The following is a 56238-nucleotide window of genomic DNA, read 5'->3' as shown; positions in this document are numbered from 1 at the left end:
GTCTGAGCTGCCTGAGCCTGTTCTGGCACTTCCTGGACGTTGTGTGGATCTGCGTATTCACCGTTGTTTATCTGATGGGGACTATGTAAATGGCTAACGCTCATTCCCACGATAGCCACGACGCCGGCCACGGCAGCGTCAAGTCTTACGCTATCGGTTTCATCCTGTCGGTGATCCTGACCGTCATTCCTTTCGGCCTGGTGATGTACCCGTCGCTGCCGAAAGCCATGACCCTGTGGATCGTACTGATCTTCGCAGTCGTCCAGGTGCTGGTGCACCTGGTGTACTTCCTCCACCTGGACCGCTCTGCCGCCCAGCGTAACAACGTGATCGCGTTTGTCTTCGCTGCGCTGGTCATTGTCCTGCTGGTCGGCCTGTCGCTGTGGATCATGTTCAGCATCCACACCAACATGATGGCGCACTGAGGTAAATCCGGATGTCCTTGAAGCACTTTATCCAAATCACCAAACCGGGGATCATTTTCGGTAACGTGCTTTCAGTGGCAGGCGGATTTTTCCTGGCCTCGAAAGGGCATGTCGATCTGGCCATCTTCCTGGCCGCCATGATCGGCACGTCCCTGGTCGTCGCTTCCGGTTGCGTGTTCAACAACTGCATCGACCGCGACATCGACCTGAAGATGGAACGCACCAAGAACCGGGTGCTGGTGCAGGGCTTGATCTCCCTGAAACTGGCCCTGATCTATGCGACCGTCCTGGGTGTCGCCGGCGTTGCCTTGTTGTACACAGTGGCCAACCCGCTGGCCGCGTTGTTTGCGGTGATCGGGTTTGTCATCTACGTCGGCTTCTACAGCCTGTACCTCAAGCGCAAGTCGGTTCACGGCACGCTGGTGGGCAGTCTGTCGGGCGCGATGCCGCCGGTGATCGGTTACGTCGCCGTCAGCAACAGTTTCGACATGGCTGCACTGACGCTGCTGGTGATGTTCAGCCTGTGGCAGATGCCGCATTCCTACGCCATCGCGATCTTCCGCTTCAATGATTACCTGGCCGCATCGATTCCGGTGCTGCCAGTGAAGCGCGGGATTCAAGTGGCGAAGAAGCACATCCTGCTCTACATCCTGGCCTTCCTCGTGGCGACCTTGATGCTGACCTTCAGCGGCTATGCCGGCATGAGCTACCTCGCCGTCGCCGCGGCCATGGGCATGTACTGGTTGTACATGGCCTGGACCGGCTACAAGGCAGTGGATGACACGGTCTGGGCACGCAAGCTGTTCGTGTTCTCGATCTTCACCATCACCGCGTTGAGCGTCATGATGTCCCTGGACTTCAAAGTGCCCGCCGAGCTGTTGCTGACGTACGCGCCTTAAGCGTCGGATGCTGTAAAGAAAACCCCGCCTTCGAGAGAAGCGCGGGGTTTTTTGTTGGCAAAAAATTCAATTGCCGCCGCCGATCAGAACAACACCGAACCCCCTGTAGGAGCTGCCGCAGGCTGCGATCTTTTGATCTAAAAAACAAAGAACAAAAGATCGCAGCCTGCGGAAGCTCCTACAGAGACCTTATGATCGACGCTGATATTTGCGAGGGGTGAGCTTGTTCGGGATCGCCGCGCCGATGACGGCAGGATTTATGCGAGCAAGCCCGCCCCCACAGTGGATCGGCGGTGCTGGCGATCAGTTGTTTTGTATATTCAGCTTCAGGCGAAAATTATCGGACTGTTGTTTGTCTGGGTCGTAACTTAGCGGTGCTATCGGAATACTCAGTTTGGATGCAAGATCTGCTCTTATAGACTCGGAGAGCTCGGGATTGTCTTTTTCCCATGTCGCTAAGTTAAAGCTTCCTCCACATTGTCCATTGATGAGCGCATCCATGCGGGCGTTTAAAATTCTGATTAGGTTATCTGTCGCATTAAGATCGGGTGCATCCATCAAGTGACTTTTAAAAAGAGTTTCAACAGCACCTTGCGCGGAGTTTTTTTGCTGCATGATCAAGCCGCAACGGTAACCAATTTTCATGCGCGTGGTATCTGCCCATTCGGGTTTTCCTGCTATGGATTGGGCGTGATCTGCGTACGGCAAAGAACCAAGATCGTCCACCAGCCGAGGGAGCATTTCTGAAAATTCCGCATTTCCTCTTTTAAAGTCATGTTTCAGTTCTGGGAAAACCGCCGGACGTTGATTGACTGCCGTTTCATATCCGTTCTCTTTGGGTTGCCCTTGAAAGCCAACGTCCAGACAACTACCAAAATCAAGGCGCATGACGTGCAGACTTCCATCATCCGTTTTGACGATTCCCATGTTCTTATAGAACGCATTGATCGGGTCCCAGTCTCCCAGTAACTGCGATACGGCCAGATGTTCCTGCATCTCCTTTTGCAGGGGATCGGGCAAAAGCTGAAATTGCTTTTGCATAGTCATATCAAGTTGCTCCGCTTTGGGTCTGTAGGCTTGGACGAGTTTTAAATCAGGGTTTGCACCAGCGCCTGCCCACCAATTTTCTTGTTTGCGCAATGCCGAGAGCTCGTCGGTCAGCGTTTTTGCAGTGACTGCATTTTCTTTGAAAGCGTCGGCATGTCCTTTTGTGAATGCCTTGAATTGTAGTTCGAGGTCATCAGCTGTTTTTTCCTTGATCAAGCAGTCGCCGAAATCCTGATAAGCGACAAGTCTGGAGGCGATAAAAATCTTCTCGTCATCTGCACCCTCCATCATTGAACTGCATTGATTAACCATCTGTTCTTCCGGCGCAGGCAGAAACAAACCATATAGCTTGGCGCTGACCACTTCCCGAGAGGTAATCGCATTGCCCATTTCAGGACTGATCGGAAGATAACTGACGGCGTCTTTCAGATAGAAATGCTCACCCTTGAACGACACAACCTTGCCAAGGTTCGCGCTGGTTCCCAATGCGGTTTTCTCACGATCCTCAATTGCACTACTGAAGTTGACGACGCAAGGCTTTGAGTCCGATTGCATGGAATTAACAGCAGGAGCGGTTGATTCAATATCTGGAATAGCTGTAGCCCTGGCGGTTGACGGAGAAACTGATCCGAGCATATGACTGACCTCATTTGAACGACTGTTTTGTTACCTGCGTCGGTAATCGAAGCGGGTCACGGGAACTCAAATAGGTGCAGGGTGGCAGTCAGTCGTTGACTGGCGATTGTATTTTTCGCTCATGGCGCACGCTTGAAGAGTGCGTAGGAAGCCTCTGAAGGCGTGTTCTGAAAATCCGAAATGCAGTGTTCATATGGTTGTGAGTGATCAGCTTCTGCCGTTAGATTGATTTGTCGGGTGGTTTTCAAGAGCCCTTAAGTCAACTGGCGTTAGAGGGCTGTTCGCGTGAATGCATCAAAAAAATACCTGACCGATGCGGCTGTCCAACAGGCTCTGTTACTGGTTGATCTCACCGAAAAAAGCACACCCGAGCATGCTGTCCGGTTATTGCTGAATGAAATCCTTCAGCGACTGGCTGAAAACGGCTGGCCCCAGGCTCAACTACAGACAGGCCCGCGTGTTGTATCTGCCGAAGAAAACTACGGCTTGCTTGGCTATGACCCCACCGAAATCACGCTAGGCAGTGAACACACCCGCTGGGTCGATGAGCACTCATTGTTGCGCACGCAAACCACCAGTCAGATTCCATCGGCGCTGCAGCGTGCGGCTTGTAGTCGGCAGTCGGGGGAAACGATATTGCTGGCAGCGCCCGGTATCACGTTTCGCCGAGACAGTCGTGACCGCTGGCATTGCGCGGAGCCGCATCAGATGGACATCTGGGTACTCGGTGATCCGCAGCTGTCGACCCACGAACATTTGCTGCGCCTGGTCGGCGATATTCTTAAAGCGGCCGTGCCTGACAAGCCATGGGTCTACTGCGATAGCCCGCATCACTACACCGAGGGCGGGATCGAAGTGAATGTGTTGAATGACGGCGCTCCCATCGAGGTCCTTGAGTGCGGTCGTATTGCGCAATCGTTATTGGAACGGTTGCAGATCGATCCATTGCGCCATGGCGGGTTGGCGCTCGGGATGGGGCTGGATCGGCTGACGATGCTGCGCAAAGGCATCCCGGATATTCGCTTGCTGCGGGATCAGAATGTAAGGGTGCAGGCGCAGATGCATGATCTGAATCCATGGCGTGCGGTTTCGCGTTTGCCGTCGATTGCTCGCGATATTTCATTGGCAGTTACCCCGGGGTTAAGCGAGGAGGTGCTGACCGAGAAAATGTTGCTGGCCGCGGGTGACTGCGCTGATTGGATTGAGGAAATGCAGGTCAAGGGCCGTTGGGGATTCGCTGATTTGCCGGTGCAGGCCATCGAACGCCTCGGGCTGTTGCCGGGTCAGGAAAATGTGCTGCTTCGGGTGGTGCTGCGAGATTGTTCGCGATCGATCACGACGGCTGAGGCGAATGCCTTGTACGCGGATATTCAATCCGCGTTGCATGAGGGGGCACCCGGGGCGGGGTACAGGATGGATGTTTCGAAGGTTTGAGTCAGCTATCCAGCAACCTGAAAAACCGCTCACGCACTTGAGTGTGATCGCTGTGGGCCACGTTGAAGCGCATGTAATGGCTGGCTTCCGAGCCCTTGCTGAGCAGGGTGCCGGGGGCGAGGACCAGGTTGTTTTCCAGGCCTCTGCGGGCGAGAGTTTCGGCGTGCAGGCCGTCCGGCAAGCGCGTCCAGATGAACAAACCCTCTCCCGGCAACGACGACAGCGAGCAACCGGCTTCGGCCAGCCAGCTCGTCACCCGGCTGTTGGATTCATACAGCCGGTCCACCGTACGGCGCGTGTGTTTGGTGTAGCTGCCGTCGCTGAGCATTGTGCAGGTGATGTGTTCCGCCAGTTCCGAGGTGACTCCGCCACAGGCCATTTTCAGGGCGACCAGGCGTGCCGCCAGTTGCGGTGACAGCACCGCGTAGCTGACGCGGCTGTTCGCGGTCAGGGTCTTGGAGAAACCGGAAATGTACGTGACGTTGTCCAGCCCGCTGGCGGCCAGTCGCGGGGTGCGGCGCTGTTGAATGTCGCAGTAAAGGTCGTCTTCGAGAATATGGAAACCGTACCGGTGGCTCAGCTCCAGCAACCGATACACCTGAGCGGGGGAAAAGGAATGCCCGGTCGGGTTATGCAGGGTGCTGTTGGTCATGTAGAGCACGGGTTTGTGGGCGATCAGCAGTTGCTCGAAGGCCTCCAGGTCCATGCCATCGCAATCGCGAGCGATGGTGATGACCTTCGCCCCGTGCAGCGCCAGGTTGGCGTGCATGTTGAAGTAGCACGGATCATCCAGCAGCACGGTGTCGCCCGGTTTGATCAGCAGGCGCATCAGCAGGTCGATGGCCTGCATGGTGTTGGCGGTGGTGATGATCTGGTCCACCGGCACTTCGATGCCGAAGGTCGACAGCTTGACCCGCAGGGCCTGGCGCAGCGGCAAATACCCGCCAGCTACACCGTACTCGCCCATGCGCAGACTCGTCGCGCGCAAGGTGCCGCGCACCGCTTTGAGCAGTTCATCGGCTGGCAGCCATGAAGTTGGCAGGAAACCGCAGCCGGGGCGCAGGGCGCCGTTGTCCAGCAGCAACGCGCGGCGGACCACGCTGAGGGTGTCCTGAGGTTGCAGATCGGGGCCGGTGTCGGTGTTCAACGTGGTGCTGGTGCGGTGCACGTAGTGCCCGGAACCCTGGCGTGACACCACCAGACCCTTGGCGCGCAAGCGATCCAGGGCATCGACCACCGTGGACTTGCCCACGCTCATCAAGTCGGAGAGTTCGCGAATCGGTGGCAACTTTGCCCCGTGAGGCAAGCCGCCCTGGCTGATCGCTACCGACAACTGATCGACGATCTGCTGAACCAGCGGTACTCCGGGCTGGAACACGACGGCGGCGATCACTGCTCGCTGAACCTGCATTTTACTGGTCTCTCCGGCAGTAAAGTTCGTTCGATTCTATACGAACTTGCTCTGCTGCAAACAACCCTCTCTCCCTACTATCGCTTTAGTGACGTTTTTGATGGTGGGCGCCTTATGGCCCCGCAATTGCTTGGTATCAGAGGTGCTGCATGAGTGTTCAAACAACGGCCGCCGTGGCCAAACCGGTGATTAATGTTCGCCTGTTCACGATACGCATCATCACGGCGGTGTCGCTGTTTGCGGTGTTGGGCAAGGCCAACGTCTGGCTCGACACGGCCACCAACAGCATTCTCGCCCTCGGCTATCGAGCCTTGTTGCTTCTTCTGCCCCTGACTTTGCTGGTGCTGGGGCGTCGCTCCCTGAGTGTCACGCTGCTGTGCGCCGGCCTTGGACTGGTGTTGCTGGCGGTCACCCGCAACCAGGGCATGGTGATGTTTGCGGCGGCATTGTTCGCCTACGGCATCGCCATCGCCGGTTACCTGATCAAGAGCGAAGCGGCGCAAACCAAGGAGGGCGCCGCCTACAACCGGGTCGCCATGAACATGGGCAGCCTGGTCGCCGGGCTGATCCTGCTGTCACCGCTACTGACCCCGACGATGTTTTTCCTCGGCGCCGCCGCTTTCGTGCTGCTGTGCCTGCCTATCGCCATGGGCGCGACCTTCACCACGCAACCCGCAGCTGCCCGTCCGGCCAGTCAGGATGGCAGTGGCTGGCGCAACAAACTGCCATGGGTCATCGCCGGCCTGATCATGGGGATCAAGTTGTTCGGCGTGTTCTCGATCCTGCCCCAGGCCATCCTGCTGAAGACCGGTGAGCTGCCGGCCTGGTACGGCCTGATGCTGATCCTCAACAGCGCCGTGGTGGTGTTCGCGCAGATGCCGGTAATGAAACTCATCGAACGCACCGGGCGTTTCAAAGTGGTCGCCGTGATCGGGATCATCATTGGCGGCTTCGCCGTGCTCTCGTCTCCGGGTGCCTTCCATGTCGAGACGCTGATCGGTGCACTGATCTGGGTGGCGCTGCTATCGGTCGCCGAGTGCGCGTTCAGCTACCTCGATTATTTCTCGGTCAAGCAGAACAACATGTTCGTCAAGGAAGTATCCCTGGGCGTCGGCGCGGGGCTGACGGTGCTGATCATGCGTGTCGTGCCCGCCCCCTATAACGCCCTGCTACTGGCAGCCATTGGTGCGGGCGGGATTCTCGCCTGGTACTGGTTCAACCGTAAATCCAACGCATCACTGCACGACTGAGTCATCGCGGTAGCGTTTTTTGCATCACAGGTCGGAGGTTTCATGAAGACGACGTCATGCGTAGTAGTGGTCGGTTACAACGGCAATCGGGTGCAGGATATCCAGAAGTTGCGCGATCTCTGCAAGACGCTCTACAACGCCCGGCTCATCCTGGTGGTTGAGCGAATTGCACCCGAGGATGACCAGGTCGCGGACCACGTCTGCAGCGCTTCGCTGGCGCCGCAGGACCTTGCCGAGTCACTGGAACTGGTGGCCGGGTGCCTGGATGTCGACCGCTGGAAGCTGATTGGCGTGTTGCCGTTTTCCGATCGAGGCGTGTTGCTTGGTGCGGCGCTGGCCACCTATTACGGCCTGCCCGGCATCACGCCCGGCGAGGCCCGGGCCGGCCTGGACAAACAGATCTTCCGCAAGCTCGAAGCTGCTTGCGACACGGCGCCTGACGACTACCGTCCGGTGTTCTCCACGCGGGTCGAAAGCCTTGGCGAACTGCGTCAACGGGTTGTCGAGCTGGGGGGCAAAGCCTTCATCAAACCGGCCTGTGAAGGCGCGAGCCGGGGTTGCCGGGTCATTCATCATCCGTCCGAATGCGACGAGGCATGGCAGGCGCTCAAGCCATACCGGGAAGGTGGCATCGTCCTTGAAGAACTGGTCCGTGACGCTCGCGAATACAGTTGGGATTACGTCGCCGGCAGCACCTGGGTCACGGAAAAAACCACCACCGAAGGCGCCTTTCGCGCAGAAATCCAACAGGTAGTGCCCGCGCCGTTGACGCAGGGTGTACAGGCGCGACTGGGCGCTGCCGGTCGGCACATGTCCGGGTTGGTTTCACCGGATAACGGCGCTTATCACAACGAGATTTTCCTGCGCAGCGACGGGCTGACTTCGGCGGTGGAAACCAACATGCGACCCGGCGGCATGCACATCTGGGACCTGGCACGTCTGGCCTTTGTCGACTTCAACCCATGGGAACACTGGGTCAGGTGGGCGGTGGAGGGCAAGACCGCTCAGCAGGACCCGGTTGCACGCGGCTATTGCGGCATTCGCCTCCTCAGAGCGCCCGCCGCTGGCCTTTTGCGAGACCTGCCGGACATCGAATCCCTGACCCGGGAACTGAACATCGAGTTGGTCGAGGCCGCTTACGAAAAGCGTGTCGGCGACACGGTCATGGCCCAGGTGAAGGACAACACCGCGTTCATTGGCCACATCGTGTTGTTCAGCGAGCACTACGACCAACTCAGCAATGACTTGCTGCGCCTGGCCGAAGCCATCGAGTCCCGAGTCGGGGTCAACTGCCTGGCGTCGCCAGTCAGGGCCGTCGGCTGATTCACGTTGTTGTCTTATTGATTTAGAGGGTTTGGTAATGATTGAGCACAAGACCTGTGATGAGCGTTTCATCGACCTGGCCAAGGAGCTTGGCTATGACATCTATGGCGAGAACACCGCCGGCGGCCATTACGCCCCGCTGATTCGTCATCACGACGAGCTGTACATCAGCGGTCTGGTGCCACGCATGAACGGCGCGATCCAGTACCCCGGCCGTGTCGGGCTGGAACTCAGCCTCAGTGATGCTCAGGCCGCTGCCAGCATCAGCGCCATGCGCGCGCTGGCATTGATCGTGGACGCCATCGGTTCGCTGGACAAGATCAAGTCGCTGGTTCGCGTCACCGTTTATGTGAAGTCCACAGCAGATTTTGTCGACCTCAGTGAAGTTGCAAACGGTGCGTCGGATGTCTTCACTCACGTATTGGGGGATGCGGGAAAACATACCCGTACGACCGTCGGCGTTTATCAACTACCGAAAAATGCGGCGGTAGAAGTTGATTTGATCGCCGCGCTGAGACCAATCCCTTTATAAGCGTTAGTTGCTCGGCTTTACAGGGTGGAGTGGGTAATCTAAGGTGCTGTTACTCAGTGGGCAGCCTAAGTTGGAACGTGGTGATGAATAACGTTAAAGGCGCGTTTTTTTCATATAAGGATTTTCGTGAAAGTTTGCACCATCAATCGGTCGGCCCGCGGGTATGGAAAGAAGCCGAGCTGACAGACATGCGTCAGACCCTGGACGCCAGCGAGGTCGACATCGTGGCGCTGGCCCACCACAACAGCCTCAACGGATGCGAGGTGATGCCCGGTGTGGCGATAGCCATGCAATGGCTAAAACCCGGCGCCGTGCTTAACGGTCACGCTCATTCCTGGTGGCACCTGTTCATCATTCAATCCGGCTGCGGCGCGCTGACGTTGGGCGATGCCGACGAAGTGGACGTCAGCGCAGGTGATGTGTTGCTGGTGCCGGCCTGGACTCGGCACGGCTTCATCAACACGAGTACCGATGAAGCGTTGGCGATGCTGAACCTGAGCAACATGCCGCAGATGGCGCTATTGTCGAATTTTGCGGACAGTCACGGGCTGATCACCAGCCGATCCTGAAGCACCGTTTCACTGAAGGGAGTCAGCATTTGCCTAACTCCCTTTTTTTGTGCCTGCGAACTTTCTGTATCGATAGAATCAGATAATTTCTGTATCTGTTCAGCAGCAAATCAACTAACTAGGATCACTTCCATGGCAACGGATTTAATTTCGTTAAGCAGGGGAAGTGCTCTATGGAAAGTGCAAAAATAAAGTTGTATGTCGGTGCGGATTTTGTCAGCGCTTTTGCGATGTCCACGTTTGTGGCGTTAAAAGAAAAGCAACTTTCATTTGAACTCGTGACACTCGATCTTAAAGCCCGGGAGAACTATCAAGCGGGTTATCGTGATCTGTCGTTAACCTGCAAGATCCCCACGATGGTTCACCAAGGTTTCGCCCTGTCGGAGTCTTCAGCCATCGCCGAATACCTCGACGAGATCGCCCCGCAGCCGCAAAAGCTGTTTCCCCAGGATACCCGGCAACGCGCGCGGGCCCGCCAGCTTCAAGCCTGGCTGCGCAGCGATCTGTTGGTCATTCGCAAGGAGCGTCCGGCCGATCTCATTTACTTCGGCAAAAAAGACACGCCCTTGAGCGACGACGCGTTGGCGGCCGTCGACCGGCTGTTCTTTGTGGCTGACCGGTTGCTCAAGGGCGGCGCCGATCATCTGTTTGGTGACTGGAGCATCGCTGATACCGACCTGGCAATCATGCTCAACCGTCTGCTCGCCAATGGCGATCACGTTCCCGCGCGACTCGCCGCCTATGTCCGGCGCCAGTGGGACCGCGACAGCGTTCGGGCATGGATGGACATTGAGCGCACGGCGCCCGCAGTCCACTAACACCGCTAGGAAGACATCGGGAGCGCTGCCATGCACGGAATGTCGGAATCGCCAAGATACAAACCCTATAACTCACGCACCATTCGCGACACGGCGTACTGGCACAGGCTCACGCCAGCGCTGCAGGAAGCCATGAACATAGTCGCGCGGGTCATGCCGTTTCGCACTAACGAATACGTACTGGGGACGCTGATCGATTGGGACAACATCCCGGACGATCCGATTTTCCGCATGACCTTTCCCCACAAGGACATGCTGCTGCCGGACGAGTACGCCTCGCTCAAGCACCTCATCGAACTGGATGACAGCGTCGCCATCAAGCGTCGAATCGAAGCGATCTGGTTGCGCATGAACCCGCACCCGGCCGGGCAGTTGACGCACAACGGCGTGACCTTGGACGGAAAAGTCCTCCCCGGCATTCAGCACAAGTACCGCGAGACCGTACTGTTTTTTCCCGGCGCCGGTCAGACGTGTCACGCCTATTGCACCTTCTGTTTCCGCTGGGCGCAGTTCATCGGCGAAGAAGAGCTGAAGTTCAACGCCCGTGAATCCCAGGAATTGGTGAGCTATTTGCGGGTGCACACCGAGGTCACCGATGTGCTGATCACCGGCGGTGATCCGATGATCATGAACACCCGCTCGCTGGCCGGCTACATCGAGCCGCTGCTGCATCTGCCGCACCTGAAGAGTATCCGCATCGGCACCAAGTCGGTGGCGTACTGGCCGCAGCGCTTTGTCAGCGACAAGGACGCGCCGGAACTGCTGGAACTGTTCAAACGCATTGTCGCGGCAGGGAAAAACCTGTCGGTGATGGGGCACTACAACCACCCGGTCGAGATCCGCCAGGACATCGCCCGCCAGGCCATCGAGCGTATTCGCTCCACCGGTGCCACCTTGCGCATGCAGGCACCGGTGATTCGCCACATCAACGAGAACCCCGCCGATTGGGCCGAGCTCTGGACCGAAGGCGTGCGGCTGGGGGCGGTGCCTTATTACCTGTTCGTCGAGCGTGATACCGGCCCCAGTCATTACTTCGCCATGCCATTGGCTCGGGCGTTCGAGATTTTTCAGGCGGCGTATCGCACGGTCTCCGGGCTGGCGCGCACGGTCCGCGGGCCGTCCATGAGTACCTTCTACGGCAAGGTTCTGATCAACGGCATCGAGACCGTCGCCGGGGAAAAAGTTTTCGTCCTGCAGTTTCTGCAGGCCCGCGATCCGCAATGGGTATTGCGCGTCTTTTATGCGCGGTTCGATCCCCATGTGACCTGGTTCGATGACTTGCGCCCCGCGTTTGGCGAGCGCTTGTTTTTCTTTCAGACCGAGCCCGTGGCAGCGCCGGAATTGATACAGGTCCTGCTGGAAACGGCGTAGGGCGATTCTCAAGGAGACAGGGATATGAGCAGTGGCGGGTTTGATCAGCGAGAAGGATTTATCTGGCTCGACGGCGAGTTTGTCGAGTGGTCCCAGGCGCGTCTGCATGTGCTCTCCCACGGTCTGCATTATGCGAGCACCGTGTACGAGGGCGAGCGTGTCTACAACGGCAGGATTTTCAAACTGCGTGAACACAGCGAGCGGTTGTACCGCTCGGCGGCGCTGATGGATTTCGTGATTCCGTATGAGCTTGAAGCGCTGGAAGCGGCCAGTCATGAATTGCTGCGCCGCAACGGGATCGTCGACGGATATGTGCGGCCCGTGGCCTGGCGCGGCAGCGAAATGATTTCCACCTCGGCGCGCTTCAACAGCGTTCATGTGGCGATCGCCTGTTGGCAGTGGCCGAGCTATTTCGACCCGGCGGCGCGCATGGCGGGCATCCGTTTGAAGACCGCCGAGTGGCGCCGGCCGCCACCTGACTGTAGCCCTTTTGAAGCCAAGGCATCGGGGCATTACCAGATTGCGACGCTGAGCAAACACGACGCGGAAAACAGTGGCTACCACGACGCGCTGATGCTCGACTGGCGTGGTCACGTGGCCGAAGCCACCAGCGCCAATGTGTTCTTCGTCAAAGACCGGACCCTGCACACGCCGTTGGCGGATTGCTTCCTCAATGGCATCACTCGCCAGACCGTGATCGAACTGGCCAGGGCGCTGGATTACCAGGTGCTCGAGCGGGTCATTCTTCCTGCGGAGCTTGGCGACTTCGATGAATGTTTTCTCACGGGTACGGCGGCCGAAATCACACCGGTGCAAAGCATCGATGAGCATCGGTACCGACCGGGCCGCGCGTGCAGCGAATTGATTGCCGCATACACCTCAACCGTCAACGCCTGTTAAACAGCCGGGAATCTCACCATGTCAGATCAAGGGATTGTTGCGTCTAAACCTTACGTTTCGCTGGGGCACCGCCACGAGGAATTGTCAGCCCGCGGCTGGACCGTGCTGGCCCCGGACGAGTTCGCCGATGATGTTGTTGGCACCTTGCAGGCATTCGGTCCGATCATTCCGCAATTCAACGGGCAGACGGCGTTTGCGATCACCCGCAAACCCGGTTACGAAGACCTGCCGTATTCCCAGAGCATGAACGGCATTGGCCCGCACACCGAAGCGCCGGTGTACGGACCACCGCCACGTTACCTGGCGTTGCATTGTCATCAACAGGCAACGTGTGGCGGTGGGCATACCGGTCTGGTGGACGGCATCGAGTTCCTGGCATTTCTCGAACACACGGACCCCGAGCTGCGTGAATGGATCGATGACACGCCGGTGGAGTTCGTCGCCACCGCCAAACCCGGTGAACCGGCACAACGCCGGGTCAAGGAATACATCCTGACGCCGACAGAAGAAGGGGACATTTTCCGCTTCAGCTACAACCAGTTTCACTACGGCGATGTGAACCCCTCCAGGGAGCATCTGCAGCAATCACTGGTCACAAACAGCACGACGCCGTTGGCCAGGTTTGCCGTACTGGGTGAAGCCTATTTCGTGGAGCACAACACGCCGGTGTTGATTCCCGACGGTTGCCTGCTGATTTGGGACAACTGGCGAATGATCCACGCCCGCAGTCGTTACACTGACCCGGCGCGCAACCTGACCCGCTATTGGCTGGCCTGATTTTTCCGTCGCCCATCACTCCATCGGCGTACCCCCAACCGGGTGCGCGTCCTACAGGTATCGCGTTATGCAAACAGCCATCGAGATCGCCAAGGTCGATCATCAACTGATCGTGCGGCTCAATCAGGCGTGGACCAAACGGGCCACGGTGTGTGCGCCGGACAAGACGCTGGTCAGCGAGCCGTTCGATCCGGCGCGTCCGGATTATCCGGAGTCCATGGTGCCGTTTTTCCACCACCCGGCATTCCAGGCCCTGAGCGAGGAGCTCAAGAGCAACGTCGTGACCTGGGGCTGGATCGGCTACAACCTGCGCACGGTCACCGCCGAAGAACACGTGGTGAACCCGGCGCTTAGCGTCATCGCCAATCAGTATCTGGGCAAGGACGACTGGCATTTTCGCGAGGCGATGCAGCAGACATTGATCGACGAGCATTACCACACGCTGATGCACCTGCGTGCCATCGAGCGCACCCGGCTGGACAGGGCGCTGGACCATGACCTTGACTTGCCGCCGTCAGTGACCTACCTGCGTCTAGTCGCATTGCGTGAAGAATTGCCCGAGCAGTGGCAGCGGGATCTGGCGGCCATCACCTTTGCAGTAGTGGCAGAAATCAGCGTCAACGCCTACCTGGATCTGCTGGCGGACGATCACAGTATCCAGCCGCAAAACCGTCGCGTGGCAGAACTGCATAACCGCGATGAATATGCCCACAGCAAGGTGCTCGCCGAAGTGGCCAAGGTCATGTACGCGAACATGCAGCCACCGCAGCGGTTATTTTTCGCACGTACGTTGTCGGTAGCGCTGAGTGCCTTTGTCGCCCAGGACTACTCGATGTGGGAGGCGATTCTGACGCAGCTCGGGGTCGAGGCCGCCAGTCAGATCATCGCCGACACTCGCGAGAGCAACAAGAACGCCACGATCATGCGCGACTACAGCGGTCTGCTGCGTCTTGCGCAGGACCTGGGCATTACCGAGGAGATCGATTTCGACTTCCGTCCGACCCTCAACGCGGCCGCTGTGGCCTGAATCGGGAGGTGTGCATGTCCGTTCCTGAGTACGAAGTGTTCGCCATTCGTGTGGGCGCCAATGCCCAGCGCACCGCTCGAGAAAATTTTCTGTACGACGCCTGCTGTGGCGACCCGAATGCGTCGATGCCCCTGGACTATTACTTCTGGGTGATCCGCAATGAGCAGCAGGTCATCGTGGTCGACACCTGTTTTCAACCGGCCACGGCGGATCGGCGCAACCGGCAGATGTACCGCTTGCCTGAAGATTCGCTGCGACAACTGGACATCGATCCGGCGCAGGTCGACACCTTGATCCTGACGCATCTGCACTGGGATCACGCCGGCAATATCGGGTTGTTCCCCAAGGCCACGGTGCACCTGCAGGAAGCGGAGTTGCGCTTCTGCACGGGACCGAAAATGACCCATCGCACGGTGAACAAAACCTACGAGGTGGACGACGTGATGTCGGCCCTGCCGCCGTTGTTCGAAGGGCGGATGCGCTTGCACTCGGGCAGTGTCGAGGTGGTGGCGGGCGTCACCCTGCACCCGGTCGGCGGGCATACGCCGGGCAGCCAGGTGGTGCGGGTGAACACCGCGCGCGGGTGGATCGTGCTGGCCTCGGACGCTGCGCATCTGTGGGCGAACATTCGCCAGCGCAGTCCGTTTCCGATCCTCGATGACCTGGCCCAGACGCTGGAAGCCTTCAGCCTGATCGACAGCCTGGCGGACAGTGAAGACCACGTTATCCCCGGCCACGACCCGCTGATCGCCGAACGCTTCCCCCATTGGAACGACGACCCGCACATCATCTGCCTGCACAACCCACCCCTGAATACCCAGTGAACCCTGTAGCAGCTGCCGAGCCCGCCCTTGTGGTGAGGGGATTCATCCCCGTTCGGCGACGCAGTCGTCGTAAAACCCGCGCACTCGGTATGACTGATTCATCCAGGTCGCCTGATTTGGGGTCGCTTCGCAACCCAGCGGGGATGAATCCCCTCGCCACAAGGGCGGGCTCGGCAGCTGCTACAGAGATACTTGCAGGCTGCTACAGCGTTAGTGTTGGTTTTTGAGGATTTGACCAAGGGTCGCCAGCGCCTCATCTATCCGGGGCGAATACGGCGCGCCGCAACCGATGCGAACGAAATGATCAAAACGCTGGGCGTTGGAAAAGATGTCCCCCGGTGAAATCTGGATACCTACCTTCAACGCCTCCTGGAAAAGCATCATCGACGAATACCGGGGCGGCAGCTCCACCCATAACAAGGTGCCGCCTCGCGGGTTGCTCACGCAGGTGCCCGAGGGGAAATAGCGCAGGATGGCCGCACTCATCTGCTGGCGTTGCTGCGTCAGGGTTTTCCTGAGCCGGCGCAGGTAACGTTCATAGGACGGCGTTTTCATGAACGCACTGACCGCCAGTTGCGACAACGTTTCGCAGCCTCTGGACTGGGTGTGCTTGAGCATTTCCACGCGCTCGTGCCATCGACCTGCACTGATCCAGCCCAGTCGCATGCCCGGAGCGAGGGTTTTGTTCAGCGATGCGCAATAGATCAGGTTGTCAGTGCGGTCCCAGTGTTTGAGCGTGGACAAGGGCTGATCGGTGTCCACCAGGTCGCCATAGGTGTCGTCTTCGATCAGCACCGTGCGGTACTCGGCGCACAGTTGCACCAGGCGTGCCTTGTTGGCGTCGGGCATGATGCTGCCCAACGGATTTTGCAGATTGGGAATGACGATCAGCGCGCGAATTGGTTCGGGACCCAGTAGCAGTTTTTCCAGCGCAAACAGGTTGATCCCCGAGTGCGCGGTCGCCGGAACTTCCAGCACGCGCAGGCTCAGGCTTTCGAGAATCTGCAGCAAGCCATAGAAGGTCGGCGATTCAACGGCCACGGTGTCGCCGGGTTGGGTGACGGCGCGCAAGGCGAGGTTGATCGCCTCGGTCGCACCGTGGGTGATCACGATTTTCTCGGCGCTCACGTTGGTCTTGGCGGTCAGCGCGCGCCTGGCCAGGGTATTGCGCAGCGCAAGGTTGCCGCAGGTCGAACCGGGTTTGCCGAGCAATTGCTGATCCTGGCGCAGCGCCTTGATCATGTGGTCCTGCAAAACCTTCAGGGGATAGAGTTCCGGTGCGCAGTAGGCGCTGGCGAAGTTGACCTTGATGTTCGCCCGCTGGCCAGCCTTGAGCACCGACGACACCTGCTCGTGAATGCCCACATACACCCCGGTGTCCAGTGGTGCAGGAGGCGCGGGCTTGGGCACGTTGTCCGGCTGACGGATGTAGTTGCCGGAGCGCGGACGCGCTTCAAGCACCCCGTAGTCCTCAAGCTCGCGGCACACCTGCACGGCGGTCGACAGGCTGACGGCGTGTTTTTCCATCATCAGTCGAATGGAGGGAAAGCGTTCTCCCGTTTTCAAGGTGCCGCTGCGGATCGCGTCGAGGTAGTGGTGGGCTAACTGACGGTAAAGGGGCGTTGTGTTCATGACGACCTCAGCAATCGCACCACTGAGGTCTTGGGCTGGAAAGTGAGATGACGCTCCCCGCAGGCGGACCTGTGGCGCTCAAGGGTTATGGGAAGTGTTGGTCCTGCTGTCGATACTGGAACAGGAATCGCGGTCTTGCCGGAATCGCAGGCAATAAAAAGCCCCGCACGAGGGCGGGGCTGAAGGGGTATTGAAGTTAACGTTTGTCAGAAATTACTGGTTAGTCAGATACCTGTGGCTAGTCAGGTCCTGTGGCGAGCGAGCTTGCTCGCGCTTGAGTGCGTAGCACTCACAAAAATAGTTGAAGATGTTCAGATTTTTTGGGGCCGCTTCGCAGCCCGGCGGGAGCGAGCTCCCTCGCCACAAAATACAGTGTGTCCGGATTACTGCGCAGCGATGCTGTAGCCATCGAACGCTGTCTGTTGCTGCAGCGCAGTGATGATGTTCTTGCGGTTGCTGGCGTGCTCAGTCCCGGCATTGTCCAGGAAGGTCTCGCTTTCCAGCTCGGCTTCATCACCTTCACCGACGAAGGTCAGTCCCAGGAATTCCAAGGCTTCGCGATCGACATTCATTCGCGAACGCGGTGTGCGCATCGGCAGGGTGACGCTCACGCCGTCCTTGCTGATGGTAAAGATTTCGACGTCTTTCTTTGCCCGCGCTGTCTTGCTCTTGCCGCTGCTCGGGTTGCTGATGGCCTGATGGGTCTGGTTCAGCACTTTAAGCGCCAGGCCGTAGACGATTTCCTGGAACGCGGGATCGTCCTTGAAGCTGGACAGGATGCGGCTGATCGGGAACTTGCTGCTCAGGTCTTCGAGGGCCGCGATGTCGGCCGCTTCGGCATCCTTGAGTTGCTTGAGTTCGCCCATCAGCTCGTAGGCCTTGTCGTCGTCGAAGCTGTCATGAGCCTGACGAATCGCGGCGCGCAGCTCGCGGATCTGGTCGCTTTCACGGGTGGACTGGAACGAATCCAGGACCATCTCGGCGATGGTCTTGGCCTGGGGCACATGCTGTGAAAGATTGATGGAGTTTTCGTATTCCGCTTTGGACGACAAGGTGACTACGGATTCAGCGGTGTTGGAATCGGACATTGAAATTTCACTACTTCTTTTAACTTGGGATGAGGCGAGAAAGCACAGGGCCTTTTCAGGCCGCCTAATCTATTGGACAGCGACGCAGTTGTCACGGTTGAACAGGCGGGCGGACGAAAGATTGGCCCGACCCTCCTACAACGGCGCAGTCTTGAGGGAACGGAACACCTGATAGAACCTGATCGACCGCCCGCAGAACAAACCGCTGGCCACGCCTGACGCACAAGCCTTGAGCAACACGATGGGGAGTGTCGCCGAGTACGCCGGGTGAACCTCGGCCTCGTAGCCAAAATAGTAGTTAACCGCAAAGAACAGCAGGTAGAGCACCAGCGTCTTGATCGTGCCTGGCAGGATCAATCCGGTTCCCGTGTCATCCAGCGCGACGTTTTTGCTGGAAAAAATCAGCAGGGCGGCGGCGCTGCCTACCAGCACGGCGATCAGCCAGAAACCTGTCGCTAATGCGGGATGCAGCGAAAGGTTCAGCGAATAAAAGGACCATCCGAGCAAAATCGGCGGGGTGATCAACAAGGAGGTTTTGCTTTCGCGCGTCGGGGACAGGGCCTTGATGCCAAAGAAGCACAGCAGGGCAAAGGTCGCGTAAACCCACAGCGGGGTGTTTTGCAGGGCGTTGAACATCGTGACGCGTCCATGTCGAAAAATGTGCGGGGATAATAGTCGTGCTTCGACGAAACGACCGACTATTTCCCCGACACCTTCACGGATGCAGCAATTTCTGCGCGCGCTTGTCGGCCAGATGTTGCAGCACCAGGCGTCCGATGAGCACCAGCAAGGTCAGCGAGATCAGCAGCACGGAGATGGCGGCCACGCTTGGATCGACGTTATCGCGCAGACCGCTCCAGATCCGTTTCGGCAGCGTGTCCACGTTGACGCTGGTGATGAACAGCGTCACCGCGACTTCTTCCCACGACAAGGCAAAGGCCAGCAGCGCAGTGGACGCGATGCCCAGTTTCAGGTTCGGCAGGATCACCATGAACGTGGTTTGCATCAGGCTGGCGCCGAGGTTGCGCGAGGCCAGTTCGATACGTCGGTCAATCTGACTGAGCGCCACCATCATGGTGACGACGCCGTAAGGCACCACCATGATGACGTGGGCGATCACCACGCCCGTCAGGGTGTCGTAGCCCATTCCCGGGGCGAAGCGCCCGAGCTTGGTTTCCATGAAGTACAGCACCAGTGCCGAAATCACCGGGGGAATGGCCATGGGCAACAGTACCAGGCCGATCAGCGCCGTGGCCCATTTTGAGCGCAGGTACCAGATGCCGAGGCTGAAGCTGGCCGCCAGCAATGTGGCGATCACACTGGTGGCGAAGGCGATGGTCAGGCTCTGGCTGATGGCGTGGAACCAGTCGGGGTTGCTGACCAGTGCTTCGTAATGCCGCAGCGACCAGTTGCCTTCCGGCATCGACAGGAAGCGCTTGCTGGTGAAGGACACCGGGATGACCGTCAGCAACGGGAACAGCATGAAAGCCATGGCGATCACGGCCAGCAGCCGCGTACTCAGGCTTGTGCGATGGGTATTCATAATGACCTCAGCCGACCAGTCGATTCACGCGGGTGATTTTCAGCAGCACCCAGATCAGCGCACTGACCAGCGCCAGCAGCACCACGCTAAGCGCAGCCCCCAGGCCCCAGTTGCTGGTCTGGAACATTTGCAGGAACACGTATTCGGCAATCATCACCGTTTGCCCGCCGCCCAACAGCACGGGCGTGATGAAGAAGCCCAGGCAGAACACAAAGACCATGATGAACGCGCCCAGCATGCCCGGCAGGGTCTGTGGCAACAGCACTTGCCAGAAGGTGCGCAGCGGGCCGGCACCCAGGCCGCGGGAAGCCATGAGGATGCGTTGGTCCAGCTGGCGCATGCTCGACAGCAGCGGGAACACCGCATACGGGATCATCACGTGGAGCATGCCGATGACCACGCCGATTTCATTGCGACTCAGCTGTAACGGTTGGTCGATCAGCCCCATGCCCATCAGGCCATTGTTGAGCACACCGTTGCTGCGTAGCGCGATCAGCCAGCCGAAGGCGCGCACCAGCACGGAAATCCAGAACGGAATGAAGATGCAGATCTCCACCACGCGCTGCCAGAACGGTGGGCTGAACACCCAGCAGTAGGCCAGCAGATAGCCGATCAGCAATGCCAGGCAACTCACCGTCATGCACAGGCGCAGGGTGCGCCACAGCATGTCGTGGATCGCCGGGTCCGTGGCGATGCGCTCGTATTGCTCGATGCCCGGTGTCGGCAAGGAGAAGCTCCAGCCCACCACACCCAGAAACGGCAGCACGTAGAACACCAGCAGTAACACGGGCAGCGGAAACAGCAGCAAACCGCGTTCCAGGCCCGGTGAACTGAATCGGGGCTTGGGGGCAGTCAAGGTTGAGGTCAGGGTCGTCGTCATGGTCGATGGCTCACTTGGACAGCCGTGTCAGGTACGTTTCCAAGGTTTTCGAGTAGTTGTCGGCGTACCACTGGGCGTTCAGGGCGATCTGCTTTTTCAGGTTCTCGGCCGACGCGCAGTTGGCTTCCAGTTGCTCGGCCGACATCAGTTTCTCGGTGGCGCTGTTCGATGGACCGTTGCCCAGCAATTCGAACAACTTGAGCTGGCCTTCGGGTTGCAGCGCCTGCTGGATGAATTGCATGGCCGGTTGCGTACCTGCCGGGTTGCCCTGCAACACCGCCCAGCTGCTGGAGTTGATGAAGCCGTTGTCAAAGCTCCAGCGCACGCGGTTGTCGGTGTCTTCGGCGAGCAGCTTGGCGCGGGTATGCCAGATCGCACCCACCGACACTTCGCCATCCACCATCAGTTGCTGGCTTTCGGCACCCGAACTCCAGAAGGACAGCACGTGGGGCTTGATCTCATCGATCTTGGCCATCGCGCGGGCGACGTCCAGTGGGTACAACTGATCAGCCGGCACACCGTCGGCCAGCAACGCCGCCTCCAGCATCCCGTTCATCCATTTGTACAAAGTGCGCTTGCCGGGGAATTTCTTCACGTCCCAGAAATCGGCCCAGGTCTTGGGACCGTTATCGCCGAATTTTTCACTGTCCCAGGCCATCACGTAGCTGAACTGGTAGCTGGCGATACCGTGATCGGAGGAGAGCGCCGGGGCCACCAGGTCGCGCTTGACCACGTTGTAGTCCAGCGGTTGCAGGATCTTTTCCTTGCCCAGGACGATAGCGCTGTAACTCTCGACGTCGACCACGTCCCAGCTCGGCTGACCGCTGGCCAGCTGTGAGCGAATCGCCCCTTCGGTCGGACCCGCGCCGTCGATGCGCACCTGGATGCCGGTGTTTTTGGTGAAGGTGTCGGTCCATGCCGAACGGAAGGCGTTCAGTGCGTCACCGCCCCAGTTGACCACCACCAACGGCTTGTCGGCCGACCAGCTGATGCCACTGCGCAGCGCCAGCGGCACGGCGGCCAGCAACCCCATGGCCTGCATGAAGGTACGACGGTTGATCTGCCCGCCACGGGCCTTTTCGATAAGCACTTCAATACAGTCGCGTTGATGATCCTGGCTCATTGCAAGTCCTCAGTCGGCGGGTGTCCTTCGGACAGTGGCCTTTTTGTTGTCGTTAGGAGAGAGAGCTTTTTGACGCATGTGATACCGGCTTCAGGCCTGTAGCAGGAAGCTTTGCTGCACCGGCCAACTCAGCCACACCGGCGCACCACTGGGCATCAGCGCGCCCGGATGATTGCCGGGGACGGACAGGTTGACGGGCAAGGCATCGTTGCCGACCTTGAGGGCCAGGTGGGTGCTGGAGCCCTGGTAAACCTTGTCGGTGAGTTGCGCGGGCATGACGTTGTAACCGTCCCGGGTCGGGCAGTCGCTGTGCAATTCCATGTGTTCGGGGCGCACCGCCAACACGGTCGGCTGAGCGCTCAACGGGCTGGGGGCGGGGGCGTGCAGCACGCTGTTGCCGCAGCGACCGGTGGCGGTCGGGCCATTGCGGGTCAAGTCCGCCAGGGGGAAGAGGTTCATCTTGCCGAGGAATTCGGCAACGAACCGGCTCTCGGGCCGGTTGTAGATATTTTCCGGCGTGTCGACCTGGGTCAATTTGCCGTGGTTGAAAATCGCGATGCGCGACGAAAGCGCCAGGGCTTCGCCTTGGTCGTGGGTCACGAACACGAAGCTGGTGCCGACCTGGCGATGGATGCGCTGCAGCTCGGTCTGCAATTGTTCGCGCAGGTTTTTGTCGAGGGCCGACAGCGGCTCATCGAGCAACAGCAGTTCCGGCTCGAACACCAGTGCCCGGGCAATCGCCACGCGCTGTTGCTGACCGCCGGACAGCTCCGACGGCTTCTTGTGCATGTGCGCGCCCAGGCCAACCACTTCCAGAATGTGCTTGACCCGACGCTGGCGTTCCTCGGCGGCGACTTTGCGGATGCGCAGCGGATAGGCCACGTTATCGGCGACGCTCATGTGCGGGAACAGTGCGTAGCCCTGGAACACCATGCCGTAGTTTCGCTTCTCGGCAGGGCGCTTGATGATGTCCACGCCTTGCTCCATCAGCTTGCCCGACGTCGGGCTGAGAAAGCCGGCCAGGATCATCAGCAACGTGGTCTTGCCCGAACCGGACGGGCCCAACAGGGTCAGGAATTCGCCTTGGCGTACGTCCAGATCGACGTTATCCAGCGCCGCAAAACGACCGTAATACTGGCTGATGCCTTGTGCACTGAGCTGAACCGTTGAACGGCTGGACACGATGAGAGTTCCTCTTTTTATTTGCCCCAGGGCGTGCGAGGACGGATGTCAATCCGGCCGGGGCTTTGGGCTCATTATTGTTAAAAATATCGCTACATCAATGGAATTATTTTGCAGGTATTGGTTAGTTTTTTTACTCATTTCTCTGGCGCGGTTAACCATCACCTGTAGCAGCTGGCGAAGCCTGCGTCCGGCTGCGCAGCAGTCGTGAAATCAGGCGATGTATTCCTACTGTCGCACCGCATGCTCAGGGTTTACGACTGCTGCGGTCGAGCGCGACCCCGGAGCCGACGCAGGCTTCGCCAGCTGCTACAGGGATCAGCGTTACAAAGTGTCTTGCCAGGTTTGATGGGACGACTGCAACTGCGTCTTGACCCAATTGCTGAACGCCTGGACCACCGCGCGCTCGGCTTTTTGCGGGTCGGCGGCGAGGTAGTAGCCCCGGTGCAAGTCGATGGTGATGTCGAAGGGGCGCACCAACAGGCCTTTGGACAGGGCATCGCCACTGATCAGGTTGTCGCCGATAGCGATGCCCTGACCGGCAATGCACGCCGACTGCGCGCAATGCGCATCGGAGAACAGGATCCCGCTGACCGCGTTCACCCCGGAAGCGCCGGCGGCGGTCAGCCAGACGCGCCAGTCCGAATAGTCCGTCATGTGCAGCAGTGGGTAGCCGCTGAGTTCCTGCGGGTTTTTCAGGCCGCTCAAGGCATTGATCAAGCGCGGGCTGCACACGGGGAAGAAGCGCAGGGCGACGATTTCTTCCACGACCATTTCCGGCCAGTCACCGATGCCATAGGCGATGAACAGGTCGGCATTCGGGTTACTGATGTCGTCCGGCGTCCTGGGAGAGATCAACTGCAACTGCACTTGCGGGTATTGCCGCAGGAACGCGCCGATGTGGTGGCACAGCCAATAAGTGGCGAAACCCGGTGCGCAACTGACGCACAACCGCCCGGAAATCTCCTGGTCGTCGACGAGCTGACCAGCATCCAGCAGGTTCAACAAAATCCCGTGGACTTCACGCGCATAGCGTTCGCCCTGATAGGTGAGGCCAATCCCCCGGCCAATCCGCTCGGTGAGGGCGAAGCCGACACATTCCTCAAGCTTGCTGATCTGGTGACTGATGGCGCTGCGCGTCAGGTTCAGTTCGCGAGCGGCGACCGACACGCTGCCGAGACGGGCGACCGCATCCAGGGCGCGAAGGGCTGTCATCGATGGAAAACGCATAAATCATCCCGCTGAAAGTTGAAGGAACAGGCCGACATTCATAATTGCGAGCGCGATCCCCTGTGGCGAGGGAGTTCACTCCCGCTGGGGCGCGCAGCGGCCCCAAAAAAGTCACCGCGTTGAGCCAGGCACGCCTCGGACAGCCCATTTTGCGACTGCTGCGCAGCCGAGCGGGAGCAAGCTCCCTCGCCACAGGATTTGTGTTTCCACAGGCCAGCATTCCAGACATGACTGTACTTATGGTGACGGAAATTGAACAGTCAGGCCAAAAAAAATCGATTGTTGTATCGCTTGGTTCAACAATACTAGCCCCATTCGTCATCGGGCCGCGCTGGCCCTTATCAAAGAGGTGCTGCATGACCCGTTGTGCCGAGGCGCTCGTTCAGTTGCTGGAAGGCTATGGCGTTGACACTGTCTTCGGCATCCCCGGCGTGCACACCGTCGAGCTTTATCGTGGCCTGGGCGGCAGTCGCGTGAAGCACGTCAGCCCGCGTCACGAGCAAGGGGCCGGGTTCATGGCGGACGGTTATGCCCGTGCCAGTGGCAAACCCGGTGTGTGCTTCATCATCACCGGCCCGGGCATGACCAATATTCTGACCGCCATGGGTCAGGCTTATGCGGACTCGGTGCCGATGCTGGTGATCTCCACCTGCAATCGCCGCGAACACTTGCGCCTGGGTCATGGGCATCTGCATGAATTGCCCGATCAGCGCGCCATGGTCGCCGGGGTGTGTGCATTCAGTCATACCGTGCAGCATCCGGATCAACTGCCGGAAGTCCTGGCCCGTGCCTTTGCGCTGTTTGGCTGTACGCGGCCACGTCCTGTGCACATCGAGATTCCGCTGGATGTACTGGAGATGTCGGCCGATGGCCTGGACCTGCGTCCTCGTGCCTTGCCCCCGGCTCCTGCGCCCGCCACTTCGGCTATCGACGCCGCGATCGAACTGATCAACCACGCCCGCAGGCCATTGATTCTGGCGGGTGGCGGCGCCCGTCGAACGAGTGCTGCCCTGACCTCGCTGGCTGAACGGTTGCAAGCCCCGGTCGCGCTGACCACCAATGCCCGTGGCTTGCTGGCGCGCGAGCATCCCTTGCTGCTCGACGGTGTGCAGTCCTCCGCACACGGTCGCAAGCTGTTCGCCGAGGCGGATGTGGTGCTGGCGATCGGCACCGAACTGGGGGAAACCGACTATGACTTTTTCGGCCTTGGACCCTTGGCGTTCAAGGCGCCGCTGATTCGGCTGGACATCGATCCGATGCAGGTCCTGGGCGTGCAACCGGCGCAGGTGGGCTTGTTGGGGGATGCCGGGGAAGGGTTGCGTGCACTGTTGGCGCGACTCTCGCAGAGAGAGGCTGATCAGGCGTGGGCCGGTAATCGTGTGGCCCAGGTCAATGCGCTGGAACACGCTGGCTGGAGTCCGAAACAACGCTGTCTGCAGACGGTGCTGGACACGGTGCGTGATCACCTGCCGCAGCCGCTGATTGTCGGCGATTCGACTCAGCCGGTGTATCAGGGCGCATTGGGTTATCGAGCCCCGACACCCAACAGTTGGTTCAACGCCGGCACCGGTTACGGAACCCTGGGTTACGCGTTGCCGGCCGCCATTGGCGCGAAGCTGGCGCAACCCTCGCGCCCGGTCGTGGCGTTGGTGGGTGACGGTGGACTGCAGTTTTCCAGCGCCGAACTGATCGCAGCAAAAGAGGCGGGCGCCGGGGTGATCCTGTTGCTCTGGAACAATGCCAGCTACGCCGAAATCCGCGACTACATGAACGCCAAAGACGTGCCCCTGGTGGGCGTGGACATTCTCACGCCGGACTTCCAGGCCCTGGCGCGCAGCTGCCACGTGGCCCATCACCGGGTGACCAGTCTGCACGCCCTTCGCGAGTTGCTGGGCCAGCTCGGTCACTGCGACGAACCGGTGATGGTCGAGCTGGACGCCGCCGCGTTTCTGGCGGAGTAGGCCGCGCGTTACTGGCGACAAAAACAAGAATTTCCAGGTCCTTGAAGCGCCGAGTGCGCGGGACCTTTCTATCGCACTGAACTGAAAGGTGGCTTACGTGGCTGAGTCCGACAACTTTACCTCGACCCATTCCGCACAAGGGACATACGCCGATCTGATCCTCGGTAACGGTCGCATCTATACCCAGGATCCGGCAAACCCGTGGGCCGAGGCCGTGGCCATTCGCGACGGCAAGTTGATCGGTGTCGCCAGCCTTGGCGAACTGGAAACGTTCAAGGGCCCGAACACCGTCCTGCATGACCTGCAGGGCGCCTTTTGCATGCCGGGCCTGCACGACATGCACACCCACCCGGACCTCGCACTGGCCCCGCGATACAGCGATGACCTGGACGTGGGCATCGAAGACCCGACGCCCGAGCAGTTGCGCGAAAGCATCCTGGCCTATGCCGACAGCCATCCGGGCGATGGCTGGATCTATGGGCAGTACTGGGTGCGCTACACCTTCCGTGAAGCCGGTTTGACTCCGGGCCGGGCGTGGCTCGACAGCGTCATGCCGGACCGTCCGGTCGCGCTGCTCGACCGGATGTGGGGCACCATGATGGTGAACTCCAAGGCCCTGGAACTGGCCGGCATCGATCGCCATACCGCCGACCCGCGCAACGGCTATCTGGAGCGTGACGAATTGAGCGGCGAACCCACCGGCCTGATGATCGACGGTGCCTACGCAATGATCCATGCCGCCATGCCGCCTACGCCGGTCAGCGTGCTGCGTCGCGCCTACCGCGACGGCGTGCATTTCCAGAGTTCGCGCGGGGTGACGGCGAGCAAGTACGTGCACGTTTGCGAGCAGCGTTTACAGGCGCTGAAGGAGCTCGACGACAGCGGTGAACTGACGGTCCGCATCGAAGCGGCGATCAGTTGGCAAGACGATATTTTCCCCGTGCGTCGTCGCTGGGAATTGCTCAGTGGTGAACGTCACTACTACCGCAGCGCGCGCCTGAGTGCGAACGCAGTGAAGTTCCATTTCGACGGCACGGTGGAGCCGAAATCGTCCTACCTGCTGACACCCTGGCCACAAGAGAAGAGCTGGCGCGGCAAGCTCAACCTGACCCCTGAACACATCACCGACATGGTGGTGGACATGGACAGCAAGGGCATCCGGGTGATTGCCCACTGCACCGGTGACGGCGCGTCCGACGTGTTCCTCGATGCAGTCGCTGAGGCCCGCCGTCGCAATGGTTTCAGCGGCGTGCGTCATCAATGCGCACACAGCACGTTGCTGCACCCGGGCAATCTGCCGCGCTTCAAGGAACTGAACGTCATTGCCGAGTTTTCCCCGGCTGCCTGGTACCCGACGCCGTTCGCCAGCGGTGCGCGTTCGGGTTACGGGCAGGAGCGGCTCAAGCGCATCTACGATTTCAAAGGCGTCCTCGAAGCGGGCGGCACCGCGGTGATGGGCACCGATTGGCCGGTGGCGTCCATCGACCCGTGGCTGGCGCTGGAAACCATGGTCACCCGCCAGAACCCATGGAACGATGATCCGGCGTGCTTCGGCGAGCCCATCAGCCTCGAGCAGGCCTTGAACGTGATCACCTCCAACGGCGCCGTGGCCATGGGGCTGGAGCACATGACGGGCAGTCTGCAAGTCGGCAAGTCCGCAGACCTGATCGTGATCGACCGCGACCTGTTCGCCGAACCTGCGCGCAACTACATCCACCGTACCAACGTGCTGCTGACCTTTGTGGAAGGGCAGTTGGTCTACGACCGTCATTCGACACTGGCACCGGCTGGGCTGAAAGCGGTCTGGCAGGGTGAGCCGCCCGTGCTGGAGGGTAAGGCGTGATGGACGTTCCACGCATTGCAGTCACGGTGGTTTCGGGGTTCCTCGGCGCGGGTAAAACCACCTTGCTCAACCGCATGGTGCGCCGTGCGGAAGGCAGTCGGCTGGCGGTGATCGTCAACGATTTCGGCGAGCTGAACATCGATGCAGCCATTGTTTCCGAAGTCACCGACGCGGTGTACAGCCTGCAAAACGGCTGCATTTGCTGCACGGTTCAGGAGGATCTTCTGGCGCAACTGGCGAGCCTGGCGCAACTGCAGCCTCGGCTTGAGCGCATTGTCATCGAGTGCAGTGGCGTGTCCGATCCGCAGCGCATCGTGCAAACCCTGGCGTACCCGCAACTGCGCAGCCAGATGCAACTGGACATGGTGATCACCGTCGTTGACGCGACCCGCCACCTGCAACTCGAAGGCGAGTACGCACGACTGGCCAGGGCACAAGTCGCTGCCGCCGACCTGCTGCTGTTGAACAAGACCGATCTGGTGGACGACACGCAGTTGCAGGCACTGCGCGATGCGCTTGGCGTCCGCACACGGGTGCACGAATGTGTTCAGGCCGAGCTGCCGGATGCGCTGTGGCTGGACACCGATCTGGATCTTGAACCCCGTGCGCAAAAACCGATGACACGGGTGTCGGCGGACGATCACGGCGAAATGTTCAGCAGCTGGCTGTGGCAGGATTCCGCCGGGCTTGATGTCGAACGTTTACGCGGTTGGCTGCACGCCTTGCCGGGCGATGTCTTCCGCGTAAAGGGGCTGGTGTTGCTGGCGCAGGGCGGCAAGGCGCACTGGCTGCAGCACGTTGGCACCCGCAGTCAGTTCTTGCCGGCTACCGACGAGGCACTGGCCAGCGGTTCCCGATTGGTGTTTATTGCTCGTCGTGGCTTTGACGGCTGGGAAGCGTTGGGGCAAGGACTGGACGCTTGCAAAGTGACGGAGGAAGCGCTGACATGAACCCGATGGAACAACGTTTACGTGAAGAGTTGGCAGCCTGTTATCGGTTGATCGCGCATTTTCGCATGAGCGATCTGATCTTCACGCACATCTCGGTCCGCCTGCCGGGGCCTGAACATCATTTTCTGATTAATCCCTATGGTTTGATGTTCGATGAGATTACCGCGTCGAATCTGGTCAAGATCGACCTCGAAGGTCGTGCGGTCGAGGCCAGTCCTTATCCGGTCAATCCTGCGGGCTTTGTCATTCACAGCGCCATTCACGGTGCCCGTGAAGACGCCCAGTGCGTGCTGCACACGCATACCAAGGCGGGGTGCGCGGTCGCGGCGCTGAAGTGCGGGCTTTTGCCGGTGAACCAGATCTCCATGGAGTTTTACGGTCGGGTGGCTTACCACGACTATGAAGGCGTGGCGCTGGACATGAGCGAGCAACAGCGCCTGGTGCAGGACCTGGGTGACAAGACGGTGTTGATGTTGCGCAACCATGGTTTGCTGACAGTAGGCGAAACCGTGAGCCAGGCGTTCTTGCGCATGTATTACCTGGAAAAAGCCTGTGAAATCCAGCTGGCGGCCCAGGCTGCCGGCGAGGTAATTTTGCCGCCGCCAGAGGTGTGCGCGCATACCGAGCGTCAGTTCAATGATCCAGGGCGGCCGCTGGAGGAGGGTCAGTTGAACGACCCGGATGCAATGCAGTTGGCGTGGGCAGCGTTGATCCGGATGCTGGATCGCGTGGCTCCGGGGTATCGGGACTGATCCGGATATTTCTGTGATCGGGCTGTCGCTATCGCCAGCAGGCTAGCTCCCACAAGGGGGTCTTCAGTGCATGCAGCATTTGAAGCTCGGCCAGGATAAATGTGGGAGCTAGCCTGCTGGCGATGCATCCGCCACGGTCTCTCAGGCCTGCCCCGGTGTATTCAGGTTCATCGACCGCACCGCCAGCGCCGTCGCTGTCTCTTCATCGATAGGCAATGAAAAGACGAACGTAGCGCCTTGCCCCGCGACATCCACCAAACGAACTTCCCGGCCATGCAACTGCAGGATCCGCTGCACGATGCGCAACCCCAATCCTCCATCACGCCGTGCGCCACCAATATTGAACGGCCGCAGAAATAAGCCTTCGCGCAGTTCTGCCGCGATGCCCGGCCCGCTGTCGCTGATGGTGATTTCAACGAACCTGCCTTGGGGGACCAGGCTGATGCCGATGGTTCCGCCGAGGGGGGTGTGACGCAGGGCGTTGTCGAACAGGTTGGTGAGCACACGCTCGATCAGCCCCAGGTCGGCGAACACGCCAGACACAGTGGGTGCGAAGCTCGCCTTGAGTTGCACTTGCCGGGCTTCGGCCGTCAGTTCGAATTTCTGGAAAATGTCCTGCACCAGATCGGTCAGTGAAAAGCGCTCCAGCACCGGCTGCACAAACCCATGTTCGAGCCGCACCAGTTCCAGCAGTGACTGCGCCAGCCCGCCGACCTTGCGGCTTTGATCCAGCGCAATCCCCAGGTAACGACGGCGATCGGCGGCGGACAAGGTGGCGTCCTTGAGGGAAAGGGTTTCCAGGTAACCGTGCAGCGAGGCCAGAGGCGTGCGCAGATCGTGGGAAATGTTCGCCACCAGCTCCCGACGTTCCTGATCCTGACGGGTCAGCGAGCGCCATTGTTCACTCAGACGTGCCTGCATCTGGCGGAAGGCTGTGTCGAGTACGGCAATTTCATCGTGGCTCGCCGCTTTTTCCACAGGGATGGGTTCAGTGGGTATGACCGGGACGCCGTCGATGTCGAACTGGCTGACGGTTTCGGTCAGGCGACGCAAAGGCCGGGTGATCAGGGCAAACGCCGTGAGGCCGGCGATCAGGCACAGCAACGCGACCAATCCGATGGACAGCAGTGCGGTATTGAGCGCAGCGCTGGTGGCGCCCCGTTCGGCGAAGCGGTCGTGCTCCTCGCCAAGCAATACGACGTAGAGATAACCCGCCGGTTTGCCGTTGACCTTCAACGGCGCAGCGCTGAACACTTTGCGGGCTTCGGTACTGCGTGGGTCGTCGCCGAGAATGGGCAGCGCATCCCCTTTGAGCAGGCGTTGAATCGGCGCCAGATCCACCTGCTCGCGGCGAATCCGCCCCTCGGGCGCAGCGCTTCCGACAATCCGCCCCTGGGTGTCCAGCAAGTACACCTCGACGCTCGGGTTGACCAGCATCAACTGGCTGAAGAGGCTGCGTACGGCGTCGGGCATCAGGCCCTGGGTGTCCATCAGTACCGTGTCGTTGGCGATGTGTTGCGCCAGGTCCCGGGAAAGCCCTTGCACCACTTCCTGTTCATGCATCTGGTTGGAGCGCACCTGCATCCACGCCGACGTACCACAGCACACCAGCAACAGCACCGCGAACACCAGTGACAACCGTTGTGTCAGGGTCAGCCTCACGAGTGTTCCTCCCTGGCCGCGAATTTATAGCCGCGGCCCCACACCGTGAGGATGCGCGCCGGTTGCGCCGGATCGGCTTCGATCTTCGCCCGCAGCCGGTTGATGTGGGTGTTGACGGTGTGCTCGTAGCCTTCGTGGCTGTAGCCCCAGACGGCGTTGAGCAAGTCCATGCGCGAGAACACCTTGCCCGGCTGGCGGGCGAAGAAGTACAGCAAGTCGAACTCCCTTGGCGTGAGGTCGAGGCGGCGACCCTCGAGGGACACGTCGCGAGTGATCGGATCAATGGTGAGACCGTCGAGGGTCAGGCTGCCGGCATCCATTTTCAGGTTGCGGGCCATGGCATCGACCCGTCGCAACAGGGCTTTGACCCGAGCCACCAGCTCGAGCATGGAAAACGGCTTGGCCAGGTAGTCGTCGGCGCCCAGTTCGAGCCCCAGGATCCGGTGCATTTCGCTCGAACGGGCGCTGGTGATGATGATCGGCGTATAGCGGGCCATGGCCCGGGCGCGACGGCAGATTTCCAGACCGTCGACCCCCGGCAACATCAGGTCCAGGACCAGTGCGTCCCAGTTGCCTTGCTGCAACAGGCGCATGCCTTCGTCGCCGTCGGCGCAGTGCACCACCTCGAACTGCTCGTCGCGAAGATGCAGGCAGATCAGGTCGGCGATATGCAGGTCGTCCTCGACCACGAGGACGCGTTTGGTCTGTTCCATCAAGCTCAATCCTTCAGCGCAATGCACACAGTGTGCGGGTTTTTCCATGGCCGAGTTATCACGAATTGTTTAACTCCGCGTGAGGATTTGGCGATCAACCCAAGCCTAGGCTGTGTTCCATCAAAGGCACCCTCATTTTTGGACCGGCTGGCATTTTCGGACAGGCTGGATTTTGGAGACGACCATGTTTTCACGGCGGCAATTTCTTGTGGCAAGCGGCGGGCTGGGGATTGCAGCCCTGGCCATCGGCGCATTGCCAAAATTTACCGCAGGTTCCGCGCTGATCAGCGAGGCCAGTGCCGCAGAGGCCTTCGAAGTGACCCACAGTGACAGCGAATGGCATGCTCTGCTCAGCGACGAGCAGTACGACATCCTCCGCGAGGAAGGCACCGAACGGGCCTACAGCAGCGCACTGAACAACGAACATCGCGACGGTACGTTCACCTGTGCCGGTTGTGATCTGGCGCTGTTTTCTTCTGCGACCAAGTTCGACAGCCGTACCGGTTGGCCAAGCTTCTGGGCTCCGCTGGACAAGGCCGTGGCCACCCGTCAGGACCGCTCCTTCGGGGTGCTGCGCGAAGAAGTGCACTGCAGGCGGTGTGGCGGGCATCTGGGCCATGTCTTCGACGACGGGCCAAAACCGACCGGGTTGCGCTACTGCATGAACGGTCTGGCGATGAAATTCCAGCCCACGGCTGCCTAAGCGATTGCGTGTGGTTGATGTGCCGTTCTCTTATTCAGGAGTCAGTCCCATGAAAGCTACCTTTACCTGGCGTCGCACACTGCTCGGCCTGGCGGCTGCCAGTGTCATCGGCCAATGCTCGGCATTCTCTTTCGGGGCCGAAGACGCGGTGATCATCCCCCCACCCGCGCTCGACGAAACCACCCAGGCACACAGCGAGACCGTGGTATTCGCCGGTGGCTGTTTCTGGGGTGTGCAAGGCGTGTTCCAGCATGTCAAAGGCGTGAAAAAAGCGGTCTCCGGTTACGCAGGCGGTGCCGCCAATACCGCGCAGTATGAGCGGGTCAGCGCAGGCGATACAGGTCATGCGGAATCGGTGGAGGTGACCTTCGATCCGTCACAGGTAAGCTACGGCACCTTGTTGCAGATCTACTTCTCGGTGGCCCACAACCCCACCGAACTCAATCGTCAGGGACCGGACAGCGGCACGCAATACCGGTCGGCGATCTTTACCCAAAGCAGCGAGCAGCAGCGGGTGGCGCAGGCCTACATCGCCCAGCTCGACGCCGCGCATTCCTTCAGCAAACCGATCGTGACCAAGCTGGAGAGCTACAACGGTTTTTACCCGGCGGAGGAAGAGCACCAGGACTTCCTGACCGAGCACCCCACCTATCCCTACATCGTGATCAATGATCTGCCGAAGGTGGCGCAGTTGAAGCAGCTCTATCCGGAGCGGTATCAGGATAAGCCGGTGTTGGTGAAGGGCGGGTCGTAAAGCGTTTGTTACCCGTCGTTAAGGCGTTTGCCCATCTCAAACGCTCGCATTTCATACCCCAACGCTTCGTACAGGCGCCGGGCGGGGTCGTTGAATCCCCAGACGGTCAAACGCAGATCCGCAGCGCCCTGTTCGAGGGCCCATGTTTGTGCTTGCTGCATCAATGCTCGACCAATGCCCTGGCCCCTGCCTCGTTGGTCAACACAGACCGAACCGATTCTGCCCACCCGTTGCGGTTGCATTAACGGTCCTTTTGACTCGGTGACTTGTACGGTGATGAACCCGATGGCTACACCTGATTGTTCAGCGAGGAAGACGGCATGATTTTCCCCCTCGATGCTCGGTCGCCAGAAGTCGCCGTCGCGGGCGAAGTCGTCCGTTGATGGCGCGTAAATATCCGGCCGGTGCTCATGGTGAAGGCTGTTGAGTTGTTGGCCCAGTTCACAGATGGCAAGCAGGTCTTGCGAGGTCGCTCGACGATAGAAGGTAGGTGAAGTCATTGGCTGTCCTTAGCGGTTACATTGGGTGTTGCTCACACTTTCCAGTATTCAACATGGATGCTACCCCTGTCGATTCAGGCTTCAGCAAGACCCGTTCATTGCAAGGCTGACCTGCCTACTGCTTGCCCCATACCTGCATCGCGAATTCGACAAAGTGGCGCAGCTTCGGAAGGCGGTAGCGATCCTGAACGTAGATCAGGCTCATTGGGCGGCTCGGCAGTTGGTAATCGGGCATCAGCGCGACAAGTTTGCCGCTGAGCAGGTCTTGTTCTACCAGCGCGTCCGGCAGCATCACGATGCCCATGCCAGTGCGAGCCGCTTGGTGCAAACCTGCCGAGCTATTGATCAGCAGGGTGCCACTGACGGCTACCATGACTTCACCTTCCGGCCCGCTCAGGCGCCAGTTTTTAGACACGGAATGCCAGTCATCCCCGGCGGGATAGGCAAAGGACAGGCAGTCGTGGTGCTGGAGGTCTTCAGGGGTTTTCGGCACGCCCCGACGGGCCAGGTAGTCGGGTGAGGCGCACATCGTCAGGGTGTAGTCGATCAGTGGACGAGCGATCACGTTTGACGACTCGATGGCACCCAGGCGAAACGCTACGTCGAGGTTGTTTTCGAGCAGCTCGGGTCGCCCGTTGGAGAGCATCACGTCGAGTTTGACTTGTGGGTAACGCAGGGCAAATTCGCTCAGCGCCGGTGCGAGCTTTTCAGTGCCGAAGGTCAGCGGAGCCGTGATGCGCAACGTGCCCACGGGCGTGTCCTGGCTTTGTTCGGCCAGACGCTCGGAATCGGCCACCAGGCCCAATACTTCGAGGCAACGCTGATAGTAGGCCGTGCCGAACTCGGTCAGTCGCTGGCGTCGGGTCGTGCGATTGAGCAGGCGCACGCCCAGTCGTTTCTCAAGGGCGCGTAGGTGATTTCCCACCATGGTGGTGGACATTTCGCACTGGAATGCGGCGGCGGTCATGCTGCCGGATTCCACGACGCGCACGTAAACGGTCATTGCCTGGAACAAATCCATTATCAAGCCCAACTTTAAAATGATTGAAGTATTGCAGCGTTTATCCAATTCAGGTGGCTAACGATACTGCAAATACACCGACCATTGATGGAGCTTGATGCCATGACCGCCGCCTGCCTGATGACCACTTATCAACCACTGGCCTTGAGCTTCTGCAAAGGCCTGGGCACACGCCTGTGGGATCAGGCGGGCCGTGAATACCTCGATGCGGTGGCCGGGGTGGCGGTGACCAACGTCGGCCATTCTCATCCGAAAATCGTCTCGGCGATCAGCGAGCAGGCAGGCCTGCTGCTGCACACCTCCAATCTCTACAGCATCGACTGGCAGCAGCGGCTGGCGCAAAAACTGACCCGGTTGGCGGGGATGGAACGGGCGTTCTTCAACAACTCCGGCGCCGAAGCCAACGAAACCGCATTGAAGCTGGCGCGGTTGCACGGCTGGCGCAAAGGTATCGAACAGCCGATGGTGGTGGTCATGGAAAACGCGTTCCACGGTCGAACCCTTGGAACCTTATCCGCCAGCGATGGCCCGGCCGTGCGTCTTGGATTCAACGAGCTGCCGGGTGATTTCGTCAAAGTACCGTTCGGTGACCTCAACGCGCTGGATAAGGTGCAGCAGCGGTACGGTTCGCGCATCGTGGCGGTTCTGATGGAACCGATCCAGGGCGAAAGCGGCGTGCAACTGGCCCCCCCTGGCTATCTGAAAGCCGTGCGTGAACTCTGCGACCGGCGCGCATGGCTGTTGATGCTCGACGAGATTCAGACCGGGATCGGCCGTACCGGGCAGTGGTTTGCGTTCCAGCGTGAAGGCATCGTGCCGGACGTGATGTCCCTGGCCAAGGGGCTTGGTAACGGCATCCCCATTGGTGCCTGCCTGGCACGGGGTAAAGCTGCCGACCTGTTCACGCCGGGCAGTCACGGCAGCACCTTCGGTGGCAATCCTTTGGCCTGTCGTGTCGGGTGCACGGTGCTGGAGATCATCGAAGAACAAGGGCTGCTGGAAAACGCCGCAGTGCAGGGCGAACGGTTGCTCGCCAGATTGTGCGCCGAGCTGGCAGACAACCCGAATGTGCTGGCCATCCGTGGACAAGGCTTGATGATCGGTATCGAACTCAAGCAGCCAATCCGCGACCTGACCCTGATCGCCGCTCGGGATCACGGCTTGCTGATCAACGTGACACGGGGCAAGACCATACGCCTGCTGCCGCCGCTGACGATTGATGAGCGGGAGGTGGAGATGATTGTCAGAGGGGTGTGTCGGGCGGTGTTGTCAGCCCAAGGTTGAATTTCAGTAGTGATATCGGCACATCACGACTCGGAGTTCACCATCTTCCACCGTGTACACCAAGCGATGTTCTGCCGTGATTCGCCGCGACCAAAAGCCGCTCAAGTTGTGTTTGAGCGGCTCCGGTTTTCCAAGCCCGCCGAACGGCTCGCGCTGGATGGATTTGATCAACAGGTTGATTCGCTTTAGCCCTGTCTTGTCATTTTGCTGGAACCACAAATAGTCGTCCCAACCTTCAGGTGTGAACTCAATATTCATTCTTCAATGAGTTGCCTGGTTTTGGTTTTTCCCGCGCGCGAATTCGCGATCGATTTGATCAGGCGCTCGGCGTTGGCGGGAGAGCGCAGCAGATACGCTGTCTCTTCCAGCGCGTTGTACTCCGCCAGGGACATCATCACTACCGGCTCACCTTTTTGGCGAGTCACCAGCAGCGGGGCGCGGTCTTCATTTACTCGATCCATGGTTTCGGCCAAGTGCGCCCGAGCGGTTGTGTAGTTGATGGTCTGCATAGTGTTTTCCTCGCCTGAAGCAAAGAACGTACAGAAATGAGTACAGGGTGACAAGGTAATACCTCTGAATGGTCGTTACATAACGGTGGTGTTATGCAGGGACTGAAGTATCGCCGAGTGGGCGTCGAGACGTTTCCGTAACCGATGTAGGCCCGTTCCGATAATTACGCCATCTAACAAGGGCGCTCCCCAAGGCTTTCCACTAACCGCGCCAGATAGCCATCAGTTCGGGTACCAACTTGCTCCGTGCGAACATACGTATCCTTGTTTGAAACTAAAGAGGTGACTCGGCCTGTTCGTCCACCGGCGCAACCATCCGGGTCTTTGGCAGACCGTTTGAGTTGTGCTGATAGATGCCCTGCGGCTGGCCCTTTTCATTAAAGAACACCTGGCCGATCCCCGCCGAGTTCCACAACCGCTCACCCGCTTCGGCGTGCTCCGGAACATGCGGAACAATGCGCATGCGCCGGCGCTTGGTCAGCCAGTTCAGCGGCGAGCGCGGGGAATAGAGCCAGCGGTTGAGACGGTCGAACCACTCCAGCAGCGTCGGCGGAAATTCATTCTTGATGCCACTGCTGGTGATCTGCCAGATACGCGGGCCAGCCTTGCGGTGGCGGATGAAGACTTCGTAGACGAAGGAATAGTGCACATCTCCCGACAGCACCACGTAGTTACCCGGCGTTCGCGAGTGGCGGAAAATGTTCAGGATCACCTGGGCAGCACCGCGATGGGCCATCCAGTTTTCCGCATCCACCAATAGCGGATACCCGCACCAGCTGAAGACTTTCTGCACGGTTTCGATCAACTTGACGCCGAAGATGGGCGCAGGCGAAACGATGATCGCCGAGGGATAGTCCAGCAATTCCTGCTGCAGTTCGCTGAGGGCTTCCCAGTCCAGCAGGCCCGAGGGTTGCTTGAGGTTCATCTCGCTGCGCCAGCGTCGGGTGCGGGTGTCGATGACCACCAGCGCAGGACTCGTCGGCAGTACGTAGTGCCAGTGCTGAAACTTCAGCAACTCATCGATCAAAGCATCCTGCACCGGGCTGTCGAGATAGCCGTCGTGGCCGGTCGTACTGAAGCCATCGGTCTTTTCCAGCAGCGTGCCGAACGCATCGGGATTGTTGCCCCAGCCCTGGCACAGCATGTAAGCAATCAGCGCGTTACCGATGATGCGTTTGGAGAACGGATGGCCGTAGGCCGTTTCCTCCCATTGCGCAGAAAGATTCCAGTCATCGGTAATGTCGTGATCATCGAAAATCATCAGGCAAGGCAAGTGCGCGAAGGCCCGCGCGACACCGCCCAGACCGGCCTTGAAACCGTCGATGCGCGTCTGTTCCAGCGCGTAACGTTTCTGTCGTTCGGGGTTGAGTTGCGGTGGTGTGGGGGCGATCAGGGTCCAGGGTGTCGGCGACCACACCAGGAGGTACATCGCCATGACTTCGGCGAAGGTCACCAGGTGGTTGTCGGCACTGCTGCTGGTGAAAATCGGTTTGCGCGCACCGCCGAAAAATCGCTCGCGCAACGTCTCGTTGCTCTCTAGCGCCGGTAACAAATCCGCGCGGTGGTAATAACTGGCCGAGTGCTCATAGAGCTTGGCGCTGTCGCTGACCACCGCCCCTTCAAGGTGCTCGCCAAACAACCCCAGCCGTTCAATCAGCGCATGGATGGCGCGCAACATGGGGCCGGCGACGTCGTCGGCGTACACCTGGTCGCCGCTCATCATCAACAGGGCCGGGCGTTCCGTGGCTTCATGGGTTGATGCCAGCAATTGATCGACGCAGAGCAAGCCGTCGGTGGCGGGGTGATGGGGTTTGCGACAAGAGCCATGCAGCAACTGATCGATCCGCGAACGCAGCACGAAATTCGGACAGCGTGCGTCGCCATACAGCAGATGCGGTGCCCACTCGGCGATCCCGGTGGCGGCGTCGTCGATCAGCAGGTCGTACTCGATCAACGTGTCCCAGGGCAGGGCGGTGTCCAGTGGCACATCGATCAAATGAACGAAGGCATGACGACCGACAGGAATGATCGTGCATTGTCCGGCGTCGAGGCGAATATCGCCGACATCCTGCAGACGCAACGTCAGCCCCAACGCCCGGGTTCCTACGAGCCACAGCACCAGCCGCGCAGGCTCCAGCCGCCGCAACAGCGGTCCGGCCAGAACCGGTGGCAGTAATTGATCAGCGTCGGGCAGGGGCAAAGACATGGACATCCGGATTCGTCGTACACAGAGGCGCAGGATAATAGCGCAGGTGATGTCAATGAATTGCAAACGCTTGCACGGCAACCGTCATCGTGGCGAATTGTCCGCTTTCACCACGTCCACCTCGCCATTCGCCACTAACCAGCGAAACAAATCACTCACCGACACTGTATGACTGCGTTCAATCCAGCGCACCAGCGCCGGGCCGTAATGCTCGGTGTAGCGGCTGAGCACCAGGTGTCGACAGTCGTCTGACAGGCGCAGGGTGATTTCCCGACAGTGCAGGGTGGACGGGTCCTGCCGCGTCACCCGCTGTTGCAGCACCACGCTTTCAGAAGCCATCGGCGGGCGCTCCTGTGCACTGGGAGGTGGTTTTGTCCGGGGAACCTCGTTGGCCATCGACGACGAAATCGGCGCGATGCTCGGCGACCACGTTACGCAGCGCGCTGTAGTAGTCCGGCAGTTTTTGCAGGCTGTCGGTCAGCGGCAAGGCTTCTGCGCGTCCATCGATGGTGCCGCCGACCAGGTTGACGGTGGACAGTGTCTCAACAGTGTCGCTGTTGCTGCCGAACGGATCGACCACAAAGCTCAACACACGTCCGGCCGCGTCGCGGCTGTTGGAGGTGCCGAGCAAAGGCAGTTCGACGATCGGCCCGTTGGCGATGCCCCACACGCCAAAGGTCTGGCCAAAGTCCGCTTTGTGCCGCGCAATGCCGACTTTGCCGGAGACATCGATCAACCCGACCACACCGACGGTGGTGTTCAGCGCGAAACGCCCCAGGGTATTGACCGAACGCATCGGATTGCCTTGCAACAGGTCGTTGATGAAGACCTTGGGCTCGCCAAAGTTCGCCACAAAGTTATGCACACCCGTCTGGAAAAAATCCGGCATGTAGCGGTAGCCGCGAGCGACCGGCGCTAACGCATAATCGTCCACCACCCGGTTGAACGCGAAGACCCCGCGATTGAACGGCTCCGCCGGGTCGTAAACGGTGTAGGCGATGTCGGCGCAACCGACATCAGCGGGGGGTGATGGCTGGCTGCTGCAACCCGCCAGCCCGGCGGTGAGCATGGCAATCGAGGTAGTGCGGACCAGCCAGGGGGTACATCTCAAAGGCAACATGAACGCAAGTCTCGTGAGGAATTCGCTGCGATGCTGGCCCCCGAGCCTTGCGCAAAGATGTCCGGTTTATTGCGCCGTTGACGCTTTATTGCAGAATTGAAATATATGACGCGCTGCCGTGAATGGTTTTAGATGGCGGTTCTATTCGGCCCTTAAGTGACCTTCGGTGAACAGCCTTTTAATTGTCGACGACGACCTCGAAGTCCTCGATCTGCTGAAAAAATTCTTCGTGCAGCACGGCTACAGCGTCCAGGTTGCCACCGACGGCGCGTCGTTGTGGGCCGCCATCGAGCGACAGCCGCCGGACCTGATCATTCTTGACGTCATGTTGCCCGGCGACAGCGGGCTGATCCTGTGCCAGCAACTGCGCATTCGCCACACGATTCCCGTGATCATGCTGACCGCCATGGGCGAGCTCAGCGACCGGGTGGTCGGCCTGGAGCTGGGCGCCGACGATTACCTGACCAAGCCGTTCGACGCCCGCGAATTGCTGGCCCGGGTGCGTGCGGTGCTGCGTCGGGTGGACGAACGCCGTCCCGTGATTCAGGAGCGCGCAAGGCCGCTGATCGACTTCGCCGACTGGCACCTCGACGTCACGCGCCGTGAATTACGTTCCCCGGACAACGTGATGATCCCGCTGTCGGCGGGCGAGTTCGACCTGTTGCTGGTCTTCATCGAACACCCGCAACGCATCCTCACCCGCGAACAATTGCTCGACCTCGCGCGGGGGCATTGTCATGACGCGTTCGACCGCAGCATCGACGTGCAGGTCAGCCGACTGCGGCGCAAACTCGAGTCGGATACCAAGCGCCCGGCGATGATTCGCACCGTGCGCAATGGCGGTTACCTGTTCACCCCCAGCGTGACGCGGCGATGAACTGGCTGAGGCGACTGCGCCGGGACACCGTGGCGGGCTGGATCGCCTTGACCATCATCCTGGCCATGCTCATTTCATTGGCGCTCAACGGGCTGTTCATTCAGTTGGCCGGTGTCTGGGCGCGCCCGCCGCTGACCGAAATCGGCCTGCTGGAAAAGGCCGCCGCCATCACCCGGGTCATTGATTCCGCCCCGGCAGCGTTGCGCAGTCAATTGGCGCAAGCCGCCAGCGAAAAGGGCTTCACCGCCAGTTGGCACCCCGATCGACGCGAGCTCGATCTGCCGCCGCCGGAAGACCCGGATTCTGAAATCGGCATGAGCATTTTGCGGCCATTGCTCAACTCCCCTGATCGACGCATCGAAGCCTACGAGCCGTCTGACTGGACCGAGCACCCGGCCAATGCGCATTACGCGCTGCTGATCGAGCTGTCGGATTCGACCTGGCTGATGTTCTCGGCGCCTTCACGCAGTTGGGGGCTCGACGAAGCGCCGCGTTACCTGATCGTCATCCTGCTGGTGCTGATCTCCACGGCGCTGGTCGCCTTGATCGCCACCCGCCGCCTCGCCACACCCTTGCAGCGCTTCGCCGAGGGCGCCCGGCGCTTTGGCGTCGACTTCCGCGCCCCGCCCATCGAACCCCTCGGCCCCCAGGAAATCCGCCAGGCCATCCTCGCCTTCAACGCCATGCAGGCCCAGTTGCAGCACTTCATCCGCGACCGAACCCAAATGCTCGCGGCCATCTCCCACGACCTGCGCGCGCCCCTGACGCGGATGCGCTTGCGGGGTGAATTCATTGAAGACGGCGAGCAACAGCAACGGCTGTTTCGCGACGTGGATGAGATGCAGGCGATGATCAATTCGGCGCTGGAATTCTTCCGTGATGACGCGCGGCTTGAACCGGCGACCCAGTTCGATTTGGCTGAACTGTTGCAAACTCTGCTGGATGATTATCGCGATCAAGGTGTCGACATTACCTTCAGCGGGCCACTGCGGCTCGTGTACTTCGGGCGGCCGCTGGGGCTCAAGCGGGTGATGACCAACCTGCTGGACAACGCGATCAAGTACGGCAAGGAACCGGCCATTGAGCTGATGTCCGATGCCGGCCAGGTGCGGATCAACGTGCTGGATAGCGGGCCGGGCATTCCCCAGGCCAGTCTTGAGCAGGTGTTTGCGCCGTTCTTTCGCATGGAAGGCTCGCGCAATAGAAGCACGGGCGGTGTGGGGCTGGGATTGTCGGCGGCGCGGGCGATTGTGCTGGAGCATGGCGGCGAATTGAAACTCAGGAATCGACCGAAAGGCGGCTTGGTAGCGGCGGTGGTTTTACCGGTGCAACCCGGTGCATGATTCGGGCTACAGTGATCTATCCAGACACCTTGCGAGCGCTCGGGAAGGCGCTGACCAACGGAGAGCATCCATGAACAAATTCATCCTGCCGGCACTGGCCGTTTTGCTGTTTGCGCAATCCCCGGCCTATGCCATCAACGACAAATACCGCAAACAACTGGAGCAATCGGGCTGCACCCAGGTCAGCGAAGCCCAGGGCTGTGATATCCACAAGTCCAAGGCTGAAAACGCCAAGGCCGGGTTCAGCAATCCGCAGGCACCTGCCGCCGACAGCGCCAATCCACCAACCCCTTACGCCGGGCAATGGGTCGCCAAGAGTGACACTGGCGCGACCGTCGCGACCATCCGTATCGACGCCAGGGAGAGGGTTTGGGTCAACGGTGAACGGGTCAACGCCAAACGCACCGACGGCGCGCTGCAGTTCCGCCAGGGCAAGCTCACCTTCACCATTCAGGGGGATCGGCGCCTCAAGGATGAAGACTATTGGACCGACAGCGATGCCGGGACCAAAGGCCCGATTCAGGTCGAGTAGCTCTGGCCGACAGGCCAGGTCTGTCATCAAATGAAAAGCCATTGTCGTCTGATGAGAAGCATCTCAACAGGCCTCGACCTACAGTCCAATCAGCGCAATTCGATGCAACACGCCCATATTGCAGATTGGAGAATAAGAAAAAATGGCCAAAGCCGTACGCTTCTACGAAACCGGTGGTCCCGAAGTTCTACGTTATGAGGACGTCGAGGTCGGCGATCCCGGTCCTGGCCAGGTTCGTCTTCGTCATGTGGCGGTCGGCCTGAACTATGCCGACACCTACTTTCGCAACGGCACCTACCCGATTCCGATGCCCAATGGCATGGGCGTCGAAGCGTCGGGTGTCGTCCAGTCCGTTGGCGAAGGGGTGACCAACGTTCAGGTGGGGGATCGTGTCACCTACACCGGTTTTCTCAACACCCTCGGCGCCTACAGCACCGAACGCCTGATCTCGGCCGAGCCGCTGATCAAACTGCCGGAAACCATCAGCTTCGAAACCGCCGCCGCGATGACCATGCGTGGCTTGACCTCGTCGTACCTGATGCGCCGCATCTATGACTTCAAGGCCGGCGACAGCATCCTGTTGCATGCCGCCGCCGGGGGCGTTGGCCTGATCGTTTCGCAGTGGGCCAAACTGCTGGGGCTGAACGTGATTGGCACCGTATCGACTGAACAAAAAGGCGAAATCGCCAAGGCTCACGGTTGCGACCATGTGATCAATTACAGCCATGAAGACGTCGCTTCGCGCGTTCGTGAACTGACCGACGGTGTCGGCGTCAACGTGGTGTTCGACAGTGTTGGCAAGAACACCTTCGCCGGCTCCCTGGACTCGCTGAAACGCCGTGGCCTGATGGTCTGCGTCGGAACGGCCTCCGGCCCGATCCCCGAGTTCAACCCGGTGTTGCTGGCAATGAAGGGCTCGCTGTTCATGACGCGCCCGGCGCTGGCCGACTACATCGCCGACCCGGCGGAAAAAGCCGCCCTGGCCGGTGAATTGTTCGACCACGTTGGCAGCGGCCGGATCAAGATCGAGATCAACCAGCACTACGCTCTGCAAGACGCCGTGCAGGCCCATCGCGATCTTGAATCCCGCAAGACTACCGGCTCGTCAATCTTCGTCATTTAAGGAGCTGCCAGCCATGAAAGTCGAACAATTGACCTGCAGCATTGGCGCCGAACTGATCGGCGTCAACCTGGCTGACGCGGTGCACGACAACGACCTGTTTGCCGAAATCCGCGCCCAGTTGCTCAAGCATCGCGTGGTGTTTCTGCGCGATCAGGACATCACTCGCGCCGAGCACGTGGCCTTCGCCCGGCGTTTCGGCGAGCTGGAAGATCACCCGGTGGCGGGCAGCGATCCGGAGCATCCGGGCCTGGTACAAATCTACAAGCGCCCCGACCAGCCGGCAGACCGCTACGAAAACTCCTGGCACAGCGACGCCACCTGGCGGGAAGCGCCGCCAATGGGCTGCGTACTGCGCTGCGTGGAATGCCCGCCAGTGGGCGGCGACACCATGTGGGCCAACATGGTTGAAGCCTATGCGCGCCTGCCTGAAGACGTGAAGGTGAAGATCGCCGACCTGCGCGCCCGCCACAGCATCGAGGCCAGCTTTGGCGCCGCCATGCCGATCGAAAAACGACTGGCACTCCGGGAGAGGTTCCCGGACGCCGAGCATCCGGTGGTGCGCACGCACCCGGAAACCGACGAGAAGGTGCTGTTCGTCAACGCCTTCGCCACGCACTTCAGTAACTACCACACCCCGGCGCGGGTTCGGTTCGGCCAGGACGCCAATCCCGGCGCGAGTGAGCTGCTGCGCTACCTGATCAGCCAGGCGTACATCCCCGAGTATCAAGTGCGCTGGCGCTGGAAGCCCAACAGCATCGCCATCTGGGACAACCGCAGTACCCAGCACTACGCCGTCATGGATTACCCGCCGTGCCATCGCAAGATGGATCGCGCCGGGATCATCGGCGACAAGACTTACTGATTCAACGCCTCTGCATTAGCTCTCGTAAACACGCCTGCCCGGTGCGACCCCGGGTGGGCGGGACAATCATAAGAACTGGAGTAAACCATGCAATTCTTCGACGATTCCCTGCACCCCGAAAACATGGAAAAAGTGGTCATCACCGTGGCCCCTTACGGCCCGGAGTGGATGCCTGAAGACTTCCCTGAAGACATCCCGCTGACCATGGATGAGCAGGTCCAGAAAGCAGTCGATTGCTATGAAGCCGGCGCCACCGTATTGCACCTGCACGTGCGGGAACTGGATGGCAAGGGCTCCAAGCGCCTGTCGAAATTCAACGAGCTGATCGCCGGTGTGCGTGAAGCCGTGCCGGACATGATCATCCAGGTCGGCGGCTCGATTTCCTTTGCCCCGGAAAGCGATGGCGAAGCGGCCAAGTGGCTGTCCGACGACACCCGCCACATGCTGGCCGAGCTGACGCCGAAACCGGATCAGGTCACGGTGGCGATCAACACCACCCAGATGAACATCATGGAGTTGCTGTACCCGGAGTACCTAAAGGGCACTTCCCTGGATAACCCGATGATCCACGCCGCCTACAGCGAAATGACCGTACCGGCCGGCCCGGCCTGGGTTGCCGAGCACCTCAAGCGCCTGATGGACAACGGCATCCAGCCGCACTTTCAGCTGACCGGCATGCACGCCCTGGAAACCCTTGAGCGCCTGGTGCGCCGAGGCGTCTACAAGGGCCCGCTGAACCTGACCTGGATCGGCATCGGCGGTGGTTTCGACGGCCCGAACCCGTTTAACTTCTTCAACTTCATCCACCGCGCGCCGGACGGTTGCACCCTGACCTCCGAGTCGCTGCTCAAGAACGTCATGCCGTTCAACACCATGTCGATGGCCATGGGCATGCACCCGCGCGTGGGCAATGAAGACACTATCATTGATCACAAGGGCGACCGTTTCGGCTCGGTGGCGCAGATCCAGCAAACCGTGCGCATTGCCCACGAACTGGGTCGTGAAATTGCCACCGGCAAAGAAGCCCGCGAGATCTATCGTATTGGCGTTCAGTACGAAACGATCGAGCAAACCCTGTTGGCTAACGGTATGGCCCCGAACCGCAAGGCCGGGCAAAAAGGTGTGCCGCAACGCGGCTGACCGACACGGTGAACGAGCGGCCGTGACCGCTCGTTCGCCGTATAGCGACACGCTTGATAAAAAAAATAAAACGAAGCTCTGAGGAGGCTGCATGGCCTTTCACACAATCGCCGCCGACGATGACGACGCAGGTTGCGTCGGCGTTACGCGCCAATATGCCTGGATCGTCTTTGCCTTGACGTTCGGCCTGTTGATTTCCGATTACATGTCGCGTCAGGTATTGAACGCGGTGTTCCCGCTGCTCAAAAGCGAGTGGGCGCTGAGTGACGGTCAGCTCGGTCTACTCAGTGGCATTGTCGCCCTGATGGTCGGCCTTCTGACGTTTCCCCTGTCGTTGCTGGCGGACCGCTTCGGCCGGGTCAAGAGCCTGGCGCTGATGGCGTTTTTGTGGAGCGTCGCGACCCTGGGCTGCGCATTGGCCCAGGACTATCAACAGATGTTCATCGCGCGATTCATGGTCGGCGTTGGCGAAGCGGCCTATGGCAGCGTCGGCATCGCGGTGGTGATTTCGGTGTTCCCCAAACACATGCGCGCCACCCTGGCGAGTGCCTTCATGGCCGGCGGCATGTTCGGTTCGGTACTGGGCATGGCCTTGGGCGGTGCGATTGCCGCCAAGCTGGGCTGGCGCTGGTCGTTCGCCGGCATGTCGTTGTTCGGGCTGGTGCTGGCGATGCTGTATCCGCTCATCGTCAAGGAAGCGCGCATCGCTCCGAAGCGTGTGGCCAAGGCCGTTGCCGAGGTCAAGCGACCGCTGCGCACGTTGTGGTCCAGCCGTTCGGTGGTCGCCACTTACGTCGCCAGCGGCTTGCAGTTGTTCGTCGGCGGCACGGTGATGGTGTGGATTCCCAGCTACCTCAACCGCTACTACGACATGCCCACGGACAAGGCCGGCGGCATGGCGGCCATCATCGTGTTGTGCAGCGGTACGGGAATGATTCTGTGCGGCATCCTCAGCGATCGCCTGTGCCGTCACTCGCCGGAGCGCAAGGTCAGCCTGGCCATCGGCTTTTGTCTGGGCAGTTGCCTGTTGCTGTCGGCGGCTTTCGCTTTGCAGGCGGGGCCGGTGCAACTGTTGCTGATCTGCCTGGGCATGGCGATTGCCACCGGCACGACCGGCCCTTGCGGCGCGATGGTCGCCAACCTGACCCATTACTCGGTGCACGGCACGGCGTTCGCCACGTTGACCCTGGCCAACAACATGCTGGGGCTGGCGCCGGGACCGTTTATTACTGGCCGGGTGTCCGACCTCATCGGTCTGCATGCCGCGTTTCAACTGGTGCCGCTGGTGAGTCTCGCGGCTGCCGCGGTGTTCTTCTACGCCAAGTGCCATTACCACAAAGATATTGCCCGGCTTCAGGGACAGAGCGTCGCTCATCCCGTCGGCGAAACCGGGTTAGAGGTGAAGTTGTGAGTCGTCGTTTAGAGATTGATGTGTTTTTCGATTTTATCTGCCCCTGGTGCCTGATCGGCAAACGTCAGCTGGAGCATGCGCAGGTGCAGTTTCGCAGCCGCCATCCGGATGTGCAGATCAACACGGTGTGGCATGGCGTGCAGTTGTTGCCGCAGCTGCCTGCGGAGGGTGAGCCCTTCGCCGACTTCTATCGCAAGCGCCTGGGCAGTGCCAGCGCCATGACCATGCGCCAGGCCCAGGTGCAGCAGGCTGCCAGCGCCGTTGGACTGAACATTGATCTCAGTCGCATCGAGACGATGCCCAACACCGCTGACGCCCATCGTATGTTTGAACGCGTCAGCGCGCTGGGCAATGTGGCTCAGCGTGAAATGTTGCTCGAACGGCTGTTCGCCGCGTATTTCCTCAGGCGCGAAAACCTGGGTAACCGTGAAACCTTGAGCGCCATTGCCAGCGCCTGCGGCATTGAAGCCGCACGGGTGATCGATTGCCTGAAGGGCGACGGCACGCCTTTTGAAGGATCCCCCGGTGCCACCAGTGGCGTACCGAGTTTCCAGTTCGATCGCCGCGTGACGGTGATCGGTGCGCAACCGGCTCAGGCTCTGCTCGGGGCCATGAACGAAGCGCTGAAGGAAAGCGAGCGCGAGCGTCAGTCGGCATGACCCGGCGCATACCCGTACCTGCCGGGAAACACCCGCAGGCCGGTGGTCGAGCGCTGTTCGAATTCGAAGACAAAAGCCTGGCGTTGTTCAACGTCGATGGGCAGTTGTTTGCCATTGATGACAGTTGTCCGCATCAGGGGGCTTCGCTGTGTGGCGGGCGTCTGGAGGGGCGGGTGATTCAGTGTTGCGCCCATGGGCTGCGCTTCAATTTGCACACGGGTTACCTGCTCAATTCCACCCAGGTCAAAGTCAACAACTACCCGGTCGAGATCATCGACGACCAGGCGTTTATCGTCATTACCGAGGAGTCCGCGCCATGAGCGCCATTGCGCTGACCCGTCTCCACAGTCGCACGCGCGAACTGGTGCCGGGTTTTATCGTCAGCTTGATCGTGGCGGCCGCCGCGTCGTTTTTGTCCGAGCACTACGGTGCGCCGGTGATGTTGTTTGCCTTGTTGCTTGGGATGGCGCTGAACTTCCTCGCTGACGATGGCCCGTGCAAGGCCGGTGTCGAATTCACCGCGCGCACGGTGCTGCGTATTGGTGTGGCGCTGCTGGGCATGCGCATCACCCTGGAGCAGATGGCAGCGCTGGGCTGGAAGCCGATTGCCCTGGTGGTGATTCTGGTGGTGGTGACCATCGGCGCTTCCGTGATCGCGGCCAAGGCGATGGGGTTTCAACGGTTGTTCGGCATGCTCACCGGCGGCGCAACGGCGATCTGCGGTGCTTCGGCTGCATTGGCGCTGGCGGCGGCGTTGCCGAATCATCCACAGAAAGAGCGGGCGACGTTGTTCACGGTGATTGGCGTTTCGGCGTTGTCGACCCTGGCGATGATTGTCTACCCGATGATTGCCAACTGGCTGGAATTGTCGCCGCAGGTCGCGGGGGTGTTCCTTGGCGCGACCATCCACGATGTCGCCCAAGTGGTCGGTGCCGGGTACAGCATGTCGACCGAAACGGGTGATACGGCGACGGTGGTCAAGCTGATGCGTGTTGCCATGCTGCTGCCGGTGATCGTCACCGCGGCGATGATCACCCGCATGCAAGGTGCCGATCCGACAGGAAAGCGACCGCCGTTGCTGCCGTGGTTTGCGGTCGGGTTTCTGATTCTGGCCTGCATCAACAGCACCGGCTGGATCGCCCCGGCGGTACAGGGTTCGGTCAATGAACTGTCGCGCTGGTGCCTGGTGGTTTCGATCAGCGCCCTAGGTATGAAGACCCGCCTGAAAGAGCTGGCGTCGGTCGGCATCAAACCGATCCTGCTGATGGTGGGGGAGACTGTGTTTCTTGTGGTGCTGGTGCTGCTGTTACTGCGGTGGGGCATGTAACAACCCCTTGTAGCAGCTGGCGAAGCCTGCGTTCGAGGACGCAGTCCTCGTAAAACCGGGGTTCGCGGTGCATCGGCAAGACGACTGCTACGCAGCCGAACGCAGCCTCGCCGGGGCTCGGCAGCTGCTACAGGGAATGCATTTCAATTCGCTCTTTACGGCGTCTGTGCCAGCAGTCGCCGTTTTTTTTTGCCGTGAATCAAGTCGGTTTTGTACCGGCCTGTTTTTGTGCGCGCCAGGTGGCGGGCGGCATGCCGAACTGGGTGATGAACCAGCGGGTGAAGGAGCTGGCCATGGAGTAGCCGAGCATGTCGGCGATGCGGCTGAGGGGGTAGTTCGGGTTGTCCAGGTAGCGCAGCACCAGGTCGCGGCGCACGTCGTTGATCACATCGTTGAAGGCGCAGCCATCATCCTTCAGACGTCGCTGCAGGGTGCGTACGTTCATGCCCTGGCTTTGGGCGACCTGCTCGATGGTGGCGCGGCCCATGGGCAGCAGCAGGTAGATGGCCTTGCGCACCTCGAACAGCATCGAGGCGCCTTCATGGCCTTGCAGCGAGTCGAGGTAGCTCTGGGCATAGCGGGCCATGGCCGGGTCGGCATTGGGGTTGGCCATGTCGAGGCTGGTGTCGGGGCAGACGATGCCATTGAACTCGCTGCCGAATTCCAGCTTGCAGCCGAACAGTCGTCGATGCAGCTGCAGGTTGTCCGGCGGCTGGTGCATGAAATTGACGCTGTAGGGATGCCAGTGCGACCCGAGCAGCGCGGCGCACAGGCGGAACATCACGCCAATCGCCAACTCCGTGGCCTGGCGGCTGGGCATGGGCGTTTCAGTGACCACCTCTTCGCGAATGATCACCATCTTGCCGGCCTCTTCAATGAAGATGGCCAGCGAATTGTTCATCAGGTGCCGGTAGTGCAATACCACCTGCAAGGCATCGCGCAGGGTGCGTTGGTGGCTGAGCAACAGACTGACCACGCCGAAGTCCGAGAGCTGGCGTGATTCGGCCATGCTCAGGCCGAAACTCTGGCAGCCACTGGCCGCCGCTGAGCTCTCCAGCAGACGCACGGCGGAATCGATGGGGATGCGGCTTTCAGGCGCTTGCAATTGGGCCTTGCTCAGGCCGACGTCAGCCATGACATCGCGCGGGTTGAATCCCAGGTACTGGGTGACCTCCAGGTAGTTGGTCAGTACAGCTGCGCGAACAAGCTTGGGCATGCGTGGGTTTCCCTGGGCCGATGACGATTGGCGTGAGCGTGGCGACTATATCCAGCGCATCGTCCGTTGAACAGTTGCGCTGTTGCCGATGGTTCGTCAGTCGCCCCGTCGCCAATGAGCGGCGCTGCGGTGAGCAGTCGAGCCTCATCCGTTGATTACAGTGACCCTGCGCCCACCCGCGGGGTTTTTCGACCAGCGGTCAGCGCCGCTGAAGTGTCCGACAATCTGTCATGAAAAGAAAAGTGGCTGACGTCCAATGTAAAGCACCCCGAGTGGCCGCTCTCTAATGTCGACCCTACAAAAAGCCCCTGGCGAAAACAGCCAGTCGAGATATCGAGAAAGCGAAGGTGTTGACCGTGGACAAATTGCAAACCGCCGCCACCGTTCTGATCGTACCGGGTCTGCGCGAGCACGTTGCCGAGCATTGGCAAACGCTGCTGGAAGCCAGGCTCGCCAAAGTACGCAGCGTTGCGCCGCTGGAGACCGATAAGCTCGACTGCATGGCGCGCGTGCGGGCGATCCAGCACGAGCTGGAGCAGATCGACGGTCCGGTAATCCTGGTTGCCCACAGCGCCGGCGTACTGATGGTTGCGCACTGGGCGGCGCATTTCAGCCGTCCGATCAAGGGCGCGCTGCTGGCCGCGCCGCCGGACCTCGATGCCGTCTGGCCGTCAAACTACCCCTCTTCCGAAACCCTCAGCCACCACGGCTGGAACCCGTTGCCTCAACGCCCGTTGCCGTTTCGCAGCATCGTGGCCGGCAGCACCAATGATCACCTCGCCAGTTTCTCCGCCGTGACCCGCATGGCTGAAAACTGGGGTGCCGAATTGCTCGATCTGGGCGATGTCGGTCATCTCAATCCGGCCGCAGGATTTGGCCACTGGGCGCAAGCCGAAGCACTCATCCTGCAACTGGATCGTTAGAACAAGGAGCTGGACTGGCAGTACGCCAACCGGCATTTGCCCTCATTCCTTAAACGCAAACCCGAAGAGGATTGCGTGAGGGCGGCTGCGCTAAAAACAAATAAAAAAAGGCGGAGACACGCAATGCACAACAAAAAGAGTCACGGGTTCACCACTTCACGCTACACCTTGCTGGCCTCGGCCATTCTTGCGGCTATGGCGCCAATGGCCCATGCGGGCGAGATCGAGACGGGTAACCCGGACTGGAACGTTCGCCTGGATAACACCGTCAAGTACAACTATGGCGTGCGCACGGAAAGCGCCGACAAACGCATGTTGGCCTCCCCGAACAACAACGACGGTGACTACAACTTTCGCAAGGCCGGGACCAACATCACTAACCGTGTCGACCTATTGACCGAGATGGATGTGGTCTACCAGAACCACATGGGCTTTCGCGTCAGCGCCGCCAGTTGGTATGACAAGGCCTACGAAAACACCGGGTCCAACTCCAACCCGTTCGTCAACGGCAACGGTTCGACCTCCGGCCTGATCGCCAATGACCCGCGCCTGGCAGGTGTGACCAACGACAACGTCGGCACTGGCAGCCCGCACCTGAGCAACTACGCCCGGCGCTACTACAACGGCCCGTCCGGCGAAATCCTCGACGCCTTCGTGTTCTACAGCACCGAAGTGGGCGAAGAGTCGATGCTCAGCGTCAAAGCCGGCCAGCACAACGTGTTCTGGGGCGAGACCATTCTCAACCCGGTGCACTCGATCAGCTACGGTCAATCCGGCCTCGACCTGGCGAAGCTTGCAGCGTCTCCCGGCACCGAAGCCAAGGAGCTGTTCGTCCCGCGCAATCAGTTGTCGATGACCTTCACCGTCAACCCCGAACTGACCGTGGGGGCTCAATACTTTCTCGATTGGGACGCCGCGCGCCTGCCGGAAGCGGGCACCTATTACGGCGGTTCCGACCTGGTGGGTACGGGCGCGCAGTCGTTCCTGCTGGGCAACACCAACGGCGTGGTGCCGGGCAGCCCGCTGGGTTGCGGACTGGCGCCGTGCAACGGCTTGACCAACGTGCGTCGCGGCCATGACCTGACGCCGGACAAGCGTGGCGACTGGGGCATCATGGCCAAGTGGTCGCCGGTCTGGCTCGATGGCACCCTCGGCGTCTACTACCGCGAAACCTCCGAGATCCTGCCGCAAGCCTGGCTGGATGCCCGCGGCCTGAGTTCGGCCAACCCCAACGGCACTCGTCCGGCAGGGCAAGTGCCGGCGGTGATCAACACCCTCAACTCGCTGAACTCCGCGACCTATCAACTGGCCTATGCCGACAATATCAAGATTGTCGGCCTGAGCCTGTCCAAGGACGTGGGTGGCATTAGCGTGGGCTCGGACCTGAACGTGCGCCACAACATGCCGCTGGCCAGTATTCCGGCGATCGTCAGCACCAACAGCCCCTTGGGCCTGGGTCAAGGGCTTGGCTTGTTGCCAGCGCGAACCGCCGCCACCGGCGTGGTCTACGACACCCCGGGAAAAGGCGACAGCATGGCCGCCACCGGCGACACCTTGCACTGGACGCTCAATGGCCTGATGACCATGCCGAAAACCCCGTTGTTCGATTCCGCGACCCTGCTCGGCGAGCTGTACTACAGCAACTTGCTCAAGCTCGATAGCAAGAACGAGGCGCTCTACAAGGGCAAGTCCAGCTATCGCGGGATCGACGCGCCGACCCGGGACAACTGGGGCATCGCGGTCAACTTCACACCCACCTGGTACCAGGTTTTTCCTGGTGTCGATCTCAACGCGCCAATGTCCGTCAACGTCGGTCTTGATGGTGTGTCACCGGTCTCCGGTGGCGGTGCCAAAGACACCGGCAACTACGCGGTCGGCCTCGGCGCCGTTGTGTACAACAAATACTTTGTCGACCTGAAGTACGTGGACTCTTTCGGCAAGACCGACAAGTGCAACGTCAGCGGTGTCAGCACCGGTCCGAACGGTGGCGACGGTTCCACCCCGAACGCCTTTAGCGGCAACGAAAACTACGCCTGTTACGCCGGTGGCTACTCGGCCTTTTCCGGAGGGGGTGCCACGACCGAGGACCGTGGCGCCGTGTACCTGACGATGAAAACCACTTTCTGATTCACCACTGATTTGCTCAATGCAAGCAGGAGAATAACAAGATGAAATTCGCACAAACCGTGTTGGCCGCCTCTCTGGCCATGGTCCTTGCCGCTCAGGCACAGGCCGTCGTTTCAACTCAGGACGCTGCTAAACTGGGCACCAGCCTGACCCTGGTGGGCGCCGAAAAGTCCGGGAACGCTGATGGTTCGATCCCGGCCTACAGCGGTGGCTTGACCACCGCGCCGGCCGGTTTCAAAGCCGGCGACAGCATGCGTCCGGACCCGTTTGCCAATGAAAAACCAGTGCTGGTGATCGATGGCAAAAACGTCGACCAGTACAAGGGGCTGCTCAGCGCCACCACGGTGGAACTGGCCAAGCGCTTCCCGACGTTTCGGGTCGATGTGTTCCCGACGCACCGCACTGTCTCGTTGCCCCAGGCCATTCTGGATAACGGCGTGAAGAACGCCAGCGGCGCCAAATCCCTGGAAGGTGGTTTGGCCATCGATAACGTGCTGCCGGGCGTGCCGTTCCCGATCCCTCAGACGGGCAACGAAGCGATGTGGAACTTCCTGCTGCGTTATCAGGGCGTGAGCATCAACTCCAAGTACGACTCGTGGAACGTCGACTCGGCTGGCGTACCGAGCCTGGCGATCACCGGGCAGGCGTTCATTTCCTACCCGATCTACGAAAACCTGACGCAGCCGATCAGCAGCGCCGACGTCTACTACCAGATGAAGCTGTCGTACACCGGCCCGGCGCGCCGTGCGGGGGAGGCGATCATGCTCAAGGACGCGGCCAACCCGCTGCAGCAGCCACGCCGCGCCTGGCAGTACTTGCCGGGGCAACGTCGGGTGAAACTGGCCCCGAACCTGGCCTATGACACGCCGAACCCGGGCACCGCTGGCGCGGGCACTTACGATGACGTGTTCGTGTTCAACGGTGCGCTGGATCGCTACGACTGGAAGCTGGTGGGCAAGCAGGAAATGATCGTGCCCTACAACACCTACAAGCTGACCTACGCCCAGGACCCTAAATCGCTGACCAGCGCCAATCACCTGGCACCGGATTTCGTGCGCTGGGAAAAACACCGCGTCTGGGTCGTCGAAGGCACCCTCAAGGCCGGTGCTCGCCACATCTACGCCAAGCGCCGCTTCTACCTCGACGAAGACAGCTGGACCGCTCTGGCCTCGGATCAATACGACGCCCGTGGTCAGCTTTATCGCGGTTCCTTTGCGTTCCTCAGCCAGAGCTACGACAAGCAGGTGCCGGACTCCACGCCGTTCATGATCTATGACCTGGTGGGCGGTTCGTACAGCATCAATGGCGTCGTCGGCCCGTACGGCGGCATCAAGTACATCGACCCGCTCTCCAAGGCGCAGTGGTCGTCGGAATCCCTGGCCGGCGCCGGTATTCGATAAGCCGTGACGCGGTAATGCTGTTCACTTGGATGATCTTCAGAGAAGCGAAATTCTGTGGTGAGGGGATTCATCCCCGTTGGGATGCGCAGCAGCCCCAAGACCAGCACACGCGGTGTACTTGATACACCTCGGTAGCAGCATTTGGGGCTGCTGCGCAGCCCAACGGGGATAAATCCCCTCGCCACAGTGAACAGCAATCTGCGCGGCGCCAGGTTTCAACGTCAGGCACACGGACGTGTGTTCCGGCGCGGTTTTCCGAAGAGGGTGCGGTATGTGTACGTGTAAAAATTATGTGCAGATGGTGTTGGGCATCGTGCTCGTCCTGTCGCAGGGCGTCGCCCAGGCGGCCGCTTATGTCGATCTGCTGGACCTGCCTGCCAAGGTCAGCGCCCTGGCGATCAACAGCCCTTTGTCCGGCATGACCCGCGCCGGCGAGCGGGTGATTACTGTGGGCCAGCGTGGCCATATTCTGTTTTCCGATGATGCCGGCCAGCACTGGCAACAGGCGGCTGTGCCCGTCAGTGCCGACCTGACGGCGGTGAATTTCCCCACCACCACCCAAGGCTGGGCGGTGGGCAATGACGGCGTGGTGTTGCACAGCGGCGATGCCGGTGCGACCTGGGCCAAACAGCTGGACGGCCGTCAGATCGGCGACCTGCTGGTCAACCATTATTCCGCGTTGGCCGCTGCCGAACCGGGCAACGAGCAATGGCCGTTGCTGGTCGCCGAGGGCCAGCGCATGGTCGAGCAGGGCGCGGACAAACCGCTGCTCGATGTCTGGTTTGCCAACGACAAAACCGGCTACGTGGTCGGCGTCTTCAACCTGATCCTGCGCACCGACGACGGCGGCCAGACCTGGACGCCGTTCCAGGACCGCACCGACAACCCGCAGGGTTTCCACCTCAACGCCATCGCCTCCACAGGGGACGCGTTGTACATCGCGGGCGAGCAGGGCCTGTTGCTGAAATGGGACGACAGCGCCCAGCGTTTCAACGCTGTACCGACGCCGTATCAGGGCAGCTTCTTCGGCGTCCTCGGCAAGCCCGGCGAAGTGCTGGTCTACGGCCTGCGCGGCAACGTGTTGCGCAGCTCCGACGGCGGCCAGCGCTGGACCGCCCTCAACACCGGTCTGCACGTCAGCATCACCGCCGGCCTGATCGATGCCCGTGGCCACTACCGCCTGTTCACTCAGGGCGGGCAGATGCTGGTCAGCCAGGGCACCGGTGCGCAGTTGCAGCTGGTGCGCAAGCCCGCACGCACACCAGTTTCCGGTGCCGCTCAGTCCGCCGATGGCGCACTGGTACTCGCCGGTAGCCGTGGCGCCCTGACGCTGGCCGCCGACCCAGCCCTCGAACCCTAAGAGCGAGAACCCAGACATGGGCACTATCAAACAAGACGC

The 56238-nt window shown here is 60.3% G+C and carries 55 protein-coding genes (1 of these 55 only partly in view); 35 read left to right on the top strand and 20 right to left on the bottom strand.

The genetic code is table 11. From position 1 onward, the window contains the following. The 3 genes in view from AC3ZVB_RS19335 to cyoE are tightly spaced (at most 11 nt apart) and all read left to right on the top strand, a layout consistent with a single transcriptional unit that may run on beyond the window. Positions 1–89 carry the 3' end of a cytochrome o ubiquinol oxidase subunit III gene (locus AC3ZVB_RS19335; protein ID WP_045062707.1) on the top strand. The gene continues 538 nt to the left of window position 1, outside the view, so the window shows 89 of its 627 coding nt (coding positions 539–627); its start codon lies beyond the left edge, outside the window; it ends in the stop codon at positions 87–89. Further along, positions 90–425, top strand: coding sequence for a cytochrome o ubiquinol oxidase subunit IV (gene cyoD, locus AC3ZVB_RS19330; RefSeq protein ID WP_162437334.1), 336 nt, complete (start codon positions 90–92; stop codon positions 423–425). It abuts the gene before it with no gap. Between the two features lie 11 nt (positions 426–436). Next, positions 437–1324, top strand: coding sequence for a heme o synthase (gene cyoE, locus AC3ZVB_RS19325; RefSeq protein WP_194691337.1), 888 nt, complete (start codon positions 437–439; stop codon positions 1322–1324). 303 nt (positions 1325–1627) lie between these two features. Here cyoE and AC3ZVB_RS19320 read toward each other — a convergent pair whose 3' ends face one another. Then, positions 1628–3007 carry a hypothetical protein gene (locus AC3ZVB_RS19320; RefSeq protein WP_490147447.1) on the bottom strand — a complete coding sequence of 460 codons (1380 nt, stop codon included), beginning with the start codon at positions 3005–3007 and terminating at the stop codon, positions 1628–1630. A gap of 285 nt (positions 3008–3292) precedes the next feature. Here AC3ZVB_RS19320 and srmL point away from each other — a divergent pair, with 285 nt between their 5' ends. Beyond that, a complete protein-coding gene (gene srmL / locus AC3ZVB_RS19315) occupies positions 3293–4441 on the top strand; it encodes a PheS-related mystery ligase SrmL (RefSeq protein WP_490147446.1) in 1149 nt (382 codons plus the stop codon). Position 4442: 1 nt separating this feature from the next. Here srmL and AC3ZVB_RS19310 read toward each other — a convergent pair whose 3' ends face one another. Next, positions 4443–5852, bottom strand: a complete 1410-nt coding sequence (locus tag AC3ZVB_RS19310) for an aminotransferase-like domain-containing protein (protein WP_162437337.1) — start codon at positions 5850–5852, stop codon at positions 4443–4445. Between the two features lie 149 nt (positions 5853–6001). Between AC3ZVB_RS19310 and AC3ZVB_RS19305 the strand changes: the two genes are divergently transcribed. The 10 genes from AC3ZVB_RS19305 (at position 6002) to AC3ZVB_RS19260 (ending at position 15243) form a co-directional block, all read left to right on the top strand. Next, positions 6002–7102, top strand: coding sequence for a hypothetical protein (locus tag AC3ZVB_RS19305; protein ID WP_490147445.1), 1101 nt, complete (start codon positions 6002–6004; stop codon positions 7100–7102). Positions 7103–7144: 42 nt separating this feature from the next. Continuing rightward, positions 7145–8425 (top strand): ATP-grasp domain-containing protein, encoded by a 1281-nt coding sequence (locus AC3ZVB_RS19300; RefSeq protein ID WP_490147444.1) that lies wholly within the window; start codon positions 7145–7147, stop codon positions 8423–8425. Positions 8426–8462: 37 nt separating this feature from the next. Further along, a complete protein-coding gene (locus AC3ZVB_RS19295; protein ID WP_490147443.1) occupies positions 8463–8957 on the top strand; it encodes a RidA family protein in 495 nt (164 codons plus the stop codon). 83 nt (positions 8958–9040) lie between these two features. Further along, on the top strand, positions 9041–9526 hold the full coding sequence (locus AC3ZVB_RS19290; protein ID WP_490147442.1) for a cupin domain-containing protein: 486 nt from the start codon (positions 9041–9043) through the stop codon (positions 9524–9526). Between the two features lie 173 nt (positions 9527–9699). Beyond that, positions 9700–10344 carry a glutathione transferase gene (gene yfcF / locus AC3ZVB_RS19285; protein WP_490147441.1) on the top strand — a complete coding sequence of 215 codons (645 nt, stop codon included), beginning with the start codon at positions 9700–9702 and terminating at the stop codon, positions 10342–10344. Positions 10345–10374: 30 nt separating this feature from the next. Further along, positions 10375–11715, top strand: coding sequence for a KamA family radical SAM protein (locus AC3ZVB_RS19280; protein WP_490147440.1), 1341 nt, complete (start codon positions 10375–10377; stop codon positions 11713–11715). A 24-nt stretch (positions 11716–11739) separates the two neighbouring features. Next, positions 11740–12615 carry a branched-chain amino acid aminotransferase gene (locus AC3ZVB_RS19275; RefSeq protein WP_490147439.1) on the top strand — a complete coding sequence of 292 codons (876 nt, stop codon included), beginning with the start codon at positions 11740–11742 and terminating at the stop codon, positions 12613–12615. Between the two features lie 18 nt (positions 12616–12633). After that, the gene (locus tag AC3ZVB_RS19270; protein ID WP_490147438.1) at positions 12634–13392 is read left to right on the top strand and encodes a TauD/TfdA family dioxygenase; all 759 of its coding nucleotides are present in this window, start codon (positions 12634–12636) and stop codon (positions 13390–13392) included. 67 nt (positions 13393–13459) lie between these two features. Then, positions 13460–14419, top strand: coding sequence for a diiron oxygenase (locus AC3ZVB_RS19265; RefSeq protein WP_490147437.1), 960 nt, complete (start codon positions 13460–13462; stop codon positions 14417–14419). Positions 14420–14433: 14 nt separating this feature from the next. Beyond that, positions 14434–15243, top strand: coding sequence for an N-acyl homoserine lactonase family protein (locus AC3ZVB_RS19260; RefSeq protein WP_490147436.1), 810 nt, complete (start codon positions 14434–14436; stop codon positions 15241–15243). Between the two features lie 210 nt (positions 15244–15453). Here the strand turns inward: AC3ZVB_RS19260 and AC3ZVB_RS19255 are convergent, their stop codons facing one another. The 8 genes from AC3ZVB_RS19255 to AC3ZVB_RS19220 all read right to left on the bottom strand — a co-directional run bounded on the left by AC3ZVB_RS19255 (position 15454) and on the right by AC3ZVB_RS19220 (position 23921). Then, positions 15454–16875, bottom strand: coding sequence for an aminotransferase-like domain-containing protein (locus tag AC3ZVB_RS19255; RefSeq protein ID WP_490147435.1), 1422 nt, complete (start codon positions 16873–16875; stop codon positions 15454–15456). A gap of 383 nt (positions 16876–17258) precedes the next feature. Next, entirely contained in the window at positions 17259–17963 is a 705-nt protein-coding gene (locus tag AC3ZVB_RS19250) for a hypothetical protein (protein WP_162437349.1), read from the bottom strand. A gap of 135 nt (positions 17964–18098) precedes the next feature. Then, on the bottom strand, positions 18099–18599 hold the full coding sequence (locus AC3ZVB_RS19245; RefSeq protein WP_490147434.1) for a hypothetical protein: 501 nt from the start codon (positions 18597–18599) through the stop codon (positions 18099–18101). A gap of 79 nt (positions 18600–18678) precedes the next feature. After that, positions 18679–19506, bottom strand: coding sequence for an ABC transporter permease (locus tag AC3ZVB_RS19240; protein WP_162437351.1), 828 nt, complete (start codon positions 19504–19506; stop codon positions 18679–18681). A gap of 7 nt (positions 19507–19513) precedes the next feature. Continuing rightward, positions 19514–20386, bottom strand: coding sequence for an ABC transporter permease (locus tag AC3ZVB_RS19235; protein ID WP_162437352.1), 873 nt, complete (start codon positions 20384–20386; stop codon positions 19514–19516). A 10-nt stretch (positions 20387–20396) separates the two neighbouring features. Beyond that, complete coding sequence (locus AC3ZVB_RS19230) at positions 20397–21509, bottom strand: ABC transporter substrate-binding protein (RefSeq protein WP_490147433.1); 1113 nt, start codon at positions 21507–21509, stop codon at positions 20397–20399. Between the two features lie 90 nt (positions 21510–21599). After that, positions 21600–22691 (bottom strand): ABC transporter ATP-binding protein, encoded by a 1092-nt coding sequence (locus AC3ZVB_RS19225; RefSeq protein WP_490147432.1) that lies wholly within the window; start codon positions 22689–22691, stop codon positions 21600–21602. Positions 22692–23015: 324 nt separating this feature from the next. Continuing rightward, the gene (locus AC3ZVB_RS19220) at positions 23016–23921 is read right to left on the bottom strand and encodes a LysR substrate-binding domain-containing protein (protein WP_162437355.1); all 906 of its coding nucleotides are present in this window, start codon (positions 23919–23921) and stop codon (positions 23016–23018) included. 356 nt (positions 23922–24277) lie between these two features. On the opposite strand from AC3ZVB_RS19220, the gene AC3ZVB_RS19215 reads away from it, so the two are divergent. The 4 genes from AC3ZVB_RS19215 to AC3ZVB_RS19200 all read left to right on the top strand — a co-directional run bounded on the left by AC3ZVB_RS19215 (position 24278) and on the right by AC3ZVB_RS19200 (position 29427). Beyond that, the gene (locus AC3ZVB_RS19215) at positions 24278–25882 is read left to right on the top strand and encodes a 5-guanidino-2-oxopentanoate decarboxylase (protein ID WP_490147431.1); all 1605 of its coding nucleotides are present in this window, start codon (positions 24278–24280) and stop codon (positions 25880–25882) included. A gap of 97 nt (positions 25883–25979) precedes the next feature. After that, positions 25980–27725: an amidohydrolase gene (locus tag AC3ZVB_RS19210; protein WP_162437357.1), complete on the top strand. Its 1746-nt coding sequence runs from the start codon at positions 25980–25982 to the stop codon at positions 27723–27725. Then, entirely contained in the window at positions 27725–28675 is a 951-nt protein-coding gene (locus AC3ZVB_RS19205) for a CobW family GTP-binding protein (RefSeq protein ID WP_490147430.1), read from the top strand. The genes AC3ZVB_RS19210 and AC3ZVB_RS19205 overlap by 1 nt, the downstream gene beginning before the upstream one ends. Continuing rightward, a complete protein-coding gene (locus AC3ZVB_RS19200) occupies positions 28672–29427 on the top strand; it encodes a class II aldolase/adducin family protein (RefSeq protein ID WP_490147429.1) in 756 nt (251 codons plus the stop codon). The genes AC3ZVB_RS19205 and AC3ZVB_RS19200 overlap by 4 nt, the downstream gene beginning before the upstream one ends. A gap of 141 nt (positions 29428–29568) precedes the next feature. Here AC3ZVB_RS19200 and AC3ZVB_RS19195 read toward each other — a convergent pair whose 3' ends face one another. Both AC3ZVB_RS19195 and AC3ZVB_RS19190 read right to left on the bottom strand, forming a co-directional pair. Next, positions 29569–31089, bottom strand: a complete 1521-nt coding sequence (locus AC3ZVB_RS19195) for a sensor histidine kinase (RefSeq protein WP_490147428.1) — start codon at positions 31087–31089, stop codon at positions 29569–29571. After that, entirely contained in the window at positions 31086–31802 is a 717-nt protein-coding gene (locus AC3ZVB_RS19190; RefSeq protein ID WP_490147427.1) for a response regulator transcription factor, read from the bottom strand. Before AC3ZVB_RS19190 ends, AC3ZVB_RS19195 begins: the two co-directional genes overlap by 4 nt. Positions 31803–31986: 184 nt before the next feature. On the opposite strand from AC3ZVB_RS19190, the gene msrB reads away from it, so the two are divergent. Next, positions 31987–32505 (top strand): peptide-methionine (R)-S-oxide reductase MsrB, encoded by a 519-nt coding sequence (gene msrB / locus AC3ZVB_RS19185; protein ID WP_490147426.1) that lies wholly within the window; start codon positions 31987–31989, stop codon positions 32503–32505. Positions 32506–32554: 49 nt separating this feature from the next. After that, positions 32555–33259 (top strand): peptide-methionine (S)-S-oxide reductase MsrA, encoded by a 705-nt coding sequence (gene msrA / locus AC3ZVB_RS19180; RefSeq protein WP_490147425.1) that lies wholly within the window; start codon positions 32555–32557, stop codon positions 33257–33259. A gap of 8 nt (positions 33260–33267) precedes the next feature. Here the strand turns inward: msrA and AC3ZVB_RS19175 are convergent, their stop codons facing one another. Both AC3ZVB_RS19175 and AC3ZVB_RS19170 read right to left on the bottom strand, forming a co-directional pair. Further along, positions 33268–33759, bottom strand: a complete 492-nt coding sequence (locus AC3ZVB_RS19175; protein ID WP_490147424.1) for a GNAT family N-acetyltransferase — start codon at positions 33757–33759, stop codon at positions 33268–33270. Between the two features lie 115 nt (positions 33760–33874). Further along, the gene (locus tag AC3ZVB_RS19170; RefSeq protein WP_490147423.1) at positions 33875–34780 is read right to left on the bottom strand and encodes a LysR family transcriptional regulator; all 906 of its coding nucleotides are present in this window, start codon (positions 34778–34780) and stop codon (positions 33875–33877) included. A gap of 102 nt (positions 34781–34882) precedes the next feature. Here AC3ZVB_RS19170 and AC3ZVB_RS19165 point away from each other — a divergent pair, with 102 nt between their 5' ends. After that, positions 34883–36064, top strand: coding sequence for an aspartate aminotransferase family protein (locus tag AC3ZVB_RS19165; RefSeq protein WP_490147422.1), 1182 nt, complete (start codon positions 34883–34885; stop codon positions 36062–36064). A gap of 3 nt (positions 36065–36067) precedes the next feature. Here AC3ZVB_RS19165 and AC3ZVB_RS19160 read toward each other — a convergent pair whose 3' ends face one another. The 5 genes from AC3ZVB_RS19160 to AC3ZVB_RS19140 form a co-directional block, all read right to left on the bottom strand. Next, a complete protein-coding gene (locus tag AC3ZVB_RS19160) occupies positions 36068–36322 on the bottom strand; it encodes a Txe/YoeB family addiction module toxin (protein WP_490147421.1) in 255 nt (84 codons plus the stop codon). Continuing rightward, the gene (locus AC3ZVB_RS19155; RefSeq protein ID WP_490147420.1) at positions 36319–36573 is read right to left on the bottom strand and encodes a type II toxin-antitoxin system prevent-host-death family antitoxin; all 255 of its coding nucleotides are present in this window, start codon (positions 36571–36573) and stop codon (positions 36319–36321) included. The genes AC3ZVB_RS19160 and AC3ZVB_RS19155 overlap by 4 nt, the downstream gene beginning before the upstream one ends. A 274-nt stretch (positions 36574–36847) precedes the next feature. Next, a complete protein-coding gene (locus AC3ZVB_RS19150; protein WP_490147419.1) occupies positions 36848–38785 on the bottom strand; it encodes an alkaline phosphatase D family protein in 1938 nt (645 codons plus the stop codon). A gap of 78 nt (positions 38786–38863) precedes the next feature. Continuing rightward, entirely contained in the window at positions 38864–39118 is a 255-nt protein-coding gene (locus tag AC3ZVB_RS19145) for a hypothetical protein (protein ID WP_162437370.1), read from the bottom strand. Beyond that, positions 39108–39899 (bottom strand): MlaA family lipoprotein, encoded by a 792-nt coding sequence (locus AC3ZVB_RS19140; RefSeq protein ID WP_490147418.1) that lies wholly within the window; start codon positions 39897–39899, stop codon positions 39108–39110. Before AC3ZVB_RS19140 ends, AC3ZVB_RS19145 begins: the two co-directional genes overlap by 11 nt. Before the next feature lie 166 nt (positions 39900–40065). On the opposite strand from AC3ZVB_RS19140, the gene AC3ZVB_RS19135 reads away from it, so the two are divergent. The 10 genes from AC3ZVB_RS19135 to AC3ZVB_RS19090 all read left to right on the top strand — a co-directional run bounded on the left by AC3ZVB_RS19135 (position 40066) and on the right by AC3ZVB_RS19090 (position 49173). Beyond that, complete coding sequence (locus AC3ZVB_RS19135) at positions 40066–40776, top strand: response regulator (RefSeq protein ID WP_194691306.1); 711 nt, start codon at positions 40066–40068, stop codon at positions 40774–40776. Continuing rightward, complete coding sequence (locus tag AC3ZVB_RS19130; protein WP_490147417.1) at positions 40773–42119, top strand: ATP-binding protein; 1347 nt, start codon at positions 40773–40775, stop codon at positions 42117–42119. The genes AC3ZVB_RS19135 and AC3ZVB_RS19130 overlap by 4 nt, the downstream gene beginning before the upstream one ends. Positions 42120–42189: 70 nt before the next feature. Beyond that, positions 42190–42651: a hypothetical protein gene (locus AC3ZVB_RS19125; RefSeq protein ID WP_490147416.1), complete on the top strand. Its 462-nt coding sequence runs from the start codon at positions 42190–42192 to the stop codon at positions 42649–42651. Between the two features lie 142 nt (positions 42652–42793). After that, positions 42794–43774, top strand: a complete 981-nt coding sequence (locus tag AC3ZVB_RS19120; protein ID WP_490147415.1) for a quinone oxidoreductase family protein — start codon at positions 42794–42796, stop codon at positions 43772–43774. 13 nt (positions 43775–43787) lie between these two features. Next, a complete protein-coding gene (locus AC3ZVB_RS19115) occupies positions 43788–44636 on the top strand; it encodes a TauD/TfdA dioxygenase family protein (RefSeq protein ID WP_490147414.1) in 849 nt (282 codons plus the stop codon). 87 nt (positions 44637–44723) lie between these two features. Further along, positions 44724–45776, top strand: a complete 1053-nt coding sequence (locus tag AC3ZVB_RS19110) for a beta-keto acid cleavage family enzyme (RefSeq protein WP_162440904.1) — start codon at positions 44724–44726, stop codon at positions 45774–45776. 91 nt (positions 45777–45867) lie between these two features. Next, positions 45868–47187: an MFS transporter gene (locus tag AC3ZVB_RS19105; RefSeq protein ID WP_162440905.1), complete on the top strand. Its 1320-nt coding sequence runs from the start codon at positions 45868–45870 to the stop codon at positions 47185–47187. Beyond that, positions 47184–47846: a DsbA family oxidoreductase gene (locus AC3ZVB_RS19100; protein ID WP_490147413.1), complete on the top strand. Its 663-nt coding sequence runs from the start codon at positions 47184–47186 to the stop codon at positions 47844–47846. Before AC3ZVB_RS19105 ends, AC3ZVB_RS19100 begins: the two co-directional genes overlap by 4 nt. Continuing rightward, positions 47843–48166 (top strand): Rieske (2Fe-2S) protein, encoded by a 324-nt coding sequence (locus AC3ZVB_RS19095; protein WP_162440907.1) that lies wholly within the window; start codon positions 47843–47845, stop codon positions 48164–48166. Before AC3ZVB_RS19100 ends, AC3ZVB_RS19095 begins: the two co-directional genes overlap by 4 nt. Then, positions 48163–49173 (top strand): YeiH family protein, encoded by a 1011-nt coding sequence (locus tag AC3ZVB_RS19090; protein WP_162440908.1) that lies wholly within the window; start codon positions 48163–48165, stop codon positions 49171–49173. The genes AC3ZVB_RS19095 and AC3ZVB_RS19090 overlap by 4 nt, the downstream gene beginning before the upstream one ends. 199 nt (positions 49174–49372) lie before the next feature. Here AC3ZVB_RS19090 and AC3ZVB_RS19085 read toward each other — a convergent pair whose 3' ends face one another. Beyond that, positions 49373–50389, bottom strand: coding sequence for an AraC family transcriptional regulator (locus tag AC3ZVB_RS19085; RefSeq protein WP_162440909.1), 1017 nt, complete (start codon positions 50387–50389; stop codon positions 49373–49375). Between the two features lie 356 nt (positions 50390–50745). Between AC3ZVB_RS19085 and AC3ZVB_RS19080 the strand changes: the two genes are divergently transcribed. The 4 genes from AC3ZVB_RS19080 to AC3ZVB_RS19065 all read left to right on the top strand — a co-directional run bounded on the left by AC3ZVB_RS19080 (position 50746) and on the right by AC3ZVB_RS19065 (position 56199). Further along, positions 50746–51312 (top strand): RBBP9/YdeN family alpha/beta hydrolase, encoded by a 567-nt coding sequence (locus tag AC3ZVB_RS19080; protein ID WP_490147412.1) that lies wholly within the window; start codon positions 50746–50748, stop codon positions 51310–51312. 123 nt (positions 51313–51435) lie between these two features. Beyond that, the gene (locus AC3ZVB_RS19075; protein ID WP_162440911.1) at positions 51436–53439 is read left to right on the top strand and encodes a DUF1302 domain-containing protein; all 2004 of its coding nucleotides are present in this window, start codon (positions 51436–51438) and stop codon (positions 53437–53439) included. Between the two features lie 41 nt (positions 53440–53480). Next, positions 53481–54839 carry a DUF1329 domain-containing protein gene (locus AC3ZVB_RS19070; RefSeq protein WP_162440912.1) on the top strand — a complete coding sequence of 453 codons (1359 nt, stop codon included), beginning with the start codon at positions 53481–53483 and terminating at the stop codon, positions 54837–54839. 271 nt (positions 54840–55110) lie between these two features. Then, entirely contained in the window at positions 55111–56199 is a 1089-nt protein-coding gene (locus AC3ZVB_RS19065; RefSeq protein WP_490147411.1) for a WD40/YVTN/BNR-like repeat-containing protein, read from the top strand. Positions 56200–56238 lie beyond the last annotated feature (39 nt).

This window comes from Pseudomonas sp. MDV22-iso1, from assembly GCF_058145095.1.
Note: the sequence above shows the minus strand (reverse complement) of the source record. Positions and strands in the feature narration are given on the sequence as shown.

What these genes read in the sequence shown, in the direction of transcription:
- cyoD (WP_162437334.1), top strand. Translation starts at nt 90, where the DNA reads ATGGCTAACGCTCATTCCCACGATAGCCACGACGCCGGCCACGGCAGC.
- cyoE (WP_194691337.1), top strand. Translation starts at nt 437, where the DNA reads ATGTCCTTGAAGCACTTTATCCAAATCACCAAACCGGGGATCATTTTC.
- AC3ZVB_RS19320 (WP_490147447.1), bottom strand. Translation starts at nt 3,007, where the DNA reads ATGCTCGGATCAGTTTCTCCGTCAACCGCCAGGGCTACAGCTATTCCA.
- AC3ZVB_RS19310 (WP_162437337.1), bottom strand. Translation starts at nt 5,852, where the DNA reads ATGCAGGTTCAGCGAGCAGTGATCGCCGCCGTCGTGTTCCAGCCCGGA.
- AC3ZVB_RS19305 (WP_490147445.1), top strand. Translation starts at nt 6,002, where the DNA reads ATGAGTGTTCAAACAACGGCCGCCGTGGCCAAACCGGTGATTAATGTT.
- AC3ZVB_RS19300 (WP_490147444.1), top strand. Translation starts at nt 7,145, where the DNA reads ATGAAGACGACGTCATGCGTAGTAGTGGTCGGTTACAACGGCAATCGG.
- AC3ZVB_RS19295 (WP_490147443.1), top strand. Translation starts at nt 8,463, where the DNA reads ATGATTGAGCACAAGACCTGTGATGAGCGTTTCATCGACCTGGCCAAG.
- AC3ZVB_RS19290 (WP_490147442.1), top strand. Translation starts at nt 9,041, where the DNA reads ATGAATAACGTTAAAGGCGCGTTTTTTTCATATAAGGATTTTCGTGAA.
- yfcF (WP_490147441.1), top strand. Translation starts at nt 9,700, where the DNA reads ATGGAAAGTGCAAAAATAAAGTTGTATGTCGGTGCGGATTTTGTCAGC.
- AC3ZVB_RS19280 (WP_490147440.1), top strand. Translation starts at nt 10,375, where the DNA reads ATGCACGGAATGTCGGAATCGCCAAGATACAAACCCTATAACTCACGC.
- AC3ZVB_RS19275 (WP_490147439.1), top strand. Translation starts at nt 11,740, where the DNA reads ATGAGCAGTGGCGGGTTTGATCAGCGAGAAGGATTTATCTGGCTCGAC.
- AC3ZVB_RS19270 (WP_490147438.1), top strand. Translation starts at nt 12,634, where the DNA reads ATGTCAGATCAAGGGATTGTTGCGTCTAAACCTTACGTTTCGCTGGGG.
- AC3ZVB_RS19265 (WP_490147437.1), top strand. Translation starts at nt 13,460, where the DNA reads ATGCAAACAGCCATCGAGATCGCCAAGGTCGATCATCAACTGATCGTG.
- AC3ZVB_RS19260 (WP_490147436.1), top strand. Translation starts at nt 14,434, where the DNA reads ATGTCCGTTCCTGAGTACGAAGTGTTCGCCATTCGTGTGGGCGCCAAT.
- AC3ZVB_RS19255 (WP_490147435.1), bottom strand. Translation starts at nt 16,875, where the DNA reads ATGAACACAACGCCCCTTTACCGTCAGTTAGCCCACCACTACCTCGAC.
- AC3ZVB_RS19250 (WP_162437349.1), bottom strand. Translation starts at nt 17,963, where the DNA reads ATGTCCGATTCCAACACCGCTGAATCCGTAGTCACCTTGTCGTCCAAA.
- AC3ZVB_RS19245 (WP_490147434.1), bottom strand. Translation starts at nt 18,599, where the DNA reads ATGTTCAACGCCCTGCAAAACACCCCGCTGTGGGTTTACGCGACCTTT.
- AC3ZVB_RS19240 (WP_162437351.1), bottom strand. Translation starts at nt 19,506, where the DNA reads ATGAATACCCATCGCACAAGCCTGAGTACGCGGCTGCTGGCCGTGATC.
- AC3ZVB_RS19235 (WP_162437352.1), bottom strand. Translation starts at nt 20,386, where the DNA reads ATGACGACGACCCTGACCTCAACCTTGACTGCCCCCAAGCCCCGATTC.
- AC3ZVB_RS19230 (WP_490147433.1), bottom strand. Translation starts at nt 21,509, where the DNA reads ATGAGCCAGGATCATCAACGCGACTGTATTGAAGTGCTTATCGAAAAG.
- AC3ZVB_RS19220 (WP_162437355.1), bottom strand. Translation starts at nt 23,921, where the DNA reads ATGCGTTTTCCATCGATGACAGCCCTTCGCGCCCTGGATGCGGTCGCC.
- AC3ZVB_RS19215 (WP_490147431.1), top strand. Translation starts at nt 24,278, where the DNA reads ATGACCCGTTGTGCCGAGGCGCTCGTTCAGTTGCTGGAAGGCTATGGC.
- AC3ZVB_RS19205 (WP_490147430.1), top strand. Translation starts at nt 27,725, where the DNA reads ATGGACGTTCCACGCATTGCAGTCACGGTGGTTTCGGGGTTCCTCGGC.
- AC3ZVB_RS19200 (WP_490147429.1), top strand. Translation starts at nt 28,672, where the DNA reads ATGAACCCGATGGAACAACGTTTACGTGAAGAGTTGGCAGCCTGTTAT.
- AC3ZVB_RS19190 (WP_490147427.1), bottom strand. Translation starts at nt 31,802, where the DNA reads ATGGAACAGACCAAACGCGTCCTCGTGGTCGAGGACGACCTGCATATC.
- msrB (WP_490147426.1), top strand. Translation starts at nt 31,987, where the DNA reads ATGTTTTCACGGCGGCAATTTCTTGTGGCAAGCGGCGGGCTGGGGATT.
- msrA (WP_490147425.1), top strand. Translation starts at nt 32,555, where the DNA reads ATGAAAGCTACCTTTACCTGGCGTCGCACACTGCTCGGCCTGGCGGCT.
- AC3ZVB_RS19175 (WP_490147424.1), bottom strand. Translation starts at nt 33,759, where the DNA reads ATGACTTCACCTACCTTCTATCGTCGAGCGACCTCGCAAGACCTGCTT.
- AC3ZVB_RS19170 (WP_490147423.1), bottom strand. Translation starts at nt 34,780, where the DNA reads ATGGATTTGTTCCAGGCAATGACCGTTTACGTGCGCGTCGTGGAATCC.
- AC3ZVB_RS19165 (WP_490147422.1), top strand. Translation starts at nt 34,883, where the DNA reads ATGACCGCCGCCTGCCTGATGACCACTTATCAACCACTGGCCTTGAGC.
- AC3ZVB_RS19160 (WP_490147421.1), bottom strand. Translation starts at nt 36,322, where the DNA reads ATGAATATTGAGTTCACACCTGAAGGTTGGGACGACTATTTGTGGTTC.
- AC3ZVB_RS19155 (WP_490147420.1), bottom strand. Translation starts at nt 36,573, where the DNA reads ATGCAGACCATCAACTACACAACCGCTCGGGCGCACTTGGCCGAAACC.
- AC3ZVB_RS19150 (WP_490147419.1), bottom strand. Translation starts at nt 38,785, where the DNA reads ATGTCCATGTCTTTGCCCCTGCCCGACGCTGATCAATTACTGCCACCG.
- AC3ZVB_RS19145 (WP_162437370.1), bottom strand. Translation starts at nt 39,118, where the DNA reads ATGGCTTCTGAAAGCGTGGTGCTGCAACAGCGGGTGACGCGGCAGGAC.
- AC3ZVB_RS19140 (WP_490147418.1), bottom strand. Translation starts at nt 39,899, where the DNA reads ATGTTGCCTTTGAGATGTACCCCCTGGCTGGTCCGCACTACCTCGATT.
- AC3ZVB_RS19130 (WP_490147417.1), top strand. Translation starts at nt 40,773, where the DNA reads ATGAACTGGCTGAGGCGACTGCGCCGGGACACCGTGGCGGGCTGGATC.
- AC3ZVB_RS19125 (WP_490147416.1), top strand. Translation starts at nt 42,190, where the DNA reads ATGAACAAATTCATCCTGCCGGCACTGGCCGTTTTGCTGTTTGCGCAA.
- AC3ZVB_RS19120 (WP_490147415.1), top strand. Translation starts at nt 42,794, where the DNA reads ATGGCCAAAGCCGTACGCTTCTACGAAACCGGTGGTCCCGAAGTTCTA.
- AC3ZVB_RS19115 (WP_490147414.1), top strand. Translation starts at nt 43,788, where the DNA reads ATGAAAGTCGAACAATTGACCTGCAGCATTGGCGCCGAACTGATCGGC.
- AC3ZVB_RS19110 (WP_162440904.1), top strand. Translation starts at nt 44,724, where the DNA reads ATGCAATTCTTCGACGATTCCCTGCACCCCGAAAACATGGAAAAAGTG.
- AC3ZVB_RS19105 (WP_162440905.1), top strand. Translation starts at nt 45,868, where the DNA reads ATGGCCTTTCACACAATCGCCGCCGACGATGACGACGCAGGTTGCGTC.
- AC3ZVB_RS19095 (WP_162440907.1), top strand. Translation starts at nt 47,843, where the DNA reads ATGACCCGGCGCATACCCGTACCTGCCGGGAAACACCCGCAGGCCGGT.
- AC3ZVB_RS19090 (WP_162440908.1), top strand. Translation starts at nt 48,163, where the DNA reads ATGAGCGCCATTGCGCTGACCCGTCTCCACAGTCGCACGCGCGAACTG.
- AC3ZVB_RS19085 (WP_162440909.1), bottom strand. Translation starts at nt 50,389, where the DNA reads ATGCCCAAGCTTGTTCGCGCAGCTGTACTGACCAACTACCTGGAGGTC.
- AC3ZVB_RS19075 (WP_162440911.1), top strand. Translation starts at nt 51,436, where the DNA reads ATGCACAACAAAAAGAGTCACGGGTTCACCACTTCACGCTACACCTTG.
- AC3ZVB_RS19070 (WP_162440912.1), top strand. Translation starts at nt 53,481, where the DNA reads ATGAAATTCGCACAAACCGTGTTGGCCGCCTCTCTGGCCATGGTCCTT.
- AC3ZVB_RS19065 (WP_490147411.1), top strand. Translation starts at nt 55,111, where the DNA reads ATGTGTACGTGTAAAAATTATGTGCAGATGGTGTTGGGCATCGTGCTC.